At 33.8% G+C, this 57,671-nt stretch carries 55 protein-coding genes, 1 rRNA gene and 1 riboswitch (1 of these 57 running past the window's edge); of the genes, 21 read left to right on the top strand and 35 right to left on the bottom strand.

Annotated features, from left to right (window positions below):
- A 16S ribosomal RNA gene (locus tag J5Y03_RS18650) occupies positions 1 to 110 on the bottom strand; the annotation flags it as partial.
- A gap of 953 nt (positions 111 to 1,063) precedes the next feature.
- Between J5Y03_RS18650 and J5Y03_RS18655 the strand changes: the two genes are divergently transcribed.
- On the top strand, positions 1,064 to 1,438 hold the full coding sequence (locus J5Y03_RS18655; protein WP_209407510.1) for a YgzB family protein: 375 nt from the start codon (positions 1,064 to 1,066) through the stop codon (positions 1,436 to 1,438).
- A gap of 42 nt (positions 1,439 to 1,480) precedes the next feature.
- Here the strand turns inward: J5Y03_RS18655 and perR are convergent, their stop codons facing one another.
- The 7 genes from perR to J5Y03_RS18690 all read right to left on the bottom strand — a co-directional run bounded on the left by perR (position 1,481) and on the right by J5Y03_RS18690 (position 6,872).
- Positions 1,481 to 1,918, bottom strand: coding sequence for a peroxide-responsive transcriptional repressor PerR (gene perR / locus J5Y03_RS18660; protein WP_245208970.1), 438 nt, complete (start codon positions 1,916 to 1,918; stop codon positions 1,481 to 1,483).
- A 289-nt stretch (positions 1,919 to 2,207) separates the two neighbouring features.
- The gene (locus tag J5Y03_RS18665; protein WP_209407511.1) at positions 2,208 to 3,317 is read right to left on the bottom strand and encodes an aminopeptidase; all 1,110 of its coding nucleotides are present in this window, start codon (positions 3,315 to 3,317) and stop codon (positions 2,208 to 2,210) included.
- 15 nt (positions 3,318 to 3,332) lie between these two features.
- A complete protein-coding gene (gene bcp / locus J5Y03_RS18670; protein WP_209407512.1) occupies positions 3,333 to 3,794 on the bottom strand; it encodes a thioredoxin-dependent thiol peroxidase in 462 nt (153 codons plus the stop codon).
- Between the two features lie 23 nt (positions 3,795 to 3,817).
- Positions 3,818 to 4,228, bottom strand: coding sequence for a potassium channel family protein (locus J5Y03_RS18675; protein ID WP_209407513.1), 411 nt, complete (start codon positions 4,226 to 4,228; stop codon positions 3,818 to 3,820).
- 54 nt (positions 4,229 to 4,282) lie between these two features.
- Positions 4,283 to 5,068 (bottom strand): ABC transporter permease, encoded by a 786-nt coding sequence (locus J5Y03_RS18680; RefSeq protein ID WP_209407514.1) that lies wholly within the window; start codon positions 5,066 to 5,068, stop codon positions 4,283 to 4,285.
- A 6-nt stretch (positions 5,069 to 5,074) separates the two neighbouring features.
- Positions 5,075 to 5,866: an ABC transporter permease gene (locus tag J5Y03_RS18685; RefSeq protein ID WP_209407515.1), complete on the bottom strand. Its 792-nt coding sequence runs from the start codon at positions 5,864 to 5,866 to the stop codon at positions 5,075 to 5,077.
- Positions 5,859 to 6,872 carry an ABC transporter ATP-binding protein gene (locus J5Y03_RS18690; protein ID WP_209407516.1) on the bottom strand — a complete coding sequence of 338 codons (1,014 nt, stop codon included), beginning with the start codon at positions 6,870 to 6,872 and terminating at the stop codon, positions 5,859 to 5,861. The genes J5Y03_RS18685 and J5Y03_RS18690 overlap by 8 nt, the downstream gene beginning before the upstream one ends.
- A 449-nt stretch (positions 6,873 to 7,321) precedes the next feature.
- On the opposite strand from J5Y03_RS18690, the gene J5Y03_RS18695 reads away from it, so the two are divergent.
- On the top strand, positions 7,322 to 8,623 hold the full coding sequence (locus J5Y03_RS18695; RefSeq protein WP_209407517.1) for a glutamate-1-semialdehyde 2,1-aminomutase: 1,302 nt from the start codon (positions 7,322 to 7,324) through the stop codon (positions 8,621 to 8,623).
- Between the two features lie 512 nt (positions 8,624 to 9,135).
- Complete coding sequence (locus J5Y03_RS18700; protein WP_209407518.1) at positions 9,136 to 10,239, top strand: FUSC family protein; 1,104 nt, start codon at positions 9,136 to 9,138, stop codon at positions 10,237 to 10,239.
- 68 nt (positions 10,240 to 10,307) lie between these two features.
- Here the strand turns inward: J5Y03_RS18700 and J5Y03_RS18705 are convergent, their stop codons facing one another.
- From J5Y03_RS18705 to J5Y03_RS20055, 4 genes are all read right to left on the bottom strand, one after another.
- Entirely contained in the window at positions 10,308 to 12,062 is a 1,755-nt protein-coding gene (locus J5Y03_RS18705; protein WP_209407519.1) for an ABC transporter ATP-binding protein, read from the bottom strand.
- Positions 12,063 to 12,477: 415 nt separating this feature from the next.
- Positions 12,478 to 13,008: a nucleoside tri-diphosphate phosphatase gene (gene ntdP / locus J5Y03_RS18710; RefSeq protein ID WP_209407520.1), complete on the bottom strand. Its 531-nt coding sequence runs from the start codon at positions 13,006 to 13,008 to the stop codon at positions 12,478 to 12,480.
- A 140-nt stretch (positions 13,009 to 13,148) separates the two neighbouring features.
- The gene (locus J5Y03_RS18715) at positions 13,149 to 13,406 is read right to left on the bottom strand and encodes a YgaB family protein (protein ID WP_209407521.1); all 258 of its coding nucleotides are present in this window, start codon (positions 13,404 to 13,406) and stop codon (positions 13,149 to 13,151) included.
- A 461-nt stretch (positions 13,407 to 13,867) separates the two neighbouring features.
- A complete protein-coding gene (locus J5Y03_RS20055) occupies positions 13,868 to 14,299 on the bottom strand; it encodes a gamma-type small acid-soluble spore protein (protein ID WP_407648467.1) in 432 nt (143 codons plus the stop codon).
- Between the two features lie 63 nt (positions 14,300 to 14,362).
- On the opposite strand from J5Y03_RS20055, the gene J5Y03_RS18725 reads away from it, so the two are divergent.
- Entirely contained in the window at positions 14,363 to 14,587 is a 225-nt protein-coding gene (locus J5Y03_RS18725; protein WP_209407523.1) for a hypothetical protein, read from the top strand.
- Between the two features lie 151 nt (positions 14,588 to 14,738).
- Here the strand turns inward: J5Y03_RS18725 and mutY are convergent, their stop codons facing one another.
- Positions 14,739 to 15,836, bottom strand: a complete 1,098-nt coding sequence (gene mutY, locus J5Y03_RS18730; RefSeq protein WP_209407524.1) for an A/G-specific adenine glycosylase — start codon at positions 15,834 to 15,836, stop codon at positions 14,739 to 14,741.
- A gap of 93 nt (positions 15,837 to 15,929) precedes the next feature.
- Here mutY and J5Y03_RS18735 point away from each other — a divergent pair, with 93 nt between their 5' ends.
- Positions 15,930 to 16,907: a metal-dependent hydrolase gene (locus tag J5Y03_RS18735; protein ID WP_209407525.1), complete on the top strand. Its 978-nt coding sequence runs from the start codon at positions 15,930 to 15,932 to the stop codon at positions 16,905 to 16,907.
- 122 nt (positions 16,908 to 17,029) lie between these two features.
- Here J5Y03_RS18735 and J5Y03_RS18740 read toward each other — a convergent pair whose 3' ends face one another.
- Positions 17,030 to 17,302, bottom strand: a complete 273-nt coding sequence (locus J5Y03_RS18740) for a YfhJ family protein (protein WP_209407526.1) — start codon at positions 17,300 to 17,302, stop codon at positions 17,030 to 17,032.
- Positions 17,303 to 17,418: 116 nt separating this feature from the next.
- Here J5Y03_RS18740 and sspK point away from each other — a divergent pair, with 116 nt between their 5' ends.
- Together sspK and J5Y03_RS18750 are read left to right on the top strand one after the other, a co-directional pair.
- On the top strand, positions 17,419 to 17,577 hold the full coding sequence (gene sspK / locus J5Y03_RS18745; RefSeq protein WP_209407527.1) for a small acid-soluble spore protein K: 159 nt from the start codon (positions 17,419 to 17,421) through the stop codon (positions 17,575 to 17,577).
- Positions 17,578 to 17,607: 30 nt separating this feature from the next.
- Entirely contained in the window at positions 17,608 to 17,772 is a 165-nt protein-coding gene (locus tag J5Y03_RS18750) for a YpzG family protein (protein WP_209407528.1), read from the top strand.
- 475 nt (positions 17,773 to 18,247) lie between these two features.
- Here the strand turns inward: J5Y03_RS18750 and J5Y03_RS18755 are convergent, their stop codons facing one another.
- Together J5Y03_RS18755 and recX are read right to left on the bottom strand one after the other, a co-directional pair.
- The gene (locus tag J5Y03_RS18755; protein ID WP_209407529.1) at positions 18,248 to 18,574 is read right to left on the bottom strand and encodes a YfhH family protein; all 327 of its coding nucleotides are present in this window, start codon (positions 18,572 to 18,574) and stop codon (positions 18,248 to 18,250) included.
- Between the two features lie 90 nt (positions 18,575 to 18,664).
- Entirely contained in the window at positions 18,665 to 19,480 is an 816-nt protein-coding gene (recX, locus tag J5Y03_RS18760) for a recombination regulator RecX (protein WP_209407530.1), read from the bottom strand.
- An 81-nt stretch (positions 19,481 to 19,561) separates the two neighbouring features.
- On the opposite strand from recX, the gene J5Y03_RS18765 reads away from it, so the two are divergent.
- The 8 genes from J5Y03_RS18765 to J5Y03_RS18800 all read left to right on the top strand — a co-directional run bounded on the left by J5Y03_RS18765 (position 19,562) and on the right by J5Y03_RS18800 (position 30,374).
- Positions 19,562 to 20,464, top strand: coding sequence for a TIGR01777 family oxidoreductase (locus J5Y03_RS18765; protein WP_209407531.1), 903 nt, complete (start codon positions 19,562 to 19,564; stop codon positions 20,462 to 20,464).
- A gap of 11 nt (positions 20,465 to 20,475) precedes the next feature.
- Positions 20,476 to 21,603, top strand: coding sequence for an amidohydrolase (locus tag J5Y03_RS18770; protein WP_209407532.1), 1,128 nt, complete (start codon positions 20,476 to 20,478; stop codon positions 21,601 to 21,603).
- A gap of 481 nt (positions 21,604 to 22,084) precedes the next feature.
- Positions 22,085 to 22,645, top strand: a complete 561-nt coding sequence (locus J5Y03_RS18775; protein WP_209407533.1) for a GNAT family N-acetyltransferase — start codon at positions 22,085 to 22,087, stop codon at positions 22,643 to 22,645.
- A 113-nt stretch (positions 22,646 to 22,758) separates the two neighbouring features.
- Complete coding sequence (locus J5Y03_RS18780) at positions 22,759 to 22,881, top strand: YfhE family protein (RefSeq protein WP_209407534.1); 123 nt, start codon at positions 22,759 to 22,761, stop codon at positions 22,879 to 22,881.
- A gap of 885 nt (positions 22,882 to 23,766) precedes the next feature.
- The gene (locus tag J5Y03_RS18785; RefSeq protein WP_209407535.1) at positions 23,767 to 24,660 is read left to right on the top strand and encodes an AAA family ATPase; all 894 of its coding nucleotides are present in this window, start codon (positions 23,767 to 23,769) and stop codon (positions 24,658 to 24,660) included.
- 18 nt (positions 24,661 to 24,678) lie between these two features.
- A complete protein-coding gene (locus J5Y03_RS18790; RefSeq protein ID WP_209407536.1) occupies positions 24,679 to 26,559 on the top strand; it encodes a vWA domain-containing protein in 1,881 nt (626 codons plus the stop codon).
- Between the two features lie 622 nt (positions 26,560 to 27,181).
- The gene (locus J5Y03_RS18795; RefSeq protein WP_209407537.1) at positions 27,182 to 29,107 is read left to right on the top strand and encodes an LTA synthase family protein; all 1,926 of its coding nucleotides are present in this window, start codon (positions 27,182 to 27,184) and stop codon (positions 29,105 to 29,107) included.
- Between the two features lie 142 nt (positions 29,108 to 29,249).
- The gene (locus tag J5Y03_RS18800; protein WP_209407538.1) at positions 29,250 to 30,374 is read left to right on the top strand and encodes an AI-2E family transporter; all 1,125 of its coding nucleotides are present in this window, start codon (positions 29,250 to 29,252) and stop codon (positions 30,372 to 30,374) included.
- 34 nt (positions 30,375 to 30,408) lie between these two features.
- On the opposite strand, the gene J5Y03_RS18805 is transcribed toward J5Y03_RS18800, so the two are convergent.
- The 5 genes from J5Y03_RS18805 to J5Y03_RS18825 all read right to left on the bottom strand — a co-directional run bounded on the left by J5Y03_RS18805 (position 30,409) and on the right by J5Y03_RS18825 (position 36,377).
- Entirely contained in the window at positions 30,409 to 30,891 is a 483-nt protein-coding gene (locus J5Y03_RS18805) for a methylated-DNA--[protein]-cysteine S-methyltransferase (protein ID WP_209407568.1), read from the bottom strand.
- Between the two features lie 81 nt (positions 30,892 to 30,972).
- The gene (locus tag J5Y03_RS18810; RefSeq protein ID WP_209407539.1) at positions 30,973 to 31,716 is read right to left on the bottom strand and encodes a sulfite exporter TauE/SafE family protein; all 744 of its coding nucleotides are present in this window, start codon (positions 31,714 to 31,716) and stop codon (positions 30,973 to 30,975) included.
- A 295-nt stretch (positions 31,717 to 32,011) separates the two neighbouring features.
- Entirely contained in the window at positions 32,012 to 32,968 is a 957-nt protein-coding gene (gene glsA, locus J5Y03_RS18815) for a glutaminase A (protein ID WP_209407540.1), read from the bottom strand.
- 71 nt (positions 32,969 to 33,039) lie between these two features.
- Positions 33,040 to 34,431 carry a DEAD/DEAH box helicase gene (locus J5Y03_RS18820; RefSeq protein ID WP_209407541.1) on the bottom strand — a complete coding sequence of 464 codons (1,392 nt, stop codon included), beginning with the start codon at positions 34,429 to 34,431 and terminating at the stop codon, positions 33,040 to 33,042.
- A 512-nt stretch (positions 34,432 to 34,943) separates the two neighbouring features.
- Positions 34,944 to 36,377, bottom strand: a complete 1,434-nt coding sequence (locus J5Y03_RS18825) for an N-acetylmuramoyl-L-alanine amidase (RefSeq protein WP_209407542.1) — start codon at positions 36,375 to 36,377, stop codon at positions 34,944 to 34,946.
- Positions 36,378 to 37,024: 647 nt separating this feature from the next.
- Between J5Y03_RS18825 and J5Y03_RS18830 the strand changes: the two genes are divergently transcribed.
- Positions 37,025 to 38,566, top strand: coding sequence for an MDR family MFS transporter (locus J5Y03_RS18830; protein ID WP_209407543.1), 1,542 nt, complete (start codon positions 37,025 to 37,027; stop codon positions 38,564 to 38,566).
- A 70-nt stretch (positions 38,567 to 38,636) separates the two neighbouring features.
- Here J5Y03_RS18830 and J5Y03_RS18835 read toward each other — a convergent pair whose 3' ends face one another.
- Genes J5Y03_RS18835 through J5Y03_RS18855 form a run of 5 tightly spaced genes read right to left on the bottom strand, consistent with a single transcriptional unit; the run spans position 38,637 to position 43,169 of the window.
- Positions 38,637 to 39,644: an ABC transporter substrate-binding protein gene (locus tag J5Y03_RS18835; protein WP_209407544.1), complete on the bottom strand. Its 1,008-nt coding sequence runs from the start codon at positions 39,642 to 39,644 to the stop codon at positions 38,637 to 38,639.
- Between the two features lie 41 nt (positions 39,645 to 39,685).
- Positions 39,686 to 40,453, bottom strand: a complete 768-nt coding sequence (locus tag J5Y03_RS18840) for an ABC transporter permease (protein ID WP_209407545.1) — start codon at positions 40,451 to 40,453, stop codon at positions 39,686 to 39,688.
- Complete coding sequence (locus J5Y03_RS18845; protein WP_245208971.1) at positions 40,443 to 41,255, bottom strand: ABC transporter ATP-binding protein; 813 nt, start codon at positions 41,253 to 41,255, stop codon at positions 40,443 to 40,445. Before J5Y03_RS18845 ends, J5Y03_RS18840 begins: the two co-directional genes overlap by 11 nt.
- Positions 41,203 to 41,874: a thiaminase II gene (gene tenA / locus J5Y03_RS18850; protein ID WP_209407546.1), complete on the bottom strand. Its 672-nt coding sequence runs from the start codon at positions 41,872 to 41,874 to the stop codon at positions 41,203 to 41,205. Before tenA ends, J5Y03_RS18845 begins: the two co-directional genes overlap by 53 nt.
- Positions 41,871 to 43,169 (bottom strand): acetylornithine deacetylase, encoded by a 1,299-nt coding sequence (locus J5Y03_RS18855; protein ID WP_209407547.1) that lies wholly within the window; start codon positions 43,167 to 43,169, stop codon positions 41,871 to 41,873. The genes tenA and J5Y03_RS18855 overlap by 4 nt, the downstream gene beginning before the upstream one ends.
- Positions 43,170 to 43,282: 113 nt before the next feature.
- Positions 43,283 to 43,384, bottom strand: a riboswitch (TPP riboswitch).
- An 878-nt stretch (positions 43,385 to 44,262) separates the two neighbouring features.
- On the opposite strand from J5Y03_RS18855, the gene J5Y03_RS18860 reads away from it, so the two are divergent.
- Entirely contained in the window at positions 44,263 to 46,083 is a 1,821-nt protein-coding gene (locus J5Y03_RS18860; RefSeq protein ID WP_209407548.1) for an APC family permease, read from the top strand.
- 328 nt (positions 46,084 to 46,411) lie between these two features.
- Positions 46,412 to 46,921: a hypothetical protein gene (locus J5Y03_RS18865; RefSeq protein ID WP_209407549.1), complete on the top strand. Its 510-nt coding sequence runs from the start codon at positions 46,412 to 46,414 to the stop codon at positions 46,919 to 46,921.
- A 67-nt stretch (positions 46,922 to 46,988) separates the two neighbouring features.
- Here J5Y03_RS18865 and J5Y03_RS18870 read toward each other — a convergent pair whose 3' ends face one another.
- The 5 genes from J5Y03_RS18870 to J5Y03_RS18890 all read right to left on the bottom strand — a co-directional run bounded on the left by J5Y03_RS18870 (position 46,989) and on the right by J5Y03_RS18890 (position 51,238).
- The gene (locus tag J5Y03_RS18870) at positions 46,989 to 48,434 is read right to left on the bottom strand and encodes an HD-GYP domain-containing protein (RefSeq protein WP_209407550.1); all 1,446 of its coding nucleotides are present in this window, start codon (positions 48,432 to 48,434) and stop codon (positions 46,989 to 46,991) included.
- Between the two features lie 264 nt (positions 48,435 to 48,698).
- Positions 48,699 to 48,899: a 4-oxalocrotonate tautomerase gene (locus J5Y03_RS18875; RefSeq protein WP_209407551.1), complete on the bottom strand. Its 201-nt coding sequence runs from the start codon at positions 48,897 to 48,899 to the stop codon at positions 48,699 to 48,701.
- Between the two features lie 16 nt (positions 48,900 to 48,915).
- Positions 48,916 to 49,689, bottom strand: a complete 774-nt coding sequence (locus J5Y03_RS18880) for a 2-keto-4-pentenoate hydratase (RefSeq protein ID WP_209407552.1) — start codon at positions 49,687 to 49,689, stop codon at positions 48,916 to 48,918.
- 69 nt (positions 49,690 to 49,758) lie between these two features.
- The gene (locus tag J5Y03_RS18885) at positions 49,759 to 50,541 is read right to left on the bottom strand and encodes a DODA-type extradiol aromatic ring-opening family dioxygenase (protein WP_209407553.1); all 783 of its coding nucleotides are present in this window, start codon (positions 50,539 to 50,541) and stop codon (positions 49,759 to 49,761) included.
- A gap of 52 nt (positions 50,542 to 50,593) precedes the next feature.
- The gene (locus tag J5Y03_RS18890; protein ID WP_209407554.1) at positions 50,594 to 51,238 is read right to left on the bottom strand and encodes an alpha/beta hydrolase; all 645 of its coding nucleotides are present in this window, start codon (positions 51,236 to 51,238) and stop codon (positions 50,594 to 50,596) included.
- Positions 51,239 to 51,464: 226 nt separating this feature from the next.
- On the opposite strand from J5Y03_RS18890, the gene J5Y03_RS18895 reads away from it, so the two are divergent.
- Positions 51,465 to 52,010, top strand: a complete 546-nt coding sequence (locus J5Y03_RS18895; RefSeq protein WP_209407555.1) for a helix-turn-helix domain-containing protein — start codon at positions 51,465 to 51,467, stop codon at positions 52,008 to 52,010.
- A gap of 113 nt (positions 52,011 to 52,123) precedes the next feature.
- Here J5Y03_RS18895 and J5Y03_RS18900 read toward each other — a convergent pair whose 3' ends face one another.
- From J5Y03_RS18900 to J5Y03_RS18910, 3 genes are all read right to left on the bottom strand, one after another.
- On the bottom strand, positions 52,124 to 53,071 hold the full coding sequence (locus J5Y03_RS18900; protein ID WP_209407556.1) for an SDR family NAD(P)-dependent oxidoreductase: 948 nt from the start codon (positions 53,069 to 53,071) through the stop codon (positions 52,124 to 52,126).
- 56 nt (positions 53,072 to 53,127) lie between these two features.
- On the bottom strand, positions 53,128 to 53,697 hold the full coding sequence (locus tag J5Y03_RS18905) for a TetR/AcrR family transcriptional regulator (protein ID WP_209407557.1): 570 nt from the start codon (positions 53,695 to 53,697) through the stop codon (positions 53,128 to 53,130).
- Between the two features lie 521 nt (positions 53,698 to 54,218).
- Entirely contained in the window at positions 54,219 to 54,590 is a 372-nt protein-coding gene (locus tag J5Y03_RS18910; RefSeq protein WP_209407558.1) for a winged helix-turn-helix transcriptional regulator, read from the bottom strand.
- Positions 54,591 to 54,772: 182 nt separating this feature from the next.
- On the opposite strand from J5Y03_RS18910, the gene J5Y03_RS18915 reads away from it, so the two are divergent.
- Positions 54,773 to 55,984, top strand: coding sequence for an MFS transporter (locus J5Y03_RS18915; protein ID WP_209407559.1), 1,212 nt, complete (start codon positions 54,773 to 54,775; stop codon positions 55,982 to 55,984).
- Between the two features lie 275 nt (positions 55,985 to 56,259).
- The gene (locus J5Y03_RS18920; RefSeq protein WP_209407560.1) at positions 56,260 to 57,105 is read left to right on the top strand and encodes an aldo/keto reductase; all 846 of its coding nucleotides are present in this window, start codon (positions 56,260 to 56,262) and stop codon (positions 57,103 to 57,105) included.
- 106 nt (positions 57,106 to 57,211) lie between these two features.
- On the opposite strand, the gene J5Y03_RS18925 is transcribed toward J5Y03_RS18920, so the two are convergent.
- A protein-coding gene (locus J5Y03_RS18925; protein WP_209407561.1) for a response regulator transcription factor crosses the window boundary here: on the bottom strand, positions 57,212 to 57,671 show its 3' portion. Its footprint extends 140 nt past the window's final position; only the last 460 of its 600 coding nucleotides appear in the window; its start codon lies off the right edge, out of view — the gene reads right to left on this strand; the stop codon is at positions 57,212 to 57,214.

Genomic DNA, 57,671 nt, shown 5'->3' on the forward strand with positions numbered 1-57,671 from the left:
ACCCGTCCGCCGCTAACTTGCAGGAGCAAGCTCCTACAAGTCCGCTCGACTTGCATGTATTAGGCACGCCGCCAGCGTTCGTCCTGAGCCAGGATCAAACTCTCCATAATAGATTGTTTATCTGTGCTCTAAAACTAATAATTGACGTTTACTTCATGTTTTGTTTAGTTTTCAAAGTTCATTTTGCCGCTTAGGAGCGACTTCTTTATGTTAACATCCCTTTAAAAGAGTGTCAACCATTTGTTTATTTATTTTGTTTCTTGTTTTCGCCGTTGTCTTGGCGACATGTATTAATATAACATCACTCATTTATAACGTCAACACATTTTATAAAAAAAGTAAAAAATATTATTTCAATCTAAACTAGATAAATTCATACATAAACAACTACTATCCAAACAATAGAATTTATTTATCCATTATAAATGATTTACTTTTCGTATTTATTAATCGTTGAACATCTTAGTCGGACATTTTTTTACAAGGCTGGTTTCGTAAACTTTGTTGCTATTTTAGAATGCGATGATTTTCGCTCCAGGATACTCGCTTTCCGTGGGGCGGGCGGTGAGCCTCCTCGTCGCTATCGCTCCTGCGGGGTCTCACCTGTCCCGCTGCTCCCACAGGAGTCTCGCACCTTCCGCTTCAATCAATTTCATAATCAATATTATGTTTTAACAAAATCTTTTAAAAAACAACAACATTTTAGAAAAGAGCATTTTACAAACAAAAAAAAAAAAAAACATTTTCTTTTAGCAAAAAAAGATCATAACCTCTATTACCTATAAAAAGTGTTGACCAATTTATTAATGAAAATAAACTGCATTAAGTCTATATCTCACCTGTTAACAATCAAACAGTATTTCTTATTTATAATTTCTCTTCATTAAATGGATAATTATTCGAACCTAAGTACCGATATTAAAAACAGAACAACGATAAATTTATATGAAAAAGTTAAACTTCACTTATCAATCAATTTATTTTGGTTTTGTTTCTAATAAGTTATTTGTAACTATTTTCAAAAAATTTATGCTATATTAACAATAATTAGGAGGGGTTTTCATTGGGGAAAAGAAAAAGTAGTAAAATTAATAATATCCGTACTTTTGCACTCTCGCTACTATTTATAGGATTCATTATAATGTACGGAGGAGTATTTTTTAGAGAGCATAAGACGATTATGACCATTTTTATGTTAGTAGGTTTTCTTGTTATAATCGGAAGTACGGTAGTCTATTTTTGGATTGGCATGCTTTCAACTAAAACTGTACAAGTTACATGCCCTGGTTGTGGAAGAACAACAAAAATGCTAGGTAGAGTAGATATATGTATGTATTGTAATGAACCTTTAACTTTAGATCAATCATTAGAAGGTAAAGAGTTTAATGAACAATACAATAGTAAACGAAAAACACAATCACAATCACAATCAAAATAATATAACAAAAAAAGCTGGCCTATATTTTTAGGTCAGCTTTTTTTACAGAAGTTTTGTTTCTTTGCAACTCGGGCAAACTCCATATACTTCCATTCGATGATTTGTTACAGAATACCCAGTTTCTTTTTCTACTAAGGCATGTATGCTATTCAAACCATCATAATGAAAATCAGTCATTCTTCCGCATTTTTCACAAATAATATGGTAGTGATCTGATGTTACATAATCAAATCTACTTGAGGAATCTCCAAATGTTAGTTCTTTGACCATTCCTACTTCTCTTAATGCTCTAAGGTTATTATATACCGTTGCGACACTCATATTTGGAAATTTTCCTTCGAGCGCTTTATATATCTCATCTGCTGTCGGATGTGATTGACTCTCAATTAAATATTCAATAATTGCATGTCGTTGAGGCGTAATTCGAACACCGCTATTTTTTAAATGTATAATTGCTTCTTGTATTGATTCCTTATGCAAAGCGGCTCCCCCCATCTCTAAAATCATTCGTTTATTATAATTCTTATAATTAGTTTATTCATTTTATTAATCTTTTGTCAACCGTTTACCTTGATACTAACTATTATTTGCTTTCGGACAAAAAAATACCTTTAAAAATTTTAAAAATATGTACAGAAATTTTTACACATAAAAAAAGTGCGAAACAGGTTTCGCACGTCAAAAGTTCTTTCATCTGAGGAGGTATGCCCTATAATTTCAATATATGTAACATCTCCTTAGATTGTATAGACGAATACCTTGTTTTTTATTACTTTAATTGCTCTGGATTTAATTGCTCTAGTTCTTTCAAAGTAAACAGACCATCTTTCCGAATTAACACGTCATCAAAATAGATCGCACCACCACCATAATCTGGTCGCTGAATCGAAACCATATCCCAATGAATAATACTCCTATTACCGTTATCCGCAAACTGGCGAGCACGTCCTGGTGAAAATTGAAAACTACCTTGAATTTTCGTATCAAATAATGTATTTCCCATCGGGTGATTAATTAATGGATTTAATCCAAGTGCAAATTCACCAATAAATCTTGCTCCTTCATCAGTATCAAGAAGTTGATTTAATTTATCGGTTTGATCAGATGTTGCAAAAACAATCTTTCCTTCTTCAAACGATAAAGAAACATTTTGAAAAACAAGACCATTATAAGTACAAGGTGTATTGTATGTAATAATCCCATTTACACTTTCGCAAATAGGTGCTGTAAGAACAGACCCATCAGGTATATTCCATTTACCCGCATTACAAACTGATGGTATTCCTTTAATAGAAAATGAGATATCTGTTCCCGGTCCTAAAATACGAACTCGATCAGTTTGTTCCATTAGTTCTTTTAAAGGCTGCATAGCTAGTTCCATTTTTTCATAATTAATCGTGCTTACACTTAATAAATAATCCTCAAATGCACGTATGCTCATACCTGCCCTTTGTGCCAATCCTTTTGTAGGATAATTCAATACTACCCATTTAGTATGAGACATAATATATTGGTTTACTGTCTTCGTTAATTCTGCATACAATTGGTTTTGTTCTTGTGGAATATCAGCTAATTCACTAGCATTCTCCGCTCCAAGAATTGAAATATATGCATCAATGTCTTTATATTTTTCTAGCTGCCATTTCGCATAGATTTCAAGTTGCTCTTTTGTATTTCCTTTTATTAAAACACTACTTACTTCATCATCTTTTAATTCGACAAACGGAAATGCACCTATTTCGTATATTTGTTCGATCAGTTCTATTATCAGTGGCTTTGTAACAGCTTGTCCTTTAATAACTACCTTTTCACCCTTTTGAAGTTTGATTGAATGGTGAAGAAGTGTTTTTGCCAATACCTTTAGCCTCTCATCTCTCATCCCATTACCTCACATTTACGACATGATGAATTGTTTTACTTCATTAACATGATTTTTTACCTTTACTTTTCTCCAAACATTTTCTAATTTCCCATCTTCATCGATTAAAAATGTTGACCGTTCAATCCCCATATACTCTTTCCCGAAATTTTTCTTAAGCTTCCAAACATCATACTCTTCAGCAACATGATGATCTTCATCGGATAATAATAAAAAAGGAAGTTGATGTTTTTCGATAAATTTTGCATGTTTCGCAAGTGGATCAGGACTTACTCCTAAAACAACCGCATTTTTAGAGTTCAAATCCTCGAATTGATCTCTAAAATCGCATGCTTCTGTTGTACAACCAGGTGTTAAATCCTTAGGATAAAAATATAAAACGACTTTTTTTCCTTTATAATCTGATAATGAAACAGTTTTTCCATTACTTGCAGGTAGTTTAAAATTCGGTACTTTTTTCCCTATTTCGACACTCATGAACATTCTCCTTTAATTTTTGATTATTTTCTTTCTTCTTTAAATAATTGTAAAACAAAAACCGCTGGCATTGTATACCCAATTAACGCTTCAATCATCGCAACCCATCTACCAATCCCTATCGGTACAACGTCGCCATACCCAACTGAAAGTAATGTAATCGCACTAAAATATAAGCATAACTCCATAATATGTAAGTTTGTCCCTTCAATCGCTGATGAATTCTCTATTAATATTGAATGATTCGTATTCTCTAACAAATAATAAACAGCACCAAAAGCAATTAAAACCGTCCCATATATAAAAATTAGTAATACATAATTTTTAAACGAAATAACACCTTTATGTACCTTGTGTGTAGAAGACGACCACAGATATACTAAGCTATATAAAATCGTAATAATCGATAGAAAAAAGAAAAAAGCAGTTAGCATTTCAATCACCTCATTCCAATTTATGAAACAAGCTATTGAAATAGACGAACTGCTTTAATTTCCTGCGCCTCTATATTTTTTAACTCCAACATTCCAAATTACAACTGAGAGGCTAAATACGACGATTCCAACTAGAGGCGTTAAAAAAGAGTACATATACCATTCACTTTTACGTAAAAAATATGCCGCTGGATATACTCCTACAAATGCAAATGGCAATATCCAAGTTAGTACAAATCGAATAATCGGATTATAAATATTGATTGGATATCGCCCATAGTTACTAATGTTATACATTAGTGGCATAATTGATGTTCTAGCATCTGACCAAAAACCAATACTTGCAAGAGCAATGAAGACTCCACCATAAACAAGCGTTCCACCAATCACCATTATTAAAAAGATAATTGGGTCATACCATCTGACAGTTAATCCAAGATTACTACCTGCATAAATCATAATAATTAATCCTGTTACTGCGCCAATTAAAGATTCAAGCTCAAGCTTTTCTAAAATGACTTGAAATAAGCTATGAATCGGTCTAGTTAATATTCGATCAAATTCTCCCTTTACAATATAACGATCATTAAAATCCCATATATTAAAAAATGCTCCGAATAATGCAAATGGGACAAGGAAAAATCCGTAAATGAAAATTATCTCGTCTTTGTTCCAGCCCTTAATATAATTTGTATGATTGAATACTAATAAGATAAAAATCAAATTGACCGCTTGTGCGAGCAAATCTGAAAAAAAGGACATAAAGAAATCTGCTCGATATTGAAATTTCGTCTTAAAGTACTGTCCCATATATTGAAAAAACATTGAAGTATAATACATCTCTACTCACCCTCCTTGTACGATGAGTTGTTTTTTTGCTTTTTGCCAAATTAACACAATCGGAATGCATAATACAATCGCCCAAATTAGTTGAAATCCTAAGGCTTGAATTAGAGCATTCCCTTTCATCCCTTGAGCAAAAATCATACTAGGAATATAACTAATACCTTGAAATGGTAAGAACTTCATAATATGTTGAGCCCAAAGTGGAAAAAAAGTGATTGGAATCGTTAAACCAGAAAAAAGATCAATAATTACTCGTTTCGCTTGAATAAAGCCTACATTATTATGAAGAAAGAAAGCCATTAACCCTGTTAGTAAGTTTAGTTGTGTGTTAATTACAAAACTAAAAAATGATGCGATTAAAAATAATCCAAGCGTAGTCGTATTAAATGGTATTTTAAGATGAAATATGAATGCTACGATGATAAAACCTGGAATTGAGAAAAAGATGAAACGAAATATTCCTTCTCCAAGTCCTTGCATCACTTTTGTAAGCAAATAATTATATGGACGGATTAATTCAATTGCTACTTTTCCTTCTCTTATTTCTTCTGCTATTTCCCTGTCTAAATTGTTAAAGTAAAATGCTCGTGCCATCCAGGCAATCGCAACATAAATGGTCATTTGAGAAACAGAGACTCCTTGAATTGATGCTTTTCCACCGTATATTGCAGTCCATAGAAAATAATATGCACCAATATTTATTGTATAAATGATGATCCCAGTATAATAATTGGTACGATAGGCAAGCATCATTAAAAATCGAATGCGCATCATTTCTAAATACTTACCCATGCTGAATGCCCTCTTGGTAAATGTTTCGAATAATTTCCTCAGTTGATATTTCTAACATTTTAATATCTTTGACTGAGTGGTGTTGCACCACTTTTCCAATAACCATAGAAATTAACGTTTCATCGTTCGGTAAAGTTACTTTCCAAACATTTTCTCCTTCTTCTTTCTTCCATTGAACTGTTGACATTCCAATTAGAGAATTTAGATCACTTTGAGTGACATTACTTGAAAACTGGAATTGTATTTCTTTTTCTTCTCCCCATTGACCTTTTAAAGATTCAAGCGTTCCGTCATAAATAATTTTTCCTTCATCAAGCATAACGACGCGATCACACAATGCTTCAATATCTGAAATATCGTGCGTGGTAAGCAAAATTGTCGTTCCATATTTTTGATTCAGTTCTTTTAAAAATTCACGGATCTTCAGTTTTACTAAAACATCTAACCCAATCGTTGGTTCGTCTAAAAATAATAATGGTGGATTATGAATTAATGCCGCTGCCAGTTCACAGCGCATACGTTGTCCTAATGAAAGTTTGCGTACCGGTTGGTCTAATAATGGTTCAAGATCAAGTGTTTTGATGATGTAACCCATATGTTTCTCATATTGTTCATCAGAGACTTTATAAACCTTTTTTAATAAACGAAAAGATTCTTGAACTGCAATATCCCACCATAATTGTGAACGTTGACCAAATACAACTCCAATTGAGCGAACAAATTGCTCTCGATTTTTTTGAGGATGATAGCCATTTACAGTTACTTCACCAGATGTAGGAGTTAAGATACCCGTTAACATTTTAATCGTTGTTGATTTTCCTGCTCCATTTTCACCAATATAAGCCATCATCTCTCCCTTATTAACTGAAAAGCTAATTTGGTTAACGGCTTTTTTAATTTTATAATTACGGTTAAATAGGTCTCGAAATGCACCTTTTACACCAGAACGACTAGAAAATGATTTAAATTCTTTATGCAAATTTTTTACTTCGATGATTTTCTCCATTAAGTACTCCTCCCTTTTTTGCTCCGTCGTTTAGTGTATTTGATAAAGTTAGTTTGTACAAACAATACGCTTGTATCTCTAAACATCACGAATTTTTTAATATATATAAGGCAGTTTTCGTAAACTTTGATGCAATTAAAGATGGTGATAAGTTGATTTCCACTCCAGGACGCTCGCTTTCCGTGGGGCGGACAGGTGAGCCTCTGCTCCCTCAGGAGTCTCGCACCTTCCGCTCCAATCAACTTCATAATCAACATTTTTTTTACAAAATCTTATAAACACAACAATCTTTTAAAAAAGAGCCATATAAAAATGTTATTTGTACTCGCTTTTTAAAAATTCATGCTAGAATAAAGGTAATTATCATACTATTTGAAAGCAGAAATTCTATCTTTTGATAATTTCTTTTTAATTTAAACTAATCTTTATAGTATGTGTAGGAGGTAATTATGAATAATCAAAAATCAATCGAATTACATAATGAAGCTCTTGAACATATAGTTGGCGGTGTTAATAGCCCTTCTCGTTCATTCAAGGCTGTTGGGGGCGGAGCACCTGTTACAATGAAACGTGCTAAAGGTGCTTATTTTTGGGATGTTGATGGAAATAAGTATATCGATTACTTAGCTGCTTATGGTCCAATTATTACTGGTCATGCACATCCTCATATTACAGAAGCAATTACACATGCCGCTGAAAATGGTGTACTTTACGGAACTCCACATGAGCTAGAAATAAAATTTGCTAAAATGCTAAAAGAAGCGATGCCTGGAATGGATAAAGTTCGTTTTACAAATTCAGGTACTGAATCTGTTATGACAACAATTCGTGTTGCAAGAGCTTATACAAATCGTACGAAAATTGTTAAGTTTGCTGGATGCTATCATGGTCACTCAGATTTAGTTTTAGTAGCTGCTGGCTCTGGGCCATCTACTTTAGGTACACCTGATTCTGCTGGTGTTCCACAAAGTATTGCAAATGAAGTTATTACTGTTCCATTTAATGATGTTGAAGCATACCGTGAAACAATGGAAAAATGGGGACATGAAGTAGCAGGAGTTCTTGTTGAACCAATCGTAGGAAATTTTGGAATCGTGACTCCTAAAGAAGGCTATTTAGAAGCTGTTAACGAAATTACTCACCAACATGGCGCACTTGTTATCTATGATGAAGTTATCACTGCGTTCCGTTTTATGTATGGTGGAGCTCAAAATTTACTTGGAGTTGAGCCTGATTTAACAGCTTTAGGTAAAATCATTGGTGGTGGACTTCCAATAGGTGCTTATGGTGGAAAGAAAGAAATTATGGAAACTGTTGCACCACTTGGACCTGCTTACCAAGCTGGTACAATGGCTGGAAATCCAGCTTCAATTTCTGCTGGTATCGCATGTTTAGAAGTGTTAAAACAAGAAGGAGTATACGAAAAATTAAACGTTCTTGGACAGCTTCTTGAAATAGGAATACGCGAAAAGGCTGAAAAACACGGAATCCATATTACACTTAATCGCTTAAAAGGTGCTTTAACAGTTTATTTTAATGTTGATGAAGTAACAAACTATGAGGAAGCAAAACAATCTGATGGCGAAGTATTTGGCCGATTCTTTAAATTATTATTAGAAGAAGGCGTTCATTTAGCTCCATCAAAATACGAAGCTTGGTTCTTAACAACAGAACATACTGAAGAAGATGTTAAAGAAACAATCGAAGCAGTCGATCGCGTTTTCGCTAAGCTTGCAGAAACTACAAATTAAATGAATTGCAAAAGGCCACTTGTAATGTACAAGTGGTCTATTTTTATGTTTTTTTCCAAGGCTCTTTTTTTAAAAATTGTTGCTTTTATTTTTGTAATTCTTTGTCTTGTTTGTAAAATAATTAAGAGATTTTTTTGGAAAAGGCAGTTTCCGTATACATTGTTGCTATTTCAGTATGTGTAAGTTGATTTCCACTCCAGGATGCTCGCTTTCCTAGGGGCGTGAGCTGAGCCTCCTCGTCGCTATCGCTCCTGCGGGGTCTCAGCCTTCCCGCATCTCCCACAGGAGTCGAGCATCCTTCCGTTCCAATCAACTTCTGTCTTATAAAAATTCATCTAAATCCCCCCAATTTTTTAATGTATGTAATTACACTTTAATCTTTTAAATAATCTTCTCTTTTAATCTAGTATTTTCCATAATTTCTTTAAATTATCTGTTGATTCAGCTACAAATCCATTGTATAGTTACATGGATTTACTATTTTTGAAGAAAATAAGAGAGGTAAGTAATTTATGAGAGTTGGAGCGCGTGTCGTAAAAACAGGCGTAGCCATTATGCTAGCCATTTATAGCGCGATGTTTTTTGGTATTTCTTCTTCATCAATTGCTGGAATCTCTGCAATTTCAGCAATGAAATCATCTGTACAGCAATCTTATCAAAATCTAATAGAGCAATTACAAGCAAATATTATCGGCGCTATATTAGCCATTATCGCTGTAGTTACACTTGGAAATAACCCTATTATTATTGGGGTAACATGTATTGTTGTTGTTGGAATTTCACTTAAATTAAAAATAGTGAATAGTATATCTACAGCACTTGTTACAGTTGTTGCAATCATGGAAACAAGTACAAGTACAACTAATTTTACAGTTTTTGCACTTGATCGTTTCACTGCCGTTTTGATTGGGGTATTATCAGCTTCCTTTGTGAATTATTTCTTAATGCCTCCAAATTATGAAAAAAAATTATCACGAGGAATGATTAATGTTACTGAGGAAACCACTAAGTTAATCTTGATGGCTCTTCACAAATCTGTAAGTCATAGTGGATTAAAAGAAGATATTTATAAAATAAAAGAAAAAATGATTTTTGTTACAAAAATCTATCGATTATATAAAGAAGATCGTATGATTTTAAGTATTCGTTCCCAAAAGAGTGAGCATGAAAAGGCACGAAAAATTGTCTTGTTTAGACAGATGTTAGTAACTACTGAAAATGCGTTTGATACGCTAAAGGCGATTCACCGTTTAGATTATGAAATTAACTTAAGTCCTGAGCCATTTCAAAAGTTATTAAAAAATGAACTTACTTGCCTAATGCAATATCATGAATATGCACTGATGAAGCTAATTGGGAAAGTAAATAATGAGACACGTTCTCCTCTTCACCTAGAAGAAAACATTCTTAAAGACAAATTAATGAAAGCTTTTTTGGAAAATCACGATATAAATGATGAAGAAAAACAAAAAACGTGGTTTCATTTATTTCAGATTGTATCGATTGTTCTAGAATATAGTGAAAATGTAGAGCATCTAAACACTTTAGTAGATAGTCACCAAACATACCACAAAGAATATCCACTAAAAATAGAACAAAAAGAAGAAATAATGTGATTACCATGAAGAAAGCTAATTGTCCTATCATAGACAATTAGCTTTTTTGTATTACTTCTATTTTATCTTTAAACTGTACTTCCTTCTAAATTTTGGATTTCGAATAAGTTATAATACGCACCTTTTTTGGCCATTAACTCTTCGTGTGAACCCATTTCAATTATTTGCCCTTGATCAATGTAGATAATTTTATCTACATGTGTAATTGTTGATAACCTGTGGGCAATAAAAATGGTTGTTCGATTTTTTGCTAATTCATGTATAGCATCTTGTATATACTTTTCATTCTCGAGATCTAATGCAGATGTTGCTTCATCAAATATCAAAATAGAAGGATTTCGTAAAAATACACGTGCGATGGCCACTCTTTGCTTTTGTCCACCTGAAAGTTTTACACCGCGTTCTCCTACTAATGTATCATAGCCATTTGGTAGTTCCATGATAAAGTCATGTGCATTCGCAGCTTTTGCCGCAGCAATTACTTCTTCCTCACTTGCATTTGGATTTCCATAATGAATATTTGATTTTACTGTATCACTAAATAAGAAATTATCTTGAAGAACAATCCCTATCTTTTCGCGTAAACTCTTAAGCTCATATTCTCTTATATCCTCGCCGTCTATGAAAATAGCTCCCGAAGTTACATCATAAAACCTTGGAATTAAGCTAACTAACGAAGATTTTCCTCCTCCGCTGGCTCCTACTAATGCAATCTTTTCTCCAGGTTTGATTTTAAACGAAATGTTTTGAAGCACTTCGTCATCTTTTTCATTGTATCTAAAACTTACATTCTGAAAATCGATTGTTCCACATACATTATTTAACTCGACTGGATTTTCTTTATTCACAATATCATATTTTTCATCTAACAGTTCAAAAACACGGTCCATGGAAGCAAAGGATTGTGTTAGCGAAGTTGAGGATGCTGCTAAACGTCGTAATGGATCATACAGACGATCAATGTAACCGATAAAAGCAACCATCTCTCCCAATGTTAATTGGTGATGAATAACTTGGTAACCTGAAAAACCAATAATTAATAATGGACCGATATCTGTTAATGTGTTAATAACTGTATAGGTCTTTGCATTCCATCTAGTATGGGTTAAAGCTTTATCTAAAAAATCACCATTACGCTTATTAAATAATTTACCCTCATATTCTTCTAATGCAAAACTTCGCGTCACTTGCATCCCTTGAATTCTTTCTGTTAAGAAACCTTGAACAACCGCAAGTGCTTGGGAACGTTGACGAGTTAGAAAACGGAGTCTTCCAAAGAAATATTTTACCGCAATCGTATAGAATGGAAGAATAATTAATGAGACAAGCGTAAGTTTCACATCCATTGTCATCATAATGATGACTGCGATTACCAATGTTGTTAAATCTAACCACACATTCATAAGTCCTGTAATTACAAAATCCTTAGTTGATTCTACATCGTTAATAACCCTTGAAATGATTTCACCTGTTTTTGCATTTGCATAATATCTTAGACTTAATTTTTGTAGATGATTAAATAAATGTCCGCGTAAATCAAATAATATTTTACTCCCAATCCACTGGGCAAAATATTGACGAACATATTCAATCGGAGGTCGCAATACAACAAAAATGAAGAAAGCTAACAACATTGCATAAACTAAATGACTAGTTTTTGTTGATACAGAAGATGATGCACCAATAATATTATCTACCACATATTTTAACAACAGAGGTAAAACTAATGGAATCGCAAACTTTATGATACCTATTACAATGGTTAAACCGATATAAAGTTTATATGGTTTAACAAATTTTAAATAACGTTTAATACTGTTCATATCAAATCCTACATCCCCTTTCAATTCTTATTTTATCTTTAGGTTCTTTTCTAAAAGATTATTGCTTTTGAGACTATTAATTATAATGACATAAGTTGATTCGGGCGGAAGGCGCGAGACTCCTGTGGGAATAGCGGGATGGCTGAGACCCCGCAGGAGCGTTAGCGACGAGGAGGCTCAGCTCACGCCCCAAGGAAAGGGAGCATCCTGGAGTTGTAATCAACTAACACATTCTAAAATAGCTACAATGTATACGAAAACAGACCTATGTTTAAATCAAATCTATCGTTCACTAGTTTTTATCCATTATTCAATGTATGATACCACATCAGAATAAAAAAAACTGTTAAACAGTCTTTTGTCATTTCTTAGAAATATTTCTTCCTTCTGACAATAGATTGTTCAACAGCTTTTTCTAATCACGATACATTAAATAACGTTCATACCAGTTATCAATAAAATCATGAGCAAACGGACCTTTTCTTTGATGAATCAATTGAGTTAAGTAATTTAAATTCTTCTTTAAAATTGAATCAATTGATTTAGGATAATTCATTTCAATTCGATGGTTTTCATATTCATCTTCATCTAATAAGACATAGGTCATGTCTGGAAATACTTTAATATCAAGGTCGTAATCGATATATTTGATTGCAGCATCTTCATAAACAAAAGGGGAACTTACATTACAATAAAAGTAAACACCATCTTCACGAATCATTCCAATTACGTTGAACCAATAATCTGTATCAAAATAACAAATAGCTGGCTCACGTGTAACCCAAGTTCTTCCATCTGATTCAGTAACAAGAGTTCGATCATTCGCTCCAATTACTAATTGTTGTGTACTTTTTAATACTGTCGTTTCTTCCCATATGCGATGAATGTTACCATTATGCTTATAGCTATGTATTTGGATTTTCTCTCCCGGTTTGGGAACAAGCATGATTCTCCCTTCTTTCTCGTGTGAACACTTTATACGTTTTTTGGTTTATATATTTATATTATAACTAGTTCTTACTTATTTTTAAACAAAACGGGTCACTAATAGGAAAAGTGACCCAAAAAAATTTTACTTTTTTCTTTTTATTTTGCGCACAACTTTTTCTCATCTGAAAACGACTTAATAATTTGCTGCGTTTGAATTTGAAAAGTATGCTGAATAGCCTTCAATTCTTCTCTCATTATATCAATTTCCTCTTGAATAATAGAAAGCTTTGCTAGATCCTCTAATTCAAACAACTGATTTTCTATTTCCTGACAACGTTCAATTTCTTCTTGAATCTTTATAAGTTGATCCATTGTTTCTATTTGACGGGTTACTAAATCATCAAATAATTGCATTCATTGTCACCTTCCTTTATTCATTAACTATTACATTCTCAAAAAACAATTAAATTCCTTTGACTACATTTGACGAGAATACACTATTTATGTAATTGACCGAATTTATCCCGCATTAACGGGCAGTAAAACCCTCACCTCAAGATTGCGAGAAATGCGAGGAAGAGAGGTGAGGGATAACTGCCCTTAAAAGCCCGATTGGTCGGGCTAACCATCAGTGGGGGATGAAGCCCCCCACACTGATGGAAGTTTCACTTTATTTACTTTGCTATGTTATTGCTGAAATTCTCGAGAATCCGCTCCCTTTTTAAGGCCTTAGGAAAAAGTTCATAGGAAAAAGGCACTCCCTTTAAGGAGTACCTTTTTGAAATTTTTTTACAAGTCCATCTAGACTGTTTTTTTAAACAGGCTTACTTATGTAAGCAGCACACTTCTAGAAATGAACAAGTTTATTATTTAAGTTACTGTTGATTTTTAGAAGCTTTTGCAGTAGATTGTGCGTTTGCTTGTTTTACTGCTTGTGCATCTGTTGCGTCACTTGCAAATTCTGTTCCAAAGCTAGCAGCAGCGCTTGACTTTGCATTTGCAGCAGCAGCAGATTTTGCATTTGCTTGTTTTACTGCTTGTGCATTTGTTGCGTCGCTTGCAAATTCTGTTCCAAAACTAGCAGCGCTTGCACCTGATTTTGCATTTGCAGAAGATTGTGCGTTTGCTTGTTTTACTGCTTGTGCATCAGTTGCGTCACTTGCAAATTCTGTTCCAAAAGCTTTTTGGCTAGCTCCAGCTGCAGTTTTACCTGCTTTAAAGTTTTCGTATTTGTTTGCCATGATTTTCACCTCCACGAATATTATGTTTTCCAAGTATCTGTGTACTATACGACAAAATTTTTTCATTTTTTCAGTGTATTAATGTCTAGGTCGGAGAAACTAAAATAGATTTTTTCAGGAGGTGTTTATATGTATATTGGGAGAGATTTTTCTGAACTATCTATGACGGCAAAAAATGAATGGAAGGAAAATGAACTAGCTTATTATCACCATTCATTCCAACAAATAATGAATTATTTAACTGCAGAAGGTCAAACCATTTATAAAGAAATTATTAAAGAAATTGAAGTTCGTGGTGGATTATCAAAAAATGAAGGCACTTGGACTTCTGGGACTAGAATAGTATATGATTGAGCAGGAGCAGGGAATAGGGATTAGGGAACAAGGAAAAGCAACAATGAACAGGCTCAACATCCGCCCTACGGAAAGGGAGCATTCTGAAGTTGTAATCAACTAAGGCATTCTAATATAGCAACAATGAATAGGAAAAAAAAATCCCACCTTGTTATAGGAGGGATTTTTCAATTTGCTGGTAAATTTTTTGATGTACTACTGGAAATGGTAATTCTTTACACTCATCAAGTGTTACAAAACGATACGTTTCACTTTCTACATTACTTGTTGTTTTTGCGAAAAATACATCCATCTTCCAAATTAAGTGAGAAAATATGTGATCAACACTAAATAAATAGTTAAATTTTCCGGACTGAAGATCATATTTTTCATTTAAAAAGAAAGCAAGGATCTCATTTTTTTGAACCGTATCACTTTCTACTTCAGCTGTTGGAAATTCCCACATATTTGCAAGAAGACCGTTTTCGGGACGTTGTTGAATAAGGAATTTTCCTTCTTGATTTTGTATGACTCCTACAACTAATTGAAGGGGCTTTGGTTTCTTTTTCTTACTTTTTATCGGTAACTCATTTACAAGCCCCTTTTCAAAGGCAAGACATTCTTCTCTAACTGGACATAGTAAACATGCTGGATTTGTAGGGGTACAGATTAATGCTCCGAGCTCCATCAATCCTTGATTAAAAGCAGATGGATTGTCATGACTAATCAGTGCCTTTACTGCCTTTTCAAAAATCTTTCTGTTTTTCGGAACACCTATATCATCCGAGATGGTTAAAATTCTTGAAAATACTCTCATAACATTTCCATCAACTGCAGGTTCCGGAACTCCATACGCTATACTTAAAATTGCACCCGCTGTATATGGTCCAACACCTTTTAGTTTACTGATTTCATCAATAGTAGAAGGTACTTTTCCTTCATAATTTTCTTGAACTTCTTTTACAGCAGTTTGAAGATTTCTTGCCCTCGAGTAATAACCTAGCCCTTCCCATGCTTTTAATACTTTTTCTTCTTCAGCATTTGCCAAATCCGATAAAGTTGGGAACTGTTGCATAAACTGATTGTAATAAGGGATGACGGTATCTACTCTCGTTTGCTGAAGCATGATTTCAGATACCCAAATACGATAAGGATCTTTATTTTCTCTCCATGGTAAATCTCTTTTTTCAGATAAAAACCAATCCACCAAATGATCTCTAAATTTATCCTTTGGAAAGTCAGTTAAAACAGCGTCTAAATCTTTTTCCATACAAGTTCCTCTCTTAATTTCGGTTTAATAAATATTTTTAATCCGATTAGGTCTATAATAATATATAAGTTAATGAGTAAATGGAGGCATAAGATGGACACTGGAACTCATTTAGTAATGGGGGTTACCCTAGGCGGGCTTGCCACATTAAGCCCCGAAGTATCACATGATCCAAAATTGTCTACCACTTTATTAGTGACAACTATTATAGGGTCACAACTACCAGACATCGATACAATCCTAAAACTTCGAAATAACGCAAAATACATAAAACATCACAGAGGAATTACTCATTCAATACCTGCAGTGATCACTTGGACTATTTTGCTTTCTGTCTGTATGTCACTAATAGAAAACCGTTCAAATTTTGGATTCTACTTATTTTGGTCGTTTTTAGCAGTTAGTGTACACGTTTACGTGGATTTATTTAACGCCTACGGAACACAAGCACTCAGACCCATCTCTAAAAGATGGATAGCCTTTGGGATTATAAGCACTTTTGATCCAATTATTTTTGCCATGCATGCGATTGGCGTTCCATTTGTGTTGTTTCACATTTTCCCAGGTGCTGTTTGCGTTATGATCTATATTATCATGATTATTTATTACATGTTTCGTCTTTATGAAAAAAGAAAAGTCATCCAACTGGTTAAAAAGCAAATTGATCATGTTGATCATGTATTTATCATGCCTTCTTTGAAATACACTCACTATCATATAGTCGCAACTACAAAAACACATCATCATGTTGGAAAAATGAAATTCCGCAAATTAAAAATTCATGATGTATTTGAACGTACGCCTTTACCTGTGAATGATGATATAAAAGCTGCTTTAAAAGACGAAAATATAAAATCATTTTTAGCCTTTTCACCGGTATATATTTGGAGATTTTCTAGCGTTAAAGGCTATAATGAGTTAAGACTTATCGACTTACGATATAAAACAGAAACTTATTATCCATTTGTAGCTGTCGCTAAATTTGATGATTCCCATCACATCATTAGCTCTTTCACTGGTTGGATCTTTAGTGAACGAAAACTACAAAAAAAATTAGTTACTGAAAAATAAAGTGAAACTTCCATCAGTGGGGGGTCTTACTCCCCGTTAATGCGGGGTGAAAATTACGAAAACATCTCCTGCCAATTGATAACGACAGGAGATGTTTTGTTTCTATAGCTACACTATACTGATTAATGGATTAGATGGTCATCTTCCTCCGTAAATCGATCCGCTGGAGGCTTAACAATAGTTAAATTGGTTTCATGAAGAAAACGTCCATATTGCTGAATAAATTGTTTTACAAACTTTTTAGACATTAATTCTCCATGATATTGCCCTGCTTTCGCATATGTTGCTTCAAAATCTTCCCAAATCCATTCAACCCACACTCGTGCTTGTGTATACGTTAAATTTTTATTTCCAGCTAAAAGTAGCTCAGTTAACTGTTGAATATGAGTATTCATAAAGTCACCTTCCAATTTTTAAGACAATAATTGTAACATAGTTTCTCTCTCAGGTGGTAATCATATAAGTGATGATGAAAATCATCATGCAATGTATGAATTAGGGGGGCATATTTTTGACAAAAAACAGTGAACATTTTTCTAAGCAAAAACATGATTCAAAAATCGATGGTGCTCCGCGTGCAAGAGCTAGAAATGCTCCTTCACGACCAGATGGAACCATCAACACAAGGCCACAGCAAAGGATGAATAATAAAAATCCTTTAAATCAATAGCACGTTCTCAAACTATAATGAGGTGATTACATGGGCTATCAAAAGATTGAACGATTTTTAGACGATCGACGTTCTATGCTATTTAAACAACCTTGGACCAACCCTAAACATACAAGATCACAAATAAATGGCCAAACCCAACAAAGCCAAACAGACATCAAAATCGCAGCAGACTCGAAAAAACATTTTATGTGATCAGAAAAGCGGAGTGTGCTCGTTTAGCTCTGACAGGCGTTGGAGTAAATAGCAAGAGAAGGGTGCTTTTTCCCTTCGCTTGCTATTTGCGAAACGACCGAAGAGCTAGCACACGCAGCTAGACACATCGAAATGCGGAAACGGCCTGCTTATCCTCGACAGACATTGGAGCACAAACCAAGAGAAGGATGCCTTTTCCCTTCACTTGTTTGTTGTGAAATGGCCGAGAGGATGGACGTTGTAGCTAGACACGTCAGAAAAGCGAAAGCGGCTTGATCACCTCCGTTAGACATTGGAGCAATAAGCAAGAGAAGGGTGCTTTTCCCTCACTTGCTTATTGTGAAATGGCCGAGGAGGTAGCCGCTGTAGCTAGACACATCGAAATGCGGAGTATGCTCGTTTAGCTCTGACAGGAGTTGGAGTATTGCGCAACTAGTAGAACTTCCGCCCAACTCAAAAGTAAAACCAGGGAATCTTATAAAGTCCCTGGTTTTTTTAATAATGAGATTGGAACTCCAATTTCTTCATTACCTGTACTTTTTGTTCCCCATGCAAAAATACCATTCATATAAGTAATTGAAAATAATACGCCTGGCTCTTGAATCAATTCATAAACTTCATTTGCTTTAAAGTCTTCTGGATTTAATAAGTAGGCCTCTGCCATTGTTTTTTTTCGTAAAAGAACTTCTAATTCATTAATCATGTCCATTTGCTCTGCTTTAATTGCTTGAGCAGTTAATTCTTTAATTTCATCTAACAATTCTTGTTTTGTATAGTCACTATAACGTTTCGGAATTTGCATGTGATAGTCTCCCCTATTACCCTTTTCTTCAATCTTATTATACCAATTAAGGATACAAAACTAAAATGAGTTTGTATATTAAGCCTGCTATTAATTTAATTGGTCATCTAACATATCTAATGCTCGATCAATTAAATCAATCGAAAATCCTTTTCGAAAAAGTGCCGATTTCATTTTTTGTTTATATTCCCACTCACTAAATTTTTCATATTTTCTTTGAAGTTTTGTTGCATGCTGAAGTAAAGTTTGAAGTTCATCATCTTCGTCATTATCAAATTCCACTTCCTGCAATAAAATAGAAATAATATTTGAAGGATAGCCTTTTCGAGAGAGTAATTCTTCCAGTTTATTCTTCTTCTGTAATGTAGAATAACGGGAAAAAGCTGGTAATTTCTTTTCACATAGTCGAACAGCATGTTCAACTTGTTTCTCAGTAGAAAACTCTTTTAATTCTTTCTCTATTACTCCGTTAGAAATTCCTTTCATTTTTAATTCTTTTTGAATGATAATAGGTCCTTTTAAAGTTGTATTAATGCAAGTTCGTATATAACTTATCGTATATTGTTCTTCATTTAAGTACCCCTCGTCCTCTAGTCTTTGCAGTGTATTCCTAATAGCGTCCGGACTTATTTCTAGTTTTTCTAAATTTAATTCTACTTCCTTTTTTGTTCTCATCATTCGTGAAAGGTATACAATACTAGTAAGATATGCTTTTCTTAATTGATCCGAATGTAAAATTTCTTCTATTTCATATTGTTCAATTTGTAATCCTTTTTTTAGGTTATGTTTAACTAACGTATCAGCATCAACGCTAAATGCAAATTCCTCTCCACCACCATCATCGGTATATACGTTAAATCGTTCTTTATTTACCTTCTGAACTTGAATTTTCGTTATAATAGTCATAATGTACCTCATTAAATAATTTATATTTTGAAATCACATTCTCACATATACTTTCATATAGTAGTAAAGGAGATGAAATGCATGAATATACTTGTAACTGGTGGAACTGGTTTCATTGGTAAAGCCCTCGTTCAGCAATTAATTGCACTTGGAGCTACTTGTTATATCGTTACAAGGTCACCGAAAAAGTCAATAGACCCTTCTATCCATTATATAACATGGGAAGCTATTAAGAATTTATCATTTACAACATCAATTGATGCTATATATAATTTAGCAGGAGAATCTATTAATAATCGTTGGACAAAAAAAAATAAAGAAAAGATTGTACAAAGTCGTTTGGAATCAACCCAAACTCTCATCTCTTGGTTGCAAAGACAAGCCCAAGCTCCTTTAGTTTTCATAAATGCCAGCGCAGTAGGGTATTACGGCACATCAACAAAAAATCCCTCTTCAGAAGATTCTATATCTACAAGCGAGGATTTTTTAGCCTCTACTGTAAAAAAATGGGAAGAATGTGCAAGTTTAGCAGAAACAATTGGAATTCGTACTGTTTATGCTCGTTTTGGTATTGTGCTTGATCGTTTTGGTGGTGCCTTACCTAAAATGCTTTTACCTTATAAGCTTTTAATTGGTGGACCACTAGGACATGGGAATCAATGGATGTCTTGGATCCACCTTGACGATGCAGTAAATTTACTCATCCTTGCTTTAAAAGACAATACAATTAATGGTCCATTAAATATAGTCGCACCATATCCAGTTACAATGGATGAATTTTCAAATATCCTTTCCAAAGTCATGCGTAAGTCAAATATTTTTCGTGTACCTAGTTTTGTCTTAAAACTATTTCTAGGAGAGATGAGTTTGCTAGTACTTGAGGGTCAAAAAGTAATCCCCAAAATAGCAAATGAAAAAAACTTTGAATATAACTATCCAACATTAATAGAAGCATTAGACCAAATATTACCTCGTTACTCCTGAAAGGACACACAATGAAATTATTATTTAAAAACGCAACGATTTTTCCTATCACTTCAAACGTTCTTCATCACTCTGATTTACTAATTGAAAACGGAAAAATTAAAGAAATTAGTGACGACATTCAAATAATTGATGATATGACAGTTATTGAATGTAACGGAAAACCGATATTACCGGGTTTCATAGATGTTCATACCCACTTAGGTTTATACGATGAAGGAACTGGTTGGGCAGGTAATGATGCAAATGAAACAATCGAAGTATTGACGCCTCATATCCGTTCACTTGATGGTATTCTTCCTCTTGATACAGCATTTGGCGATGCTAGAAAAAGTGGTATAACAACTGCTCATATTATGCCAGGAAGTGGAAATGTTATTGGCGGAACAACGTGTACAGTCAAAACATTTGGAACAAATATTAATAATATGATCATACAAGAACCAGCCGGATTAAAATTAGCACTTGGAGAAAATCCAAAACGTGTTCATAGCCACGGGAATTCAGATTCGATTACACGAATGGGTATAATGGGTATGCTTCGTGAAGCTTTTTATGATGCGATGTATTCAAATAATCCTGAGTGTTTACGTGTGGCTCCTATCATTAAAGCATTAAAACGAGAAATTCCTGTCCGAATCCATGCTCATCGTGCTGATGATATTTTATCTGCTATTCGATTTGCGGATGAATTTAATTTAGATTTACGCATTGAACATTGTACAGAAGGACATTTAGTTGTGGATCATTTGAAGGATCGTAATTTACAGGTTTCTGTCGGTCCTACATTAACAAGAAGATCAAAAATCGAATTAAAAAATAAAACTTGGTCTACTTATCGTATTCTTGCTGAAAATGGTATCGATGTATCGATTACGACAGATCACCCGTATACACCGATTCAATACTTAAATATTTGTGCATCTATAGCTGTACGAGAAGGACTTTCCGAACAAGATGCTCTAAAAGCGATTACGATCAATCCTGCTAAAAACCTGTACTTAGATCACAGAATTGGAAGTCTTGAAGTAGGAAAAGACGCAGATATGGTTTTATGGTCACACCACCCATTCCATTATATGGCAAAACCTTTAACAACTGTCATAGATGGAAGAATTGTGTATGATTATAGCGAATAAAAATTGTTTTCAAATGCAGAAAAATGTTTTATCATTAAGTATATGGTTAAAGAATGGATGATTTCTGCTAATATATTACTACTTAAGCAGTAATTCCAATTATGATTTCTAGTAGAAACGACACGACATACATTACGAGTTTTAGCACTTTTACCAATTCGTTTCTTCGTGATTTTTCTTTGATCATTTAATGAAAAAACAACAAACAGATAGTTTTATACTATTCTCATATATGATTTACAAGAACGGGAAAGGCAAATGGTGAGCCACCAGTAATCGCTGGTCCTAGTGGGTTCGATTCCCACCCCGAAATTTTAGAGTGTGACGTTTTTGATTTAAGTCTCATCAGAAGAGATTTTTGAGCTTATCTCAATACACTATTCAGAACAAGAGTACTAGGATGTATCCTCTCTTTGGTTCTGTACAAAATTTCGAGGGTGATCGACCTGTTATTCGCGCCCTCATTAAAGGAGGAATAGCGATGCTAAAACAGCGAGATTTACTGGATTGTTCAATATTATTTGAACTAATGGTGCATCCGGATGTGTTTCCATTTGTTCGTAATAAAGCAAATTCCTACGAAGAATTTTTATTCATTACGAAACAAGCAATTGAAGCTGAAGAACAAGGAAAGATGATTTCTAGAACAATACTAGATGAGTGGGGAAATCCGATTGGTTGTATTACTCTATATGATGTTGAAGAAGGTTACGGCTTCTTAGGAACATGGCTTGGTAAGCCATACCACGGTCATGGATATAATAAGGCTGCTAAGGATGCTTTTTTCCATGAATTATTTACAGAAAAAGGTATTGAATCAATCTTTATGCGAATTCGAAAAGTAAATAAACGATCTTTCTATGCTGCAAGTAAATTGCCTTATGCCGTACTTGCAAACGAAACAAGAAAATGTGTTTATGACGAAATTAATCAAAATGAAGAAATCTATGATCTTTTTGAAATTACAAAAGATAATTATCTTCTTCATACATTACGAGACGATTACCAACAAGAAGATTTCTCACATTTAAAAGAAGCTTAATTGATTAATCTATAGAAAAATTGGGAAACCTTTCTAATAAGCTAGACTTCAATCTGAGGATTTTTTTCCTCACTAACGACTGATTGAATAAATTCATTAGGAAGGTGAACAATATGAAAAAGAAAAAAGATAATCGTACAAAATCATATTTAACTTCAACACAGGAAGTTCTTTATTCCAAAGAATTTAAACAAGCTGATCGTGTAGCTGGTTATAAGCAAAATGGAATTGGATAACTTCCTTTTTTAATTTAATCAAAAATAATTATTAAGAGGCATTTCTTCTGTTTGTTGAAGATGCCTTTTTATTATTGTCAGATTAAAGTATTAATCAATTTTTGCAGTTGATTATCATCTAGGACTTTAACAGAATCTTTTTTAAAACAACCTCTTTTAGAAAGGCTGTTTTCGTATACATTGTTGCTATTTTAGAATGCGTTAGTTAATTACAACTCCAGGATGCTCCCTTTCCTTGGGGCGTGAGCTGAGCCTCCTCGTCGCTAACGCTCCTGCGGGGTCTCAGCCTTCCCGCTATTCCCACAGGAGTCTCGCACCTTCCGTTGTAATTAACTTCTGTCTTTAAAGTTACAAATCTCAAAATTACCATTCTTTTAGAAAAGAGTATAAAATAATTCTCTAATCGTTCCTTATCCTTTTACCTAAAGTAAACTTTCTAATCATATCACTCGGACTATTCTTAACTCTATTGTATTCAATAAGTAAAAGATGTTTCCTTGGTAATTCTCGATAAGAAAGTATTAATATAACAGCTATTAAAAATAGAGTAATACAGAAAGAAATGTTACAATCAACACATACAAAAAACAGTATTACTTAAAATTGTTAAATATTTTCTTTTGAAATCAATTTATTTTCAAAAATCTCGTAACCACGAAAATAAATTATTCAATACAAGTTACGATTAAAACCCTCAAAAACATTGTCATTATACTCTAATTAGCAAAAGATCCCTGTTATATTTCTAGTTAAATTCTGTACTATTTTCCAATAAAAAATAGGTCCTTATACAAGACATCTTTAGCAACTATATGTGATAATAACAAATGAATTCATTAAGATAAAAATAACCGATTTCTGGATAAAGAAATAAAGGAGATTCATATGAACCAACAATTTACACTTTCACCTGTCTTAACTAAAAAATTAAACGAAATACAATTATTCAATCAACAAACAGTTTCAAATACAGATGAATTACTTATAGGAAGAAAACAATATGTTTCTCAAAACAAACATATTCTTGAAGATGCTTTATCTGCTATATTGCTTGGTAAAAATATTTTATTAAAGGGCCCTACTGGAAGTGGAAAAACAGTTCTTGCTGAGACACTTTCTAAACTTCTTCATCAACCAATGCATAGTATTAACTGTTCTGTAGATCTAGATCTTGAAGGAATCGTTGGATATAACACAATCACATCAACTAATAATGGATCAGAAGTTTCATTCGTTGATGGGCCACTTATTAAGGCAATGAAAAATGGACATATCTTGTATATCGACGAAATTAACATGGCAAAGCCTGAGACACTTCCATTACTTCACGGTGCATTAGATTACCGTAAAATGATTACGAATCCTTTCACACAAGAAGTTGTTCGTGGTACTGATCAATTTAGAGTAATTGCTGCAATAAATGAGGGCTATGTAGGTACAAGTGAACTGAATGAAGCGTTAAAAAACCGATTTATTATTATTGATGTCCCTTATATCGAAGGAGATACATTATTTGAGTTATTGCAATCAGAATCTCTTCAAAAGGAAAAAGAAACATTGAAAAAATTCGCAGCATTTTCTAGTGATTTAATTCCTTTAGCATCTGAAGGAAGAATTAGTGAGGACGCAGCAAGTATTCGAGGTATTATCGATGCATGTGATTTATCTGTTCATATTCCAATTTTAAGAGCAATTGAACGAACAATTATTGCAAAACTAAATGATGAAATTGAACGTGAGACAGTTAGAGAGTTAGCAGAAAGCTATTTTGGATCTTGAAAAGAGTGAAACTAACAAATGAAACAAATCATATTTAATAATAAAAAAATTGATACTTCTCTCTTTCTACAAATGGAAAACTTAGCTCTATCTTTAAGTAAAGAGCGAGAAGCCTTTCTTGAATTTGATTTTCAAGCGTATTATGACAACGAAGAACAAAAAATAACAATTAGTCATTTTTGGGATACAAAAGAATTCCAAGAACAACTTGCTGGGCTGAAAACAGATGTTTATCTTAAAGCTTTAGGTAACAAACACTTATCAAATTTTGATGAATTTAAGAATATGTTACAAGAGTTACAGGATTTTCCGCTAAAAAGTTTTTTTACTCAACTATACGTTTTACTAGAGGACTTACGGTTAGAAGAACAGATCATTGGCCTAAGACCAGGTACAAAAAAATTGTTCGAAACTCGTCGTGCTGTTTATAGACATCATTTTGAATCTCAGCTTAAGGCAAATACAATTCGTAACTTTCCGACTGATCAGTTGTTTTGCTTAATCTATTTATCCTTAACTTCTTCGTCCATGACATATCAAACTTCAGATTTACTGGACGAATTACTATCTATTTTATTTGCTGTTTATGAGGCTAAGTCGACTGAGGATATTTCCTCAATTGTTTTTCGGGTATCACAAAGACTAGGTAGTAGTCTAACGCAGGATATGATCAATATCTATTTTGGCTATTTACCATTAAATAAATTGTCGTCAAAAAACGAAAAACAATGTGAGGCAAAAAAATTAGCGAATGATGATGAACAAAGTGAAATTGAAGATCGTGATAGTGAGGATGAAAAGTTATCTACTTGGCATCGAGAAAGCAAAAATAATGACAAGGATGATAATTTTTTACGTTTTGAAGTTGAAAGTGGAACAAAGACCGGTATAAAAGCTAATTTCGCACGAGAACAAGAAGATTCTGATCAAGCAATCGGAAATGCCTATGGATCATCTAAACAAAGTGAACAAAGACAATCCACTACAACGGACAATCCAGATCAAATGAATTCTCAAAACGGAAGTAACCAAAATCAATATGGAAAATACAATAGTGGTGTTACGATAAACTACTTATCTACTCGTCCACAATTAATAGATGAAAAGAAACAATATAGTATTCTTTCTTCAATTGTTTCAAAAGATGTAAAAGAACTAAGAAAAACAATTGAAAAAACGATTGAATCTAAGAAAAATGCTCCATCAGATAAGTATTATGGTCGCCTTAACAAAAATTGGCTCCGTCTTTTTACAGAAGAAAAGCCTAAGCTTTTTTATAAAAAGAATACTGAATCAAAAGAGCTAGACATTGTCTTTTACCTATTAATTGATTGTTCCGGTTCAATGTATAACAAAATGGATGAAGTCAAAAAGAGTGTTGTACTCTTCCATGAAACATTAAAGCAATTAAAAATCACTCATAAAATCAGTGGTTTTTGGGAAGATGCTACAAATGCTACAAAAGAAAGCAAACCCAATATATTGCACACAGTTATTCCATTTTATCAATCTCTTCATCACTCAAGTGGACCAAATATTATGCAACTCCATGAAGAAGAAGACAATCGAGATGGCCTTATGATTCGTATTGCTTCTGAAGAACTTTCTAAACGAAGTGAAAAACATAAATTTCTTCTAGTTTTTACAGATGGAGAGCCATCTGCATTAGATTATTTCCAAGATGGTATTATCGATACACACGAAGCAGTTAAACAAGCAAGAAAATATGGAATCGACGTTATTGGAACATTTATCGAAGAGGATGAAATACAAGAAGAAACTTATCAATTAATGAAAAATATTTATCAACATCATTTTCTAGTAGCCGCTGGTGCTGAGGATCTACGCTTAAAGTTAAAGCCCCTACTAAAAAAATTAATCGTAAGAAGTATAGTTTAATAACTTTGTCCATATAATGAATGAGTGAACTTTAAATAACCCTTAAAAAAGCCAAATCTCTTCAAAAAAGGTTTTTGTATTTATACATTACCTTTCATGAAGAGTGGCTTTTTAAATGCAATTTCACGAATATTCTGTTTAAAACTCTTTGTCGTTATTTCTATTTCTTTCATGAAAATTAACAATTCTTGTCAGAATCTCTTGTCTCAAACTTTAACAATTGCTCTTTTTTTAAAGATTTTGTTAAAACAAACTGTTGGTAAAAAGTTGATTGGAGCGGAAGGTGCGAGACTCCTGTGGGAGCAGCGGGACAGGTGAGACCCCGCAGGAGCGATAGCGACGAGGAGGCTCACCGCCCGCCCCACGGAAAGCGAGCATCCTGGAGCGGAAATCAACTAATCGCATTCTTAAATAGCAACAATTTTTATAAAAATAGCTTTATCAATTCAATCATTTTAGTGATATTTGTCGAGAACTTTATTAAAGTAATCGCTATCATTCCTATTGATTTTTGAATTTAAAGAAGGTACGATAAATTTTGACGACTTGAGCAGATACATTATTTTTTTGAGTTTAACTAGTAATAAATGCTAGTTTGTTTGTATTTAAGGGGGAAAAATTAATGCCTACAACGTTAAAGGCGTCATTTTCACGTTTACGTTTTGTATTATTAGTCGCTCTCATTGTATGGATAAAAACGTACACGATTACTTTAATAAGTTTTGATTTAAAAATTGAAACATTTTACCAAAACATCATATTGTTCATTAGTCCTCTAGCTTCTTCATTATTTATTGTTGGACTATCACTATTTTTTAAAGGTAATAAACGCAATTATATAGCATTATTGATTGACTTTATTTTGACCTTTATCTTATGTGCAAATGTTTTATTTTATGGCTTTTTCAACGATTTTATCACACTTCCAGTTTTATTTCAGACTAGTAACATGGGAGACTTAGGTTCTAGTATAAAAGACTTGGCGAGTCTTAAAATTATTTTCATGTTCTTGGATATCATTATTTTATTTATTGTACTTAAGAAATTCCCATCCTTTGCCAAAAATGGACGTGTCCCTTCTTTTATGAAATCTGCTTATTACCTTGTAACAATTGCAATTGGAGTTTTAAATCTTGGATTAGCAGAAGTGGAACGCCCAGAATTATTAACACGATCATTTGACCGTGAAATGTTAGTTAAAAACTTAGGATTATACTTTTACCAAGCATATGATTTATCTTTACAAACGAAAACGTCTACTCAAAAAGCGTTTGCTGATAGTGGTAAACTTACTGAAGTTGAAAACTATGTCCAAAGTAATCAAGTTAAAACAAATCCAACTCTATTTGGAAAATATAAAGGTAAAAATGTTATTGTCATTTCACTAGAATCTACACAGTCATTTGCTATCGGAGCTAAAGTAAATGGTAAAGAAATAACGCCATTTTTAAATCAATTTATTAAAGGCAGCTATTATTTTAGTAACTTCTATCATCAAACAGGGCAAGGTAAAACATCTGACGCAGAATTTCTAGTCGATAACTCTCTTTATCCTTTAGATCGTGGCGCTGTTTTCTTTACTCATGCAAACAATGAATTCATGGCAACGCCTGAAATTTTAAAAGATAAAGGCTATTATTCAGCTGTTTTCCATGCAAATAATAAAAGTTTCTGGAACCGTAATGTAATATACCCTTCTCTTGGGTATGATCGATTCTTTAACGAAAAAGACTTTGTTATAAATGATGAAAATTCAGCAAACTGGGGTTTAAAAGATATTCCATTCTTTGAACAATCAATGCCATATTTAACAAAACTAAAACAGCCATTTTATACTCGTTTCATCACGTTATCAAATCATTATCCATTCACATTAGATCCGCAAGATAAGATGATTGATGAATATAACTCAGGTGATGAAACATTTGACCGCTATGTGACTACATTACGATACGAAGACGAAGCAATTAAACATTTCATCGATTCTTTAAAAGAATCTGGACTATATGATAATTCGATTATTGTAATGTACGGTGACCATTATGGAATCTCTGAAAATCACAACCGTGCAATGGCACAGTTTTTAGGCAAGGATGCAATTACACCGTTTGATCATATGGATTTACAACGTACACCATTGATTATTCATTTACCAAAACAACAACAAGGGGAAAATGTGTCAACACCTGCAGGAGAAATTGACGTAAAACCAACAATTCTTCACCTATTAGGTGTTGATACAAAAAATGATATCGAATTCGGTAAAGATTTATTTAGTAAAAATCGTCCTGTATTCACTATTTTCCGTGATGGAAGCTTTGTAACAGATAAATATTATTATGTTGCAGGATCAAATACATTCTATGATCGGAAAACTACTGAAAAAGTAGAGTTATCAGCAGAGGATGCAAAACTATTAACTGATCGTGCGAAAAAAGAGTTAACTCTTTCAGACAATATCATTTATGGTGATTTACTTCGTTTTTATAGTGGTAACAAATTTAGAACCGGAACGATGAAAACAATCACAGACCCAGAAGAACATTGATGGTAATTATTCACTAATAAAGTTCTTTCCTAAAAAGGTGCTTTTACAGGCACCTTTTTATGTTATACAATAATTAAAAAGTAAAATCATTCTATACCTAACGATTTATTCGATAAATTCCCATAAGAGAGGGTTGATATATTTGTTCAATAGATCCAAACTTTATTTTTGGACAGTAGAAATATTACTACTATTTCTAATTCTGTTTGTCGGAACTAAAATATCTTTTTTATTTAAACCAATTGGCATTTTATTTAGTACACTTTTTTCACCAATTTTAATTGCTGTCTTCTTGTATTTTTTATTTTTACCAATTATTGATTTCCTAGAGAGGAAAAAAATCCCTCGTACAATTGGAATTTTACTACTTTACTTGGTGCTTATTGCAGCAGCAATCACCTCTATACTAAATATATTCCCAGTTTTACTGACTCAATTTAAAGATTTAGTAAATAATTTACCAGGGTTGATTGATCAAACAACACAGCAATTTGGTGTGATTGAAAAATGGATTGGAAGCCAGAATTACGTTGAAATAAGTAACATCCAAAAGAATTTATCAAACTTTCTTCTGACCTTTTTAGGTGGGGTAACAGGGGGAATTGGAGCTGTATTTGGAATCATCAGTAATATTACATTAATTGTTGTAACAGTACCATTTATTTTGTTTTACATGTTTAAGGATGGACATAAATTTCCACCAGCAGTTTCTAAATTTGTGCCCACTACATATCGTAACGATGCAATACATATTATGAAAGAAACTGGTGAAACACTTTCATCTTATATACGAGGTCAATCCATCGTTTGTATGTTTATCGGATTTGGTACATTTATTGGATTTGCCATTATTGGACTTCCAAACGCATTAATCCTTTCGCTAGTTGCAGCAGTTACAAATATCATACCTTATTTTGGTCCATTTATCGGTGGTGCGCCTGCAGCAATCGTTGCATTCCTAATTGAGCCAAGAATGGCCATATATGTTATTTTAATCATGTTCATCGTTCAGCAAATTGATTCGAATTTAATTTCTCCATACATTATGGGAAAATCATTAAATATTCATCCATTAACAATTATCTTGCTTCTTCTATTTGCCGGAAATTTTGCAGGTGTTTTAGGAATGATCTTAGCAGTTCCTACATATGCAATCGGAAAGGTTATTATTATTAATTTAATTCGAATTATAAAACTTCGGAAAAAAGCTAATTTTGAAAATGAAGATACTCCTACTGACATTGAGGATCCGAAAGATAAAGAATAAAAAATCCCCCTCGCTTGAAGTGAGGGGGATTTTCTTATAACTGTTTGTAATTTTTTTCATGATTCAATAACCATTCTTTTCTCCAAAGGCCACCTGCATATCCTGTTAAACTGCCATTTGACCCGATAATTCTATGACATGGAACGACTATACTAATAGGATTACGTCGATTGGCATTTGCAACAGCACGTACTGCTTTTGGATTTTGAATCTGCCTTGCAAGTTCTGCATAAGAAGCAGTTTGACCATAAGGTACTTTTACAAGCTCATTCCAAACTGTACGCTGAAAATCAGTTCCTTTTGAAATTATTTTAAAGTTAAATTCTATTCTTTTCCCTTCAAAATATTCTTGTATTTGCTTATGAGCTTCTACAAGACAATTCGGTATTTCTTCAGTAACTAAGATTTGGTCATCTTCACAAAAATCAATGAAGCGGACCCCTTCCTCATTCCCTTCAATTCTTACAATACCGATTGGTGACTTGTAATACGCTGTTTGAACTGTCATCCTATTCATCCTCACATTAAAATTATTCGGTCAAAATCCATAAAATGGAACAAATTTATGATTTGCTGTAAATGTATTTTAAATCATTTATTAGATTATTTTTACGACAATTTGTAAAACCAATAAACATGAAATTGATAGTAAAAATGTTCTTGCCAGTTTAATTGAGACATACTTTGCCACACGTAGTCCTAATTGATTACCAATGATTGAAGCCACTGCCATCGTTATCGCAACATCCCATTTAAAATGGCCCGTTGCATAAAAAATAATAAAAGCTGATAAACAACTTCCAAAATTTAATACCCTAGCTAATTGAACGGATTGCACATAATTTTGTCCCTGATTTAAAAAATAAATAATTGCAAAGGTTGATGAACCTGGGCCAAAACCTCCGTCATATATTCCAATACCAAGTGGTAAGTAGCGTTTCCAACCTTTTACACTTACATTTTGAGGTTGTTGCTCATTTGTCCATCTACTCTTTTGTAACGTTAATCCTAAAGCAAAAACTAATAAAACTAAGGCTACAATATTCATTAATTTTTCTGGTAACATACTTGTGACCAGTGCACCGATTGCTCCGCCCACTATGGATAAACCAATTAAAAAGAAATAAAATTGATTCGGTTCCTTTTTCCTTCTTAATGAATACATCACACTACTGAATGAACCTAATCCAGAAGCAAACTTATTTGTCGCGATTCCAGTTTGAATTGGTATTCCAAGAAAAATCATCACTGGCAGTGTAACTAATCCGCCCCCACCTGCTAGTGTCCCTAAAAAAGAAGCCCCAATTCCTAGAAAAAACATTAATAGCATAGTAGAATCCATTTCACTAATCCCCTTTTCTCACCTAATTGCATTATACTAGTAATTTAGATTTTTTGAAAAATATTAAAATTACTTAATGGAAAGTGTACTTTATTTTAGGTCTAATAAAGTGAAACTTTCATCAATGGGGGCGTTTTTCATCCCCCACTGATGGTTTCGCCCAATCGGTCTTTTACAGGGAGTCCCCCCACCCATATTCCTCGTTTCCCTTTGAATCTTGAAGGCTTATTGCTCGTTAATGCGAGATAAAAAAGCTGTCCAATTTGAGATAAAAAACTCATTGAACAGCTTTTGCTTAAAATATACTCAAATTATAGTGTTTAGATAAGAGCTCTAATAATTTTATTCCCGCGATACTGTTGCCTATTTCATCTAATGATGGTCCATAAACACCGATTCCAAATCGACGTGGTACTGCACCCATTACTCCTCCAGAAACACCACTTTTAGCAGGAATTCCTACTTTTATTGCAAATTCACCGGATGCATTATACATGCCACATGTAACCATAAACGTATTACAGATTTGTGCTATTTTCTCTGGAATAACTTGTTGCTTCGTTACTGGATCCCATCCATTTAATGAGAAGACAAGTCCGATTTTAGCTAGCTCCAAACAATTTACTTCAATTGAACATTGTTTTGTATATAGGTCTAATAGTTTTTCAACATCTTCTGTTATAATTCCGTGCTCTTTCATGAAAAAACAGAGTGATCGATTTAAATGAGCTGTTTCAAATTCAGATTTTGCTACTTCTTCAGAATATGAAAGTTCTGGATTCCCTGTTAATAAACGAACAAAGTCCATTAATCGATCAAAGCGATCTTCCACGTTAATTCCTTTAATCATACTAGTAACAGCTAATGCCCCTGCATTAATCATTGGATTTAAAGGTTTTCCAGCAGACGTTTTTTCTAGTTTTGCGATTGAGTTAAACGGATCCCCAGTTGGCTCCATTCCTACTCGTTCAAATACATAATCTTCTCCACGATCCATTAGGACTAGTGCTAGTACAATTACTTTTGAAATACTTTGTAGAGTAAATTTAGTACTCGTGTCACCTGCTTCATAATGGCGACCATCAGGTAAATAGACAGCTACTGATAAATCCTTTTTATTTGCACGTGCTAAGGCAGGAATATAACTTGCTACTTTTCCATAAGGAATAAATTCTCTTGCCTTTTCAATTAATTCATTTAATTCTTGAATGGTTTTAACAACTAGTTCTTCTCTAAATCCATTTGGAGTCATAATATATCACCTAACTTGATTTCTTTTTTTCAACTATGCGATTCTAAATTCCTTTATGGATAAACACTTAATTATCTAGATGCCCTCTTCACGTTCTTCTTTTTACTATTCTTATTGCGGCTATTTTCAAATGATTTACCACTCTTTTGCTTGCCAGCTGATTGAACTCCTGATTTACTACGTCCATCTCTTTTTTCGTGTGAAGCAGTCTTTCTAGATTGCTTTGGATCAGTTAGTTTTTCAGAAACCTTTTTCTTACCTTGTCTATTTTGCTCCGTATTTCTTGTTTGAGTTTTCTTTTTCTCCATAGATCGATTCGGTCGTTCTTCTTTTCGATCGGATTTTCGATCTGCTTTTTCTTCCATACGTTGATGTGGAATTTTTACTCCGATTTCTTTTTCAATTAATCGCATTTCTTGAAAGTCTTTTGGAGTAATAAAGCTAATTGCTTTACCAGTCTGTCCCGCACGCCCAGTACGTCCTATACGGTGAATATAACTTTCTGTATCAAGTGGGATATCATAGTTAAATACATGTGTTACCCCATCTACATCAATCCCTCGAGCAGCTACATCCGTTGCAACTAAATACTGAATTTTCGCGTCTCGAAATAGTTTCATTACTTTTTCACGTTTCGCTTGAGTCAAATCTCCATGAAGTTCCTCAGCTAAGAGGCCTTTACCTTTTAGTTGCTCATTTAACTTATTAGCTCTTCTTTTTGTGCGACAAAATATTACAGCAAGAAAAGGGTTCTCTTCCTTCATTGCTTTTAACAATGCATTCAATTTTCCACGGTCGGTAGTTTCAATAACAAGCTGCTGAATTTCATCTAATGTAACTCTTTCAGCCTTTACACGTACAATAACAGGATGATTCATATATTTTTTTGCTAACTGTTGGATTTGGTCTGGCATCGTTGCTGAAAAAAGCATTGTTTGACGATTTTTTGGTGTCTGACGTATGATATCCTCAACTTCATTTAAGAAACCAATATGTAACATTTGGTCTGCTTCATCTAATACAAGGAAATTAATATTGGCTAAGGAAATGGTCCCTCTTCTTAAGTGATCTAACAATCTACCTGGTGTTGCAATGATGAGATGAGACCCACTTTGCATGTTTCGAATCTGCCGATCAACATCTTGTCCACCATATACTGCTAACACTCCAACATCATCACTTACAAGCTTTTTTGCCTCTGCTGTAATTTGAATTGCTAATTCCCTTGTCGGTGCAACAATTAGAGCTTGTGTATTAGGAGTTTCTAAATCAAGCTTTTCTAAAATTGGAAATAAGAAAGCAAATGTTTTCCCTGTTCCAGTTTGCGCCTGACCAATGACATCTTTTCCTTCAAATAATAAAGGAATTGTTTTTTCCTGGATAGGAGTTGGCTCTGTAATTCCGAGTTCAGTTAACAATTCTGCAAGTTCTTCACTTACACCTAATTTTTCAAATTTATTCATTTTTATTTTCCTCTACATTTATTTCATTCAAGAAACTAAGCTGTTTTCGTAAACATTGTTGTTAATAAGTAGTTCGTGAGTTTCCGCTCCAGGATACTCGCTTTCCGTGGGGCGGGCGGTGAGCCTCCTCGTCGCTAACTCCTGCGGGGTCTCACCTGTCCCGCTTCTCCCACAGGAGTCTCGCACCTTCCGTTCCAACTAGCTTCATTAGTAGCAATTTGCTCTAACAAAACCTTTTTAAAACAACAATCTTTTAGAAAATAGCAAAAAACTAAGATTTAGTAATTATTTATTTTAAAGGTGAAACAAAATAATAAATAGTTTATGAAAAGGAATTAGTTAACTATTCATTGAATCATATTTTAACACTAAAAGGATTGAACAAAGAAATAACAGAAAATTCAATCCAAACGGTAAATATCAACAATATAATTTTACAGGGCCTAAAATAAACATAAAAAAATTGTCCTAATAGCACCTGTTTATAAGCTCTATTAGGACAATCTATTAAATTAGTTAATATAATAAGAATTTACGTCATAGCCTTGAAACTTTAAGTAGTCTAATACACCTAGGTAAATTTGTTTACCTGCTTGTTCTTGCCAGTATGGATCATTTAATTTGGCATTATCAGTCTTATTATCAACAAATCCTACTTCAGTTAAAATGGCTGCCATTGGATTATTTTTAATAACATAATAGTCCGCCGATTTTACACCACGATCTTTTAGGTTCAATTTAGAGACTTCTCTCTTTTGAATACATTCTGCTAATAACTTGCTGTCCTGTAACTTTGTCGGACTTTGAGAAGAGATCTTACCATTATAATAGTAAGTTTCTGTTCCATTCCCAGTCCCATCAGAAGCGTTTAGATGAACACTGATAAATGCGCTAGCATTCTTTGACTTAGCAAATGCAACTCGATCCCCTAAAGAAGGATATACATCTGATTCTCTCGTAAAATATATTTTAATTGGCAATTTACTTAAATAGCCTTTTGCATATTCAACAATTCGTAAAGTAATATTTTTTTCGTAAATTGTTGCTCCTTTAGATGTACTTCCATCAGCCCCAGTATCTTTTCCTCCATGACCTGCATCAAGTACTAATGTGAATTTTTCTAAACTATGATCTACTGAAGGTGTTAAAGAACCTACTGATTTAATGTATTTACCGCTAACCCAACCTACTAAACTACCAGAAGTTACTTGATACCAGCCGTTTTGCTCACTTTTAATCGTAACTCTAGTACCAATATTTAAGGAAGAAATCACATCAAAGGTTGTACCCGGTCCTTTTCTCATATTTAGAGCTGAACCTGTTACTTCTCCATATTTCGGTGTAGGATTTGGCGTTACTGTTGTCCCACCATTATTTGATGGAGGCGTCGGTTTCGCTGGACTTACAATAATTTTTACATATTTACCGCTAACCCAACCAGAAATTTTTCCATAGCTAATCTTATACCAGTCATTTTTCTTTTCTAGTATCTTGACTTGGCTTCCACTTTTTAACGAAGCAATACTTTTGTAGCTTGTAGATGGACCAGTTCTAACATTTAATGATGCAGCTGTAATTTGACCTGTTTGATTAGTGGTTACTGGAAGTGAAGGCTTAGGATTTGTAGTTGTATTTGTAGTAGAAATCAGTTTTATGTATGTATCTCTAACCCAACCTGTTGTTTGGCCAGATTTAATTTTATACCATCCATTTTGCTTCTCAATAATAGTTACATTACTTCCTTTTTTTAAAGCAATAATTGTTTTATAAGAAGTACTAGGACCACTTCGAACATTTAGAGAAGTCGCAGTTACTTGGCCAGTTTGTGAAATTGTCGCTGCACTTACAGCGTTTAATGAATGCTTGGGTGATAATAGTAAGCTACTACTTGCAATCGTAACAACTGAAGCTAGCTTGATCATCCCTTGAATAGACTTGTTATTCATGTTGAAATAAACCCCTTTTGTCTTAATGATCTTATTAAATTTAACATTATTTAATGTAAGTATTACTAAACAAATAGAATAAAAGATTATAAAACTCAATATGTATGTAAATGGTAAAACTTGAATATTTATCAAAAAATCTTTCTTCTATAAAGTTAGATGATTAGTAAAAGAAACGCAATAAATATCGGGAAATGTATACTTTCTTACTAAAGAATAACATTCGTAATTTTAATGTAACATTTATACCATATCATTTCATCAGCATTTTTTCCTTTTTTTATTAAAACTTTGATAGAAAAGTAATACAAATTTTCCATAAAAATAACATTTTACTAACGGATATTGAAGAAATGTTAAATTACGTATTAAACCATATCCTATCCATTTACTAATCATTGTTTTTTTATGGGGTTTTCGTATATTTTGTTCCAATTTCAGTATGTGTAATTTCCACTCCAGAGTGCTCCCTTTCCGTGGGGCGTGAGATGAGCCTCTTTGTCGCATACGCTCCTGTGGGGTCTCAGCCTTCCCGCATCTCCCACAGGAGCCTGGCACGGTTCCAATCAACTTCTGTCTTTTAGATTACAAAGCCTACAAGCAACAATCTTTTAAAAAAGAGCCTATAGAAAAAAGGAGTGAATGGCATGATCAGAAAAGAAACAAAGTTAGTCCCTGTAATGATTGGTTTATTATTGGGGATATTTGTCGCATCATTAGATAACACCATTGTTTCCACTGCAATGAGTACAATTGTTGGAGATTTAGGCGGACTTGATCAATTTGTTTGGGTAACTTCCGCCTATTTGGTTACTGAAATGGCAGGTATGCCTATTTTTGGTAAATTATCAGATATGTATGGTAGAAAACGCTTTTTCTTATTTGGTATCTTCATTTTTCTAATAGGCTCAGTTTTGTGCGGAACAGCACAAACAATTGTTCAATTAAGCATTTATCGAGCAATCCAAGGAGTTGGTGGCAGCGCCCTAATGCCGATTGCCTTTACGATTATCTTTGACATTTTCCCTCCTGAAAAACGAGGGAAAATGGGTGGATTGTTTGGAGCAGTATTTGGTTTATCTAGCATTTTCGGTCCACTACTTGGAGCTTATATTACAGATTATTTGGATTGGCGTTGGATATTTTATATAAATGTACCGTTAGGATTAATTGCACTTGCATTAATAGGCATTTATTATAAGGAGTCAACAAAACACGAAAAACAAATAATCGATTGGTGGGGTGCTACAACACTGGTTGTTAGTGTTGTTTCGTTAATGTTTGCTTTAGAGCTTGGTGGGAATAAATATAAGTGGGATTCTACTGTCATAATCGGTTTATTTTCTTCTTTTGTACTTTTCTTTATTGCCTTTCTCTTCTTTGAAACAAAAGCCAAAGACCCAATTATTTCGTTTAATATGTTTAAAAAACGTCTATTTGCTACTAGTAATCTAATTGGTTTGTTTTATGGTGGAACATTTATTGTAGCAACCATCTATATTCCTTTATTCATACAAGGTGTGCTAGGTGGAACTGCGACGAATTCGGGACTTGTCCTTTTACCAATGATGCTTGGTACTACCATTTCTGCCCCAATAGGTGGCCAACTGACGAGGAAAACTAGCTATCGTAATATCATGACTGGCTCGATCCTTATACTAGCCTTAGGAATCTTTCTACTAACAACTTTAACATCTGATACAAGTCGGCTCCTTATAACAATCTATATGATTATCGTAGGGCTTGGTACGGGTGCTTCATTCTCAGTTCTTGGTATGGCAGCAATGCATCATTTTGACAATCATCAACGAGGTACAGCAAGCTCAACAAATGCATTTCTACGTTCATTAGGTATGACAGTAGGTATTACGGTATTTGGTGTTATTCAGCGAAACATTTTCACAGATCAACTAAAAGAAGCTTTCAAAGGTATAAGTTCGGCAGCCGGAAGCTTTATGAAAAGTGATCCACGTGCAATATTAGCACCAGAAAAACGAAAAATGATTCCGACACCTATATTAAATAAAATTACTGATGCACTAGCTTACTCGATCTCACATACATTTATTTGGACACTCATTCCTGTGTTCATTGGTTTGTTTTGTATCTTGTTAATGGGTAACGGTAAATTACAGATAATTAGAACAAATGATGAAAAACAAACTAATCTAAATCCGGATATAAACTAAATAAAAAACCAGCGAGTCATCAACTTAAATTGTTGATAACCCGTTGGTTTTTTGTATCTTCTATTTTCTTTTAAAGATTTTTAAATGCATCTGTCGATTTAACTTGTGTCTTGATTACTTTGTTATCATATAACCATTTCGAAACATTCTCCCATGTAGCTGGATCTTGATAGCCGAATGGTTTATCTTTCGAATCCATTAGTGGTAAAAGAATTTGTAAACTCTTCGTTTCAACTCCCTTGTCTAGTGGAGAGGATTTGTCTTCATGATTCATTAAAATGGACAGACCTTTATCTGGATGAGCTTGAACATAGTTTTGTCCCTCAGTTATTGCCTTCATAAACTTTTTAAACACTTCTGGTTTTTCTTTTAGACCATTCTCACTTGCCACTAGTACTAGCTCGTAATAATCTGGAACACCATACTTAGTAGGGCTTAATGTGCGCATTGGGTGCCCTTCTTTATCAAGCAACAACTTTTCATGATTAATATATCCACCAATTAGTGCATCTGTTTTTTTCGTTGCCATTGCAGGAATAAGATCCCAGCCTACATCGACCATTTTCGTCTTATTTGGATTTCCACCATCATTTTTCACCATCGTATTTATTATGGCTTCATCCAATGGTATAGAAGGATAACCAACTGTTTTTCCAGCTAAGTCTTTTGGAGACCGGATTGAACTATTGGTTGGAACCATTAACGTGTTTAATGGATGACGTACTAATGCTCCAAAAGATTGAACAGGTATATGTTCATCTCGCGCGATTAAAACTTCTGGTTGATAACTAATTGCAATGTCGACTTGATTTGCAGCAACCATTTTTAATGGATCATTTGTATCAGCAGGCATTTTAATATCAACATCTAAACCTTGCTCTTTAAAATAACCTTTTTCCTGTGCTACATAAAGTAAAGAGTGCACTGCATTTGGATACCAGTCTAACATTATACTAACCTTCTGCAGTTTCTTATTCGATGAATCTGCAGTAGTACTTCCTTGATTATTTTTACTTGCTCCACAACCACTTAATAAAAGTAATGGTAGACATAAGATGAGATAAAACCATTTCTTCATTGATTTTTTCTTCCTTTCTATTTGCTTCATATACTTCATTTCTATCTAAATCTATTTTTTAATAACTTCTTCTCTAAAATAGCAATTAATAAAAATAACACGATTCCTAATAAGGATAATAGAAAAACCGCTGCAAATACCGCATCTGCTTGTAGGTTCCCTGACATCCTTCTACTAAAATAACCTAGACCTTCACTTGCTCCTAACCATTCCCCTATTGTCGCTCCCACAACACAATACACTACTGACATTTTCAAGCCCGATAAAATAACTGGCAATGCGGTTGGAAATTGAATTTTCTTGAATAGCTCCCATCGATTAGCTCCCATTGTTAAGAGCAAATCACGGTATTCATTTCCACCCAATTTCAGTCCATCATATGTACTGACGACAATCGGAAAAAATGCAGTTAAAATTGTAACAGCGATCTTACTCCAAATTGAATAACCAAACCACATAATAAAAATTGGTGAAATTGCAATTAAAGGGATCGTTTGTGAAATAATAAGAAACGGGTATAGTGCTTTTTCTAGTACCCTAGAAAAGTGCATACAAATTCCAAGTGCGACTCCTCCTACAACAGATAGACAAAAACCAATGATGACTTCCTTCAAAGTAGCCGGTAAGTGAACTTCTAATAAAATCTGCCAGTTATCGATTAAGGAATGCACAATGGAAGATGGAGAAGGCAAGATAAAAGATGGAATAAATCCTTTACGAATGATCCATTCCCAAACACTTACAACTAGGACGACAATCAATAAGAATAGGCCATAGTCGTCTGTCCATTTTTTCCATCTACCCTTCATCGTGAATCAACCTTTCCAATTCTTTTCTCATTTCGATAAACTCTGATTGATAAATAAAGTTAGAACTCCTTGGTCTAGGTAGGTTAATTTTCACTTCTTGAATGATTTGACTACTATCACTTGGGAGTAGATAAATCCTGTCACTTAATAAAATTGCTTCTTCAAGATCATGAGTAATAAATAAAACTGTCTTTTGTAGTTCTCCCCACAATTCTAATAACCAACTATGCATTTTCCGTTTCGTCATCGAATCAAGTGCACCAAATGGTTCATCTAGTAGTAACAGATCTCTCCCTGTCATCAGTGTTCGTAAAAATGCAACTCGTTGTCTCATCCCACCAGAGAGTTCATGAGGATATGCGTTCTCATACTCTGATAAACCAAAACGGGTTAGCCATTCTCTAATTTCCACCATTTTTTGCTTCTTATTTTCTTTAACAAGCTCGATTGGTAACAAAATATTATCCATGACTGTTCGCCAAGGTAAAAGTAGATCCTTTTGTGGCATATAGCCTACTTTTCCTAATCTCTTGTCACATTGTTTACCATTTATCTGTATTTGGCCCTCAATTGGTTCAAGTAAACCAGCAATTAACTTAAATAACGTACTCTTTCCTGAACCACTTGTTCCTATAACGGAAACAAATTCTCCGGTTTTAATATCAATTGAAACTCTTGATAAGATTTGTTTAGAAGGGTCTTCATTTGAAAATGTATAGGATAGATCTTTTACAGATAGTATTGATGAATTATACAGGCCAATCTCCTCCCTGATAAACCATATCCCAAAACATATATTCAAATCGTGATGTAGTAAGGAAATGTTCTTCTAACATTTGCAACTCTCGCTCTGACTTTTCTTCAGCTAAATTGTCTAACAAGTCGATTAACCACCCCGCTAATGAACCGAATTCATCTGAGGAGTACATTTTGATCCATTCCCCATATAAAGGATGTTCAATCGAGTTTGGATAATTTTCTGCTAACATTTTACCAATTTCCCAATAACTCCACATACAAGGTAATAATGCAGAAATCAATTCCTCTAGAGAACCATTTTGAGCAACATTCAACATATAACGTGTATATGCTAGATTCATAGGAGTAGGTCTTGTGTCTTCTAATTGTTGATTTGTAATTCCAAATCTAGCAGCGTATTGTCTGTGCAACTCCATTTCTCCATGAAGGGTTTCATGCAGAAGTTTAGCAAAGGCAGCCATAGTCTCAAGGTCTCTTGCTTTGATTGTACCTAGAGCAAACAGTTTGGAATAATCGATTAAGAAAACATAATCCTGCTTCATATAACGAATAAATGACTCTACAGGTAAATCACCATTTCCCATACCAACAACAAATGGATGCTGGTGGGTTTGTTTCCAAATTTCATTTACTTTTTTGTAAAGAATTTGAGAATACTTCATCGTTCTTCCCCCTTTTTCGTATTACACCAGGTTGTGATAAATACAGCTAACACTTTCGTAAAATCTAGTAATTGACGAATTTCAACTTTTTCATCAACTGAATGAGCTTCCTCTAATTTTCCCGGACCAAAAATGACCGTTGGAATACCAGCTCTCCCTAGCCATCCCGCATCAGTAACAGTTGGTGACATTCCAATCGTTGGTTTTTGATCCAAAAGTTGCTCATACGAATTTGATAAACAACTAGTTCCAGGATGGTAAGGATCGATTTCTAATGAAGGAAAAATTTCACCACGATCCTCTATCATTGATTTTCCTCCCCACTTAAATTGTGGTGGATTATCTCTTAACCATGGATCAGCAGCAGCTACATGATGAATGTGCTGTTCAATTTCTTTTATTACTTCTTCATAATCTTCATTTGGATAAAAGTGAACAGTAATCCACAAAGCACACTGATCTGCAATAAAAGCGGCATGTCTTCCGCCCTCAATCACTGCAGGATTAATTGTATTTGAACCAGGCACAAAACCTTCATAGCTCTTTGTTACAGCCCAGTGGCGTTCTAACTCTTGAAGACCTGCGATTACCTTCATCATTTTTTCAATCGCACTGGCTCCTTTTATTCCGCCCCCTGCGTGAATCATTTTGCTACGAATGCCATCATGATACGTTTCTTTACTTTGTATCGTAATCCAACCGGTAATCACACCGCCTTGACCTTGAATATGCAAGTCACTAGTATCTACTACAACGGCAAAGTCAGCTGAATAACCTTTCTCCGTACAATCAAGTGTTCCAGCTTCACCTACTTCTTCTCCAATGACTGATTGAAATTGAAGATCTCCTTTAAGTGTAATTCCAAGATCTTTTAAAATTTTTATAGCCAATAATGAAGCAGCTATTCCACCCTTCATATCCGCAACACCACGGCCATATATATAAGAATCTTTGATATGTGTTGCAAATGGTGATGTCATCCATTCATCCTCATCGCCAACTTCCGCCACATCTACATGGCCATTTACAATTAAGCTATTGTAATTCTCTGAAGAGTCCCCAGCTAAAATACCTACTACATTAGGATCTCCTGGATAAACATCCCACATATCCGTTTTAAATCCTAAGTCATCCAAATATCTACTTATTTCCTTTTGAATCTCGTATGTATTTCGTGCAGGTGGACTTACTGTCGGAAAGCCAACAAGGTCAGTTAACAAAATAATTAATTCTTCTTTTCTTTCTTCAACTTCATTTGATATCCGTTCAATTAACTCCTCGTATCCTTCTTTCATTTTCTCACTCCTATATGGCTAGTCGTGTTGCATCACTAAAAAACAAAAAACCCACTCACTTTCAGAGAAAGGAGTGGGTTACAATCTATTGTCATTAAAATATACGCTGACAAAAAATAACCTTTAAACTTCCCTCCGCTGGTACAATCCAGATCAGGTTCAGAGGGTTTAGAACAAAAGTTCAGTCTCAGCCATTGGCTCCCCTAGTTAAATGTTACTATTCAGTTAAAAATCTATTTAAACTATAGCATACTATTAAAATATGTAAAGCCATTGATTAAAGAAGCATTGTATCATTAAAAAATATGCTTTTTTCATATACACTGTTGCTATTTAGAATGCGTCAGTTGATTACAACTCCAGGATGCTCCCTTTCCGCGTGGCGTGAGCTAGCCTCCTCGGCAAGCCTGCGGGGTCTCAGCCTTCCCGCTATTTCCACAGGAGTCTCGCATCTTCCATTGTTATCAACTTCTGTCTTTAAAATTAAAAATCTCAAAAGGCACGATCTTTTAGCAAAGAGCAAAAAAATAAATGACATTTTATTGAATATCTTTTGCGAAAATCTATTTAGAAAAAATTACGAGAATATTTCGTTGTTTAATAACTATAAACTACGAATTTATTACTAAAATTTTTTATTAAATTTGTGTAAATTTTGAACTATTTCTTAAATCCAATGTAAGCATTTAGAATGATGGTTGCTATAATAGTCCTTTCAATTTATATTATGTATATACTCATGTAAACTATTCTTCAATTGCTTACTTTAAAATAAGCAGTATTTTAAAGAATTTACTAGTTAATCGAGAATAAATATCTTTACTTCTCACACTATAAATAAGAAAAGTAATGTATAATTCATTAGGTCAAACTCTTCCTTAAAAATTTTCTAGTTACATAATTTATAGTTGCCTTTTAGTTTTAAAAAGAATTATTGTCTAGTTCCGCAGACTAGCTTCTCAGTCGATTCACAATAACCAGATGAAGTGAAAATCGCACTTCATCTGGTTATTGCTCCAACGCCTTTCGAAGCTAATCAAGTCTGCTCCACTTTTCGATTTTAGTTAGTTTTTTTTATTAAGGAGTGCATTTCATGAATATGATTAAAAGAATGTTGATTGGACGCCCACTTAAATCCACTCAACTAGGTGAACAAAAACTAAATGTCTTCAAGGCATTAGCAATCCTTTCTTCGGATGCTTTGTCCTCAGTTGCATATGGTACTGAACAAATTTTGATTGTTCTAGCTACATTAAGCGCAGCAGCTTTTTGGTACTCAATTCCAATTGCAATTGGAATCCTTGTATTATTAACAGCTCTAATTCTCTCATACAGGCAAATCATTTTTGCTTATCCACAAGGTGGAGGAGCCTATATGGTTTCGAGACAAAATCTTGGTAAAACAACTGGATTAGTAGCAGGTGGATCTTTACTTGTCGACTATATTTTAACAGTTGCAGTTAGTGTGACGGCTGGAACTGATGCTATTATCTCTGCTTTTCCTTTCTTACATGGTTATCGTGTATCAATTTCAGTTGTTTTAATTATTGTCATAATGCTATTAAATTTACGAGGGCTTAATGAGTCAGCTACAATTTTAGCTTATCCGATTTATTTATTCGTCATTGCATTATTAATGCTATCTGTTGTAGGATTATATAAAATTTTTACTGGTCAAATATCACCAACCTTACATACACCTCTTGGAACACCAGTAACGGGAATTTCTCTCTTTTTATTACTTAAAGCATTTTCTTCAGGTTGCTCGGCCTTAACAGGTGTAGAAGCAATTTCAAATGCAATTCCAAGTTTTAAGGAACCAGCACCAAAAAATGCAGCAAAGACAATTATATTAATGGGGCTATTATTAGGTATTTTATTTACAGGTATTACTTTTTTAGCTTTCTATTATGGAATTGGTCCTAAGCCTACTGATACAGTTGTGTCTCAAATTGCTTCTCAAACATTTGGAAGAAACGTGATTTATTACTTTATTCAAGGAATTACTGCTATCATGTTAGTATTAGCAGCTAATACTGGTTTCTCAGCTTTTCCATTATTAGCCTATAATTTAGCGAAAGATAAATACATTCCAAGAATGTTTACTAACCGAGGAGATCGTTTAGGATATTCAAATGGGATAATGGCTTTAGCAGTTGGTTCAATTATTTTAGTTATTGCTTTTAAAGGAAATACTACTTCATTAATTCCATTATACGCAGTAGGTGTGTTCATTCCATTTACATTGTCACAAACGGGAATGATTATTAAGTGGCTTCGAGAAAAACCAAAAGGATGGTTTACAAAACTACTTGCCAACTTACTTGGTACACTTATTACATTTAGTGTATTAGTCATTTTCTTTGTCACTAAATTTGATCATGTATGGCCAATATTAATTTTCTTACCAATTATTGTTTTTATTTTTACTCGAATAGAAAAACATTATCAAGCAGTAGGCGAACAATTACGTGTTGATTCTGCTTTTACTGACAGTAAAATTGAAGGGAATGTCGTTGTTATCCCCGTAGCAGGAATCACAACTGTTGTCGAAAACTCGATTAAATATGCAAAATCAATAACAGATGAAGTCATTGCAGTTTATATCTCTTTTGATCCAGAAGATGAGAAAATATTCAAAGAGAAGTGGAACAAGTGGAATCCAGATGTACGACTAGTAACAATACGTTCATCATATCGAAGTGTCATTGTGCCTTTATGTAAATTTATTGATACAGTTGAAAGAAAAGCAGAAGAAAGTAATTTCCAAATGACTGTATTGATTCCTCAGTTTATAACGAAAAAGAATTGGCATAATATCCTTCATAATCAATCTAGCTTAATTATTCGAACTTACTTACTATATAAAAAGGATGTCATTGTTACGACACTACCTTATCATTTTAGAAAATAGTAACAAATCAAAACATCACGATATAGATCAATCAACCTGCAAGCATACATCAAAATGGCTTGCAGGTTTTTTTAGTAAAAAAAATAAACTAAAAGATTGTTGTTTTTAGGTTTTGTAAATAAAAAGACAGAAGTTGATTGGAGCGGAAGGGTGAAGGGCTTCTGTGGGAGATGCGCGAAGGCTGAGACCCCACAGGAGCGTATGCGACGAGGAGGCTCAGCTCACGCCCCTAGGAAAGCGAGCATCCCTACGTTCCAATCAACTTACACATACTGAAATAGCATCAATGTTTACGAGAATATCCTAACTAAATTAAAGGAGTAACGCTATGGAAAAAAATGTAGCAATGGAAGTGACAGGTCAGATCGATAAGTGGATGAACTCTAATCAATCTGTGTATGAACTAAGTAAAATAAACACAATTAATAATAGTCTCTACAAATTTCAGCAATGGGCAGATGGAAAGCCACTTATAGCAGCCTATCATGTGACAAAAATAGAAGAAGAAAGCTATTACCTATTATTTATTGATTGGCATCGTAATGATAATATTTACCTTGTCGTATATGTTGAAAATAAATCAACTACAGCGGCTGAAATTCATCGTACTGAACATCATGATGATAAACTAGAACTTGTTTGGAACTATACTCCGTTAAAGAGAGACGGCAAGAACTCTGAAAGAAAAGCCTATTTTAAACAAACATATGGTTCATGCACCGTTCGGATCCCACTTCCAACCTCACCTATTGATATTGAAGAATTTTTAAACAAATTATATACACTTTGTCGAAATCGTTTGAGAGCTGACAGAATTGTAGACATATTTGATTTTTAATACAAAGAGCGTGCCTCGTTAGATGAGACACGCTTTTTTGAATATATCATTTTTTTAAAAGGAAATACTATAACGAAGAAATCAACGAATCAGTGTTATCTTCAGTTATTATTTTAGCTGGATACTGATATACTTCTGGATTCTTTTCACAAAGATTAACCCATGCATCTACGCAAATCGGATCAAAATGTTTTCCTTTTTGATTTATTAATAAATCGATCGCACCTTGGTGAGACCAAGCTTTTCGATAAGATCGCTCAGAAGTAAGTGCGTCATATACATCTGCAACAGCTACAATTCGTGCTAAAAAAGGTATTTCTTCTTCTTTTAGCTTATCAGGATACCCGCTCCCATCCCATTTTTCATGATGAGATCTAATAATGTTAAGCTCTTCTTTCATAAATCCTAGATTTCTACACATTTCGTAGCCGTACGTCGAATGTTTTTCAATCAATTCTCTCTCTTCATTTGTAAGCTTGCCAGGTTTATTTAAAATAGAATCTGGAATTCGTATTTTCCCAACATCATGCACTAACGTTCCTTGTGCAATTGCCCTGAGTTGTTCTGGATTTAAATTCAGTTCTTCTGCTAGTTTTAATGCATACATCGTAACTCTAAACGTATGGCCAACTGTATATGTATCTTTCTCTTCCAATGCAATTACAAGCGTCTTTACACTATGAGAAATACTACTTGTAATTCTTTCAAAAGGATCGTTTACAAATAACGTCCGTATCGAACCACCAAATGTACCTTTCACTGAGTATTGTTTTATTAACCCAAAGATCATAACGATCATAGATGCTAATAATAAAAAATGATATATCCACCAACTAAGTCTCCATGGTTCACCCAGAACCATTATAAGTTGAGAAACGATAATCCATCCGGAGCTGTATACAATCGTTAATTGAAGTGGAAATCGTGAAAATCGATAAGATTGATAGTACTTATACATTGTTATGAGATTTAGAATTAATGTAACGGCCGTTAAAAACCAATTAAGAGGTTTTATATCCATTGGCATAAAATGCATGATGTGTGGATTTAGCATACATACTAGTTCAAAGATAAACAGTGCAATAATCCAAGTTGGAAAAAGAATACCGTTTCGCCGTGAAAATAGTTCAACTAATTTACTATCAGTCGGCAACGAAGAAAACCATAACCAAATTGTGGCTAACAACATACTTAGTTGAGCGGCAATTCCAGGCAAATGTGTTTGCGAGAGTAAGAAATGCGGTGTTGATAATCCATGTAATAAAAACATTTGTGCAAGCGAGACGAAGGACAAAGATAGAAAACCTACCTTTATGTTTCTAACTCTTCTCCCTACAATACCAATCGCAATCGCAATAATGATGGCCAATATCGAGACAGCACTCACAACAAAAAAATGACCTCTAGGTACTTCATAATAAGGGTCATTGAGTAGGCCATTTTTAAAGCACTCAAATAATACTAGTGGGAAAATAATTGCAATTAATGGACCAAAATAGCTATAATTCTTCATTCATATACCTCTCCAACTAATTACTAACAATTTTCATATTTACCTTATATTACCATATAGTTGTCTTATTTTAGTTAATTTTCAGTTAATTTGTCGAAAAAAATTTTCTCATTTATTAATAGGAGGTATTAAAATACTCCTTTTTTCTATTATTTACTCTTATAAAGTTCTTCAATTAAATAGCCTTAAGACATAAAAGTGGCTATACATTTTTAAATGTATAGCCTAAGAAAAACTATAATTAGATTATTATACTGTAAGGTCTTAGTTATTTTTATTTCTCAATTCAAATATAGGCACTCCAGCTACTCCCCAATTTTCTTCTGGAATTTCATTCAGTAAAACTCTAATTGATTCCCGCGGGCTCCTAAGTGTCCTACTCACTGCATCAGTAACTTCAGAAATTAATTCTCTTTTTAATTCAGTGGATCTGCCCTCTAATATGTGTATTTGAATAATCGGCATTATCATATCTCCTTAATTAATGGGACACAGTCATATTTAATGTACCTAATTTATCATATTCGACTGTAATCACATCACCTATTTGTACATGAATAGCTTCAGTAATTCCACCAGTTAAAACAACCATCCCTGGTTCAATACAATGCCCTGTATTATGCAACATTTGGACTAGTTTCATTACTGAACGAACAGGGTTTCCCATAACCGCCGATCCATTACCTTTTTGAACAATCTGACCGTTTAACTTCATTACAACTTCAATTTGATCCAAATTATATTGATTTGGGGGATAGTTTTTTTTCGAAACAAAAATTTTTGCACTAGAAGCATTATCTGCCACAACATCAATCAGATTAAACGAAAAGTCCTTATACCGGCTATCAATGACCTCTAATGCAGGCATGATGAACTCCGTTGCCTCCCATACGTCCTGTTCGGTAATATCTTTTCCTTCCAAGCGCTTATTAAAAAGAAATGCAATTTCAGGTTCCACACGTGGATGAATTAGCTTTTCTACATGCAATATTGGTTCTTCAATCACCATTGACTCTAATAATCTCCCATAAATCGGTTGATCTACTCCAACTGATTCTTGCTTTGCAATACTAGTTAATCCCATTTTCCATCCTATTAGTCGGTCTCCTATTTGACAGTCCTTCTCTATGTTTAAACGCTGAATTTCGTATGCATCTTCTAGAGAAAGACCTTTGTATCGTTGAGTAATTTTTTCAAGTTCTAAGACGTTTTTTTGATGCCAACTTAGTTCATCTGCAATTTTTTGTAAAATCACTTTCTCAATACCTCATTTTCCCTATTTTTCTAGCTTTTAAAATTTATCACCTTTAGAAAACGCAATTTCTTACTCAAACTGCCATACACTATGACTTAAGTTTCCATATCGATAACTACGATGAAGTAAAGTTGCTTTTCTAGTATCATCCGCCACGCCCATAGCATAAAACAGAGGAACAAAGTGTTCATTACCATAAGGTGGCACTGCAAATTTCGCATTTGGAGCAAGAGAGTCATAGTTAAATAGAGAATCAACATCCCAATTTTTAATGTGATAAGCTAACCAATCATCAAACTCAAGTGCCCAAGAATCTACTTTTCCATTGTCATCAAACATTTTTAAAGCACCTAGATTGTGAACTGTCCCACCGCTACCAATAATTAAAATGTCCTTCTCTCTCAATGCTTTTAAAGTTTTTCCGATTTTATATTGCTCCTCTGGAGAAAGATCTGGGTTAACGGACATTTGAATAACAGGAATTTCAGCGTTTGGATAAAGTAAACGAAGAACTACCCATGCCCCATGGTCCAAGCCACGTTTTGTTTCTACTTCGAACGGAATCCCATTCTGACTAAATAAATCTTTTACTTCTTTTGAAATCTCATTATTACCTTTTGCAGGGTATTTAATCTGGTATAACTTAGGATCAAACCCACCAAAATCATAAATCGTATCATATTCATCTATTTCACTTACTCTTTGAGTAGTACTCTCCCAATGTGCAGTAAATAACACGACAGCCTTTGGAGTAGGCAATGTACGACCTAAGTGATTTAAAAACTGTGTATACTCATTGTTCTCAATCGCTATTAATGGCGCTCCATGAGCTATAAATAAAGATGGTAACATGTAACTTCCTCCTAATTCTTTTTTAATGAACTCTCATGTCTAATTAACAGGTTTACTTTTGTAAATCATCAAGTAACCACTGGTGAAAATCTTGGAGATTCTCATTCGATACAGTATGTCCTTCTGCGTATTCTTTGAAAGTTACTGGTATTCCTAATTTATTAAAGAAATCAACATTTTCTATTCCCCATCCGAAAGGTAAAACTTGGTCCATCTTCCCATGTGAAATAAACACGGATAAATTTTCCCCTGGATCAATGTTGTATTCTTCTTTCACAAACAATGGAATATATCCACTTAAAGCAACAATTCCCTTAATTTTGTTTCCAAGTGTTACTCCCAATGTCATTGCAAGAATTGCTCCTTGACTAAAACCAAGTAAATATAATCTGTTTAAATCAATAGGATATTGCTCACTCGCATAATCAATAAAACTTGTAAGTTTATTTACACCTTCATCGAAAACTTCTCTATGTGGTTTACCAAAACCTTGAATCGTAAAATAGGCAAATCCAGGTGGCTGTGATAAATGACCACGTATACTAAAGATAAAAAATGAATCATCTAACCCATTAACAAGTGACAACATATTTTGTTCATTGCTTCCAATTCCGTGCATCACAAATATAGCAGGGTATGTTTCTCCTTCTTGAAAATTCTTTGGACGTCTAAGTTCATAAATCATCGGTGCTTCCATTTGTCTATCATCCCTTCGTTTTTCTATTTATTGTTTCTTCGTTATAAAAATTTCATAATAAAAATAATAGTTTCATATTAAGAAACTATATGTCAAAAAAATATCAAAAAGTTTCTTTATATGAATATTTGTTTTCTAAAAGATATCAAACCATCTATGGATTGTCAATTTTATTTTTGTTAATATAGAAATAAGTTTTTTATTAAGAAACATAAGAGGTAATTAAATGGATATTGGATCTAAAATTCGCGCAATTAGAAATAGAAAAAAGATAACAATTGCACAAATGTGTGAACAAACTGGCCTTTCAAAAGGATTCATAAGTAATGTGGAGAACAACAATACCTCCCCTTCGATCAATACTCTGCAACTAATCGCTAACTTCTTGAATGTTCCTTTGCCATATTTATTACTAGAAAAAGAACAACATATGAGTGTTGTCAGGAAAAATGAAAGAAAGACCACTACTTATAAAGAAGGAAATTTAAAAATCGAACATTTAGCGTCTAAAGGTGGTTTAAGGATGATGCTAGTTGAAATTCCACCAGGAGCTTCAACCGGAAAAGGTAATTCCCATGAAGGGGAAGAATCTCATTTAGTATTAGATGGGAAAATTCTTGCTGAACAAGGGGAAGATTCATACATTCTTGAAGAAGGCGATACGTTCACATGGAATGCAAGTGTAGCACATTATGTTGAAAATATTGGTGATAAGCCTGCTGTTATTTTGATTGCCATATCTACTGACAGCGAACTTCATGACATTCATTAAAATAAGGCTCTAAAGTAAAAAAGGAAATCAGTTTAGAATCCAATCCGAATTCCTTTTTTACTCTCTTTGTTTAGCTTTTCCTTTCCCCTTATCTTTTAGCCCTATTCTTTACCCTATTCCTCCCTCTTTTCCCTATCTCTCATAAATTCAATTGTCTGCCTTAAACCTTCTTGATATGATGTTCGAGGAATCTCCCCTATTTGTTTCTCATATTTATCTCCATTTAAAACAACTGGTTCTTCATTAAGATAAAACATTTCAACTACTTCACGCATATTTGCATTAAATAGTCCTAAAAATTTAATCATGCTTTTTGAAATGGTTGATACTTTTTTATCGTATTGAGTTATGTTTCGTATTTCTTGAACTAATTCTTCTCCAGTAATGACGTCATACCCTGGAATATTCCAGTTTTGTCCGTATGCCTCATCGTTTAAAGCCAAGTTCACGATTGCCCTTGCACCATCTGGAGTAAAAATAAATTCTCTTGCTATTTTTTGCTCCCCTACATAACTTGATTTTTTATTTTTCACGATATTTTGAAGAGTATAATGTAAAATTGTATTTTCTGCATTTGGGCCATAAAAATCTGGGAAGTGTGCGATTAGAGATGGAACATCGGATTCTTTTATTAGTTTTTCTACTTGTAAACGAGTGTTGCCTTTTTTTGTATGAGGATTTTTTGGAGTTGTCTCAGTTACCTTCTTACCTGGACTTCTCCCATAAGCATAGATATTATCAACAATTGCAAGCTTAGCAGACTGCTTTTTCGCAACGTTTAATATATTCATCATGAATGGAGGTAATTTCTCTTCCCATTCAACATATGGTAAATTTGCCGCTTGGAAAATAACGTCTGAGCCTGAAGCAGCTGCTAGTAAATCCTTTAATTCAAAAATATCACCAGAAAAAATTGTAACATTCGTATCTCCGTCAAACAGTTTTTCTAACTTTGATTTTGTACGTGCAAATGCAACGACCTCTATCCCTCTGCTAGATAATTCTTTTACAATTGAATACCCCATACCTCCTGAAGCTCCCAAAACTAACGCTTTTTTCACTTTAAATTCCTCCCAATATTTTTAATTGACCATCGGTTAATTAAACTCAAAAAAAATTAGTTAATTGATTTAAGAAGAAAATTCACATGAAGTTTTGCCAAACTTTCCACATCATCATAGCTAGTAACATGACGAAGATAATGTGTAACAAAGCCATGTAATGATAAGAATAATGACCATATTTCTTGAATTGAAATTTTCTTTTCACATAGGAAATATGCATTATCAGCAAATTTTTTATAGGTATGATTTGGACCTTCATTAATAAAATTTCGTACTTCTTCATCTTTTATAAGGAACATAATCTCATATTGACTTTGATATGTCAGACCAAACTTAATAAAACCTAAAAGTAATTGCTCCATCTTCTCCTTTTGTTCTAACTCTTTCTCCATCACCTCATCTACTACCTTATCAAGCATATGAAAATGTTCTTCGACTAATGCATAAAATAACTCTGCTTTATTCTTAAAATGATAGTAAATAGCTCCATGACTATAATCTAATTCTTTAGCAATTTGTCTCATTGACACATGCTGATATCCATTTTTTACAAACAAATCTCTAGCGGCATCCATTATGATTTCACGAGTTAATTCTTGTTTGACTGATTTTCTAGCTGACATTTGCTCCTCCTTATTGACCACTGTTCAATAAAATAATATGCTACACTCTTTTCTTTTGTCAATCATTTCCATAAATTTTTTTTTCCTATGTAACTTTTATTCCTTAAAGCTGTTTCCGTAAACATTGTTGTTATTAAAAAAAGAGTTCGTTGGTTTCCGCTCCAGGATACTCGCTTTCCGTGGGGCGGGCGGTGAGCCTCCTCGTCGCTATCGCTCCTGCGGGGTCTCACCTGTCCCGCTACTCCCACAGGAGTCTCGCACCTTCCGCTCCAACTAACTCTTTATTAAAGTTTGCTTTAACAAAATCTTTTTAAAACTACAATCTTTTAAAAAAGAGCCTGTATTAATCACAAAAAATGTTTTTTATGTTTCGTGGACTCTTAAAGAAACTAGAACATGGTCTAAAAAACTACTCAATAATAGAGTCTCTTCTTTTCTTTCCAAAAACTTATTGTTTACCTTTAAATATGACACATAAATAAACTGTAACTCTAAAAAAGAATTGATTGCCTCATCTTAAGTTATTTTAGTTTCTCATTCAAAACATTTTCCTCTAAAACTGAAAATTTATCTCCATAAACTCTCGTAATATGGTTTTCACCCCAAGTACATAAAGAGTTTAAAATACCTTGTAAACTCAATCCATATTCACTAAGTTCATATTCTACTTTTGGTGGAACCTGATTATAAACGATTCGATTGATCACACCATCTTCTTCTAGCTCTCGTAATTGTTGAGTTAACATTTTTTGTGTAATATTTGGCATTAATCGTTTCAATTCACTTGTACGTTTTTTACCATGGGTTAGATGGCACAGAATAACGCATTTCCATTTCCCGCCTATAACTTCAAGTGTAGCTTCAACTGATATATTATACTTCTTCTTTTGCATATTCCCCTCCTAATATATAGGCACTAAAAAGTATCTATGGCACATTTTAGTGCCTATATTACTTTAAAGTATGTTCTTTTCCATTCGAACTATATAGCTCATAATAACATTTGTCGACCAACTTCATCAAATTCTTGAGGAAAGATTGATACATTAATCATCACAATAAAGGAGGAAAGTTAATGACTTTAGATAAAAAACGAAATACCTTTGCACTTCTTGCACTGGCTATGAGTGCTTTCGCAATTGGGACTACAGAATTTATTAGTGTAGGATTAATTCCACTTATTTCTAAGGATCTACACATTTCTGTCACTACTGCAGGATTAACTGTTTCTATATATGCCTTAGGCGTAACATTCGGAGCACCCATCCTAACAACTTTGACATCTACCATCTCTCGAAAGTATTTACTTCTATTGATTATGGTTGTTTTTATCTTAGGAAATAGTATAGCTGCTTTCGCTACAAATATTAGCGTTTTATTAGTAGGCCGTGTCATTTCTGCATTTGCACATGGTTTATTTATGTCGATTGGCTCTACAATTGCTGCTAATCTAGTTCCAGAAAATCGTAGAGCTAGTGCAATTTCGATAATGTTTTCAGGGCTAACTGTAGCTACAGTTACAGGTGTTCCTATTGGTACTTATATAGGACAACTCTTTGGATGGAGAGAAGCTTTTATAGCTATTATTATTGTTGGTCTTATTGCTTTTATTGCCAATAGTATCCTTGTCCCATCTAATTTACTAAAAGGGACTCGAACATCATTTCGTACTCAAATTAATTTGATTACAAATGGTCGCCTAATCTTATTATTTACGATTACAGCCTTAGGATATGGCGGTACATTCGTTGTCTTTACTTATTTATCTCCATTACTACAAAACATTACAGGCTTTAAAGAAGGAACCGTTGCAGCTCTTTTACTTATTTATGGGGTTGCAATTGGTATAGGCAACATGATTGGTGGAAAAGTAGCAAATCGCAATCCGATTTCTGCACTATTTTACATGTTCATCATACAGGTAGTTATTCTATTTCTATTAACATTTACCGCACCATTTAAAATACTTGGATTAATTACAATAATTCTAATGGGTCTATTAGCTTTTATGAATGTTCCTGGCCTACAAGTTTACGTTGTTATACTTGCCGAACGTTTTGTACCAAGCGGAGTAGATGTTGCTTCAGCAATGAATATTGCAGCTTTTAATGTAGGTATTGCTATCGGTTCCTACTTAGGTGGTATAGTTACTGATTCAATTGGATTGATTAATACTCCATGGATTGGAGCATTAATGGTTCTTGGAGCAGTTATTCTTACTGCTTGGAGTCGATCATTAGAAAACAAAGATCAAAAAAATTATTCTGGAGCTACATCTTTTAGATAAACTCTTTTGTAAAGTCTCTTTTCTAAAAGATTGTTTGCTTAGGTTTTATTATTTAAAAGACAGAATTTGATTGGAATGGAAGGAGGCTCGACTCCTGTGGGAGATGTGGGAAGGCTGAGACCCCGCAGGAGCGTATGCGACGAGGAGGCTCAGCTCACGCCCCACGGAAAGCGAGCATCCTGGAATGGAAATCTACACATACTAAAATAACAACACTGTAAACGAAAACAGCTTTTCTAAAAGAATTTAAACCAAACATTTAGGAGGAAACTAATATGAAAGTAAAAAATTTACAAGATACAACACTATTAAATAATGGCGTAAAAATGCCTTGGTTAGGATTAGGTGTGTTTAAAGTAGAAGAAGGCCAAGAATTAATTAATGCAGTAAAGTCTGCCATAAAAAATGGTTATAGAAGTATTGATACAGCAGCAATTTATGAAAATGAGCAAGGTGTTGGAATCGGAATTCGAGAAGGTATTAAGGAAGCTGGTATTTCGAGAGAAGAATTATTCTTGACTTCTAAAGTTTGGAACGCAGATTTAGGATATGAATCAACAATTAAAGCCTATGAAACAAGCTTAAATAAACTTGGGGTAGAGTACTTAGATTTATATCTTATTCACTGGCCAGTAGAGGGTAAATATAAAGATGCGTGGAGAGCATTAGAAACACTTTATAAAACTGGGCGTGTAAAAGCGATTGGAGTGAGTAATTTTAATATCCATCATCTTGAAGACTTGTTTAAAGAAGCTGAGATTAAACCAATGGTGAACCAAGTTGAGTATCATCCTCTTTTAACTCAAAAAGAACTTCAGTCATTTTGTCAAAATAATGGCATTCAACTAGAAGCATGGTCTCCATTAATGCAAGGAAAACTACTAGATAATCCAGTCCTACAAGAAATTGCAAATAAATATAATAAGTCTATTGCTCAAATCATTTTGCGTTGGGACTTACAAAACGGAGTTGTAACAATTCCAAAATCTATAAAAGAACATCGAATAATTGAAAATGCATCAATTTTTGATTTTGAACTATCAAAAGAAGATATGGAACAAATTGATCAAATGAACCAAAACTATCGAGTTGGTCCGGATCCGGATAATTTTGACTTTTAAACAAAAAAATAACTTCATAGCTTTAACCTATAACTAAAAAAAATGATGACTCCTATTTAACTTATGGAGTCATCATTTTTAACTTAAAAATAAAATATTAAGCTTCTTATTTAAACCAACCTTTTTCCTTAAATTGAGTGATTGCTTCGATACGATTTTTCACTTCAAGTTTGTCCAAAATGGTTGAAATATAGTTTCGAACTGTTCCAGTTTTTATATCAAGCTCATCAGCAATTTCTTTCGTATTTTTCCCATCAGCTACAAGCTCTAATACTTCTTTTTCTCGATCTGTAAGAGGGTTTAAGCCACCATAAACATCTTCTATAAGCTCTGGTGCATAGATTCGTCTACCCGCCATAATACTTCTTATTGAACTTGCTAGCTCCTCACTTGGGCTATCTTTTAGTAAATAACCACTTACACCAGCTTTAAGTGCACGTTGAAAATAGCCAGCACGAGCAAATGTAGTTAATATGATTATTTTACAGTTTAGTCCTTTCAGTTCCTCTGCAGCATCTAGGCCACTTTTACCAGGCATTTCAATATCCATTATACAGACATCAGGT

This window comes from Gottfriedia endophytica (assembly GCF_017814275.1).
GTDB lineage: Bacteria > Bacillota > Bacilli > Bacillales > Bacillaceae_G > Gottfriedia > Gottfriedia endophytica.

Coding starts and splice junctions, on each gene's coding strand:
- tenA (WP_209407546.1), bottom strand. CDS start 41,874: ATGAAGTATTCTCAAATTCTTTACAAAAAAGTAAATGAAATTTGGAAA.
- recX (WP_209407530.1), bottom strand. CDS start 19,480: ATGACTATTATAACGAAAATTCAAGTTCAGAAGGTAAATAAAGAACGA.
- J5Y03_RS18795 (WP_209407537.1), top strand. CDS start 27,182: ATGCCTACAACGTTAAAGGCGTCATTTTCACGTTTACGTTTTGTATTA.
- J5Y03_RS18865 (WP_209407549.1), top strand. CDS start 46,412: ATGGAAAAAAATGTAGCAATGGAAGTGACAGGTCAGATCGATAAGTGG.
- J5Y03_RS18890 (WP_209407554.1), bottom strand. CDS start 51,238: ATGGAAGCACCGATGATTTATGAACTTAGACGTCCAAAGAATTTTCAA.
- J5Y03_RS18770 (WP_209407532.1), top strand. CDS start 20,476: ATGAAATTATTATTTAAAAACGCAACGATTTTTCCTATCACTTCAAAC.
- J5Y03_RS18840 (WP_209407545.1), bottom strand. CDS start 40,453: ATGAAGGGTAGATGGAAAAAATGGACAGACGACTATGGCCTATTCTTA.
- J5Y03_RS18915 (WP_209407559.1), top strand. CDS start 54,773: ATGACTTTAGATAAAAAACGAAATACCTTTGCACTTCTTGCACTGGCT.
- J5Y03_RS18700 (WP_209407518.1), top strand. CDS start 9,136: ATGAGAGTTGGAGCGCGTGTCGTAAAAACAGGCGTAGCCATTATGCTA.
- J5Y03_RS18805 (WP_209407568.1), bottom strand. CDS start 30,891: ATGAATAGGATGACAGTTCAAACAGCGTATTACAAGTCACCAATCGGT.
- J5Y03_RS18735 (WP_209407525.1), top strand. CDS start 15,930: ATGGACACTGGAACTCATTTAGTAATGGGGGTTACCCTAGGCGGGCTT.
- J5Y03_RS18780 (WP_209407534.1), top strand. CDS start 22,759: ATGAAAAAGAAAAAAGATAATCGTACAAAATCATATTTAACTTCAACA.
- J5Y03_RS18715 (WP_209407521.1), bottom strand. CDS start 13,406: ATGCAATTATTTGATGATTTAGTAACCCGTCAAATAGAAACAATGGAT.
- J5Y03_RS18910 (WP_209407558.1), bottom strand. CDS start 54,590: ATGCAAAAGAAGAAGTATAATATATCAGTTGAAGCTACACTTGAAGTT.
- J5Y03_RS18690 (WP_209407516.1), bottom strand. CDS start 6,872: ATGGAGAAAATCATCGAAGTAAAAAATTTGCATAAAGAATTTAAATCA.
- J5Y03_RS18820 (WP_209407541.1), bottom strand. CDS start 34,431: ATGAATAAATTTGAAAAATTAGGTGTAAGTGAAGAACTTGCAGAATTG.
- J5Y03_RS18755 (WP_209407529.1), bottom strand. CDS start 18,574: ATGCAAATTCCGAAACGTTATAGTGACTATACAAAACAAGAATTGTTA.
- J5Y03_RS18790 (WP_209407536.1), top strand. CDS start 24,679: ATGAAACAAATCATATTTAATAATAAAAAAATTGATACTTCTCTCTTT.
- J5Y03_RS18775 (WP_209407533.1), top strand. CDS start 22,085: ATGCTAAAACAGCGAGATTTACTGGATTGTTCAATATTATTTGAACTA.
- J5Y03_RS18870 (WP_209407550.1), bottom strand. CDS start 48,434: ATGAAGAATTATAGCTATTTTGGTCCATTAATTGCAATTATTTTCCCA.
- J5Y03_RS18830 (WP_209407543.1), top strand. CDS start 37,025: ATGATCAGAAAAGAAACAAAGTTAGTCCCTGTAATGATTGGTTTATTA.
- J5Y03_RS18675 (WP_209407513.1), bottom strand. CDS start 4,228: ATGCTAACTGCTTTTTTCTTTTTTCTATCGATTATTACGATTTTATAT.
- J5Y03_RS18905 (WP_209407557.1), bottom strand. CDS start 53,697: ATGTCAGCTAGAAAATCAGTCAAACAAGAATTAACTCGTGAAATCATA.
- J5Y03_RS18860 (WP_209407548.1), top strand. CDS start 44,263: ATGAATATGATTAAAAGAATGTTGATTGGACGCCCACTTAAATCCACT.
- J5Y03_RS18665 (WP_209407511.1), bottom strand. CDS start 3,317: ATGAGAGATGAGAGGCTAAAGGTATTGGCAAAAACACTTCTTCACCAT.
- J5Y03_RS18725 (WP_209407523.1), top strand. CDS start 14,363: ATGTATATTGGGAGAGATTTTTCTGAACTATCTATGACGGCAAAAAAT.
- J5Y03_RS18895 (WP_209407555.1), top strand. CDS start 51,465: ATGGATATTGGATCTAAAATTCGCGCAATTAGAAATAGAAAAAAGATA.
- J5Y03_RS18750 (WP_209407528.1), top strand. CDS start 17,608: ATGGGCTATCAAAAGATTGAACGATTTTTAGACGATCGACGTTCTATG.
- ntdP (WP_209407520.1), bottom strand. CDS start 13,008: ATGCTTGTTCCCAAACCGGGAGAGAAAATCCAAATACATAGCTATAAG.
- J5Y03_RS18835 (WP_209407544.1), bottom strand. CDS start 39,644: ATGAAGAAATGGTTTTATCTCATCTTATGTCTACCATTACTTTTATTA.
- J5Y03_RS18885 (WP_209407553.1), bottom strand. CDS start 50,541: ATGTTACCATCTTTATTTATAGCTCATGGAGCGCCATTAATAGCGATT.
- J5Y03_RS18785 (WP_209407535.1), top strand. CDS start 23,767: ATGAACCAACAATTTACACTTTCACCTGTCTTAACTAAAAAATTAAAC.
- J5Y03_RS18705 (WP_209407519.1), bottom strand. CDS start 12,062: ATGAACAGTATTAAACGTTATTTAAAATTTGTTAAACCATATAAACTT.
- J5Y03_RS18825 (WP_209407542.1), bottom strand. CDS start 36,377: ATGAATAACAAGTCTATTCAAGGGATGATCAAGCTAGCTTCAGTTGTT.
- J5Y03_RS18810 (WP_209407539.1), bottom strand. CDS start 31,716: ATGGATTCTACTATGCTATTAATGTTTTTTCTAGGAATTGGGGCTTCT.
- glsA (WP_209407540.1), bottom strand. CDS start 32,968: ATGACTCCAAATGGATTTAGAGAAGAACTAGTTGTTAAAACCATTCAA.
- J5Y03_RS18740 (WP_209407526.1), bottom strand. CDS start 17,302: ATGAATACTCATATTCAACAGTTAACTGAGCTACTTTTAGCTGGAAAT.
- bcp (WP_209407512.1), bottom strand. CDS start 3,794: ATGAGTGTCGAAATAGGGAAAAAAGTACCGAATTTTAAACTACCTGCA.
- J5Y03_RS18680 (WP_209407514.1), bottom strand. CDS start 5,068: ATGTATTATACTTCAATGTTTTTTCAATATATGGGACAGTACTTTAAG.
- J5Y03_RS18855 (WP_209407547.1), bottom strand. CDS start 43,169: ATGAAAGAAGGATACGAGGAGTTAATTGAACGGATATCAAATGAAGTT.
- J5Y03_RS18765 (WP_209407531.1), top strand. CDS start 19,562: ATGAATATACTTGTAACTGGTGGAACTGGTTTCATTGGTAAAGCCCTC.
- J5Y03_RS18875 (WP_209407551.1), bottom strand. CDS start 48,899: ATGCCGATTATTCAAATACACATATTAGAGGGCAGATCCACTGAATTA.
- J5Y03_RS18920 (WP_209407560.1), top strand. CDS start 56,260: ATGAAAGTAAAAAATTTACAAGATACAACACTATTAAATAATGGCGTA.
- J5Y03_RS18685 (WP_209407515.1), bottom strand. CDS start 5,866: ATGGGTAAGTATTTAGAAATGATGCGCATTCGATTTTTAATGATGCTT.
- J5Y03_RS20055 (WP_407648467.1), bottom strand. CDS start 14,299: ATGAAAAAATTTTGTCGTATAGTACACAGATACTTGGAAAACATAATA.
- mutY (WP_209407524.1), bottom strand. CDS start 15,836: ATGGAAAAAGATTTAGACGCTGTTTTAACTGACTTTCCAAAGGATAAA.
- J5Y03_RS18695 (WP_209407517.1), top strand. CDS start 7,322: ATGAATAATCAAAAATCAATCGAATTACATAATGAAGCTCTTGAACAT.